Here is a 56254-nt window from a genome sequence, read left to right as displayed (position 1 = left end):
CGCATCGGCCAGCCGCGCCGCCTCGACGCCGGCCCCGGGAACCCCGCCGTCCTCCCGCGAGCGATCGACCACCCGCTCGAGGGCCGCCGCGTCGCCGGTGAAGGCCGCGACGGCGGCCGCGCGCGTCTCGAGCTCCTCCCGCAGAGCACCACCGCGCGCACTCGACCGCGCCTCGGCGAGGAGGAGCAGCGCCTCCTGCGGCCGACCCGCGCGGAGTCGCTCCTCCGCCGCGTCCCTCAGCAGCCGCGCCCGCTCCTCCGGCCCGGCCGCGTCGTCCGCCGCGAGCAGCAGGCGGAGGTGCGGGGCCGATTCCGGGCGCTCGGCGAGCCGCCTCCGTGCCGCCCGCAGCGCTCGGGGCGACGCCGTCGAGAGCACCACCGCGCGGACCACCGGGTCGCGGAACGCACGGCCGCCCGCCGTCAGGATCCCCGCCTGCACCAGGGCGCGGTCCCCGTCTCCGGGGGCCGACCCGATGCTCTCCGGGAACTCGGCGCCCGCCACCGCGGCGACCAGGAGCGCCTCCCGGCACTCCTCCGACAGCGGAGCCAGCAGGTCGAGCACCCTGGTCTCGGCCTGCTCGAGCCGCGGGTAGACCGGGAAGGGCGAGGGAGCGTCCTCGTCGGCCCAGGCCCGCCCGAGGACGTCGAGGAGCAGCGGATTCCCCTCCGCGACCCGCAGCAGGCGCGCCTCGACGGCGAGCGACCGCCGGCCGCCGTGGGCGCGCAGGAAGCCGCGGGCCGCCTCCGCGTCGAGGGGCTCGGTGCGACGGTGCCGGAGGCCCTCCCAGCCGGCGAGGACGCGCCGGTCGCCGGTGGCGAGGAGGCAGGCGGCGCCGACCTCGTCGACCAGCCGGGTCACCAGGGCCTGGAGGGTCTCGCGGGCGGCGACGTCGAACCGCTCCCAGTCGTCGACGACGATCAGGAAGCCGGGGTCGCAGGGCGAGGCGGAGGAGTCGCGCGCCCGCTGCAGACGGCCGATCAGCGTGGCGAACAGCGCGAGCGAGGACGCGCCGATCACGGCGTCGCCCCGGTCCGGCCGCACCTCCACGACCTCGCAGCCGGCGGCGCGAGCGGTGGCCGCGGCGGAGCGCAGCATGTGCGTCCGGCCCGAGCCGATCCCGCCCTCGACCACCAGGAGCCGCTCCCGCGCGGGCGACGCCGAGCTCAGCATCCGGACCACCACGTCCTCGGGAGCGCTCGGGTGCGCGGGCGGCGAGGAGAGTGCACTGATCGTCATCGCGACTCCTGAGGGACGGGTTCCGAGGACCCCATGCTGACCGCCGGGCGCGGGCGCGCTCTCCTCCCTCTGTCGGAACCCTCCGGAGCGCTCCCTCTGTCGAACCCTCCCGAGCGCCCGGCCCCCCGGTCGGCGCCGGGCAGGAGGCGCAGCAGGGCAGTGGGCCCCGCGGGCGCCCGACGGTACTCTGTGTCCCACCGGACGACCGGTACGGCCCCACCCCCGCACGACCGCCGCTCGACCCGGCGGGTGATCCGATGGAGTCGCACGATGAGCTCTCGCAGCCCCCTCGCGGAGTTCCTCCGCGCTCGCCGGGCGGCGCTGCGGCCGGAGCAGGTCGGCGTGCCGACCGCGGGCACCCGGCGGCGGGTGCCGGGCCTGCGCCGCGAGGAGGTCGCCGACCGCGCCCGGATCAGCCGCGACTACTACCTCCGCGTCGAGCAGGGGCACGCGGTCGCCCCGTCCGACCAGGTGCTGAACGCCCTGGCCGAGGCGCTCGCCTTCGACGAGTTCGAGCGCGCCTACCTCTTCCGGCTGGCCCGGCTGCGCCCCGGCCCGCGCGATCCCGACTCCCCTCCGCCGGGCCAGGGCGTGGAGTCGCTGCTCGCCCACTGGCCGAGGACCCCGGCGTACGCGTTCGACCGCAACCTCGACGTCCTCGGCGCGAACGACCTGATGAGCCGTCTCGCCCCCGACAAGGGCGTGCCCGGCGCCAACATGCTGCTCTCCACGTCCCGCGGCTACGTGCGCGCCGTGGCGAACGGCGACCCGCCGGACCAGCTGCAGGCGTGGGGCCAGGTCTTCCGCGAGCTGATCGCCGCGCTGCGGTTCTACAGCGTCCCCGACGATCCGCGGCTGCACGAGATCGTCGGCGAGTGCTCGGTCGAGAATCCGCTGTTCCGGTCGATCTGGGCCGAGTACCAGGTCCGCCCCTTCACCCACCGGTGGATCCGCGTCCACGTCGAGCCGTTCGGCTGGCTCGACCTCGAGATGCAGACCCTGGAGCTCGCCGGCGCTCCGGGCCGGTACGTCGTGACCTACCTCGCGGCAGCGGGGACTCCGGCAGCCGCGGCCGTCGACGTCCTCGCCTCGCTGCGGCCCGCTCCGGAGGCGGGCACCGCGCTGGCCGCCCCGGCCGGCGCCTGACGCGTGGCCGCGAGCCGGGCGAGATCCTCGCGACCCGCCGCGTCACCCGCCTCGAACAGGAGCAGGAGGCGCGCGCCGTCCCGGACCAGCCGGTAGTCCATCGGAACGGAGCCGACCGCGGTGTCGAGGAACACGACCGACCCGCGTGCGTCGGCCTCCGCCCCGGCCGCCCACGAGTCTGCGAACCGGGGGCTCCTCGCCGAGAGCTCCCCGACGACCGTCAGGAACTCCCGGTCCCCCCGATGCCGCTCGAGCGAGTCGCGGAGCATCGCCGCGACCTGATCGGCCGCGGACCCCCAGCAGGGCAGGTCCTCGACCTCGGACGAGTCCAGGAAGGTGAAGCGGGCGACGCTCACTCCCGGGGCGAAGGCGGGCGAGAGCGCCCGCGCGAGCGGAGTCGCGGCCAGCACGCGCAGGTGCCGATCCAGCAGCACCGCCGCCCTAGCCGCCCACGGCAGGAGCGCCGCCCCGTGATCCTCCGTCATGTCCCCGTCCCCTCCGCGCGTCCCTCCCTCAGCGCAGCGGAGTGATCCCCTGCGTCCCGGGCGGGAAGGTCGCCAGCACCTCCTCCGGGATGTTCAGGTGCTGCGCGACCAGCGACGGCGGCAGGTGGCTCAGCCACTGGGCGAGCGACACCTCCTCGTAGCGGGAGCTCTTGAAGGTCTCGATGTAGACGAGCGTGTCGTCGCCGGTGTTCTCCACGTAGTGGCCGAAGTTGCGGCGCACGACGCCCACGTCTCCGGCGTGGAAGTCGGTCGTGTTGGCGTGCGGGCCGGTGTTGAAGACGGTCATCCGAGCGGATCCGCGGAGGTAGTACTGCCACTCGTCGGCGTTGGGGTGCCAGTGCAGCTCGCGCATCGAGCCGGGCTCGACGGTCGTCAGCGCGGCCGAGACCGTGCGCGAGGCCGGGAAGTTCGTGCTGTCGGCGACCTGGATCCGGCCGCCGCTGTTCTGGTACGCGGGCTCCGAGCGGGAGAGCCGGAAGATCACCGCCTCGTCACCGTCCTGCACCCCGGCCGCGGCCCGGTCGGCCTGGAGGTCGCCGGGCACGTCGCCCGGGAAGATCCAGAGGTCGTGCAGCGGGATGTCGCGGAAGACCTCCTGCGCGACGCCGAAGTTCTTCGCCAGCACGTCCGGCGGCGTGTGCGCGAACCAGTCGGTGAGCAGGAGCGTGTTGCTCTCGGACTGCTCGCCGTCGTCGAACGCGAGCACGAACTCCGCCCCGTCCGGGCCGAGGCCCTGCAGGGAGTGCGGCAGGCCGGGCGGGAAGTACCAGAGGTCCCCCTCCTGCACGTCGTCGACGCTGGGCCGGCCGGTGCGGCTGAGCGTGGTGATGCGGCAGTTCCCCTTGGTCATCAGCGCCCACTCGGCGCTCTGGTGCCAGTGCAGCTCGCGGATCCCGCCGGCCTCGAGGTACATGTTCACGCCGGCGATCTCGTTCGAGATCGCGAAGTCGGCCTGCGTGAGCTCGCGCGCCCAGCCTCCCCGCTGCACCCGCCGCGGCGAGATGTTGAAGGAGGACCAGAAGAACGGCTGCGTGCTGATGTCCGTCGCGGGGGCGGCGATCTGGTTCGGGAACAGTCCCTCCAGGACGCGGTTCTGCGGGCCGGTCATCGTGTTCGCCGAGGGATCGCCCTCGGTGTTCACGATCCCCTCCTGGGGGAGGTCCGGGTCTCCGAAACCGGGGGTCTCGTGGTGCGGAGCGGTGCTGTCGTCGGGTTCCACGGCGTTCTCCCTGCTGATCGTCCTGCGCGCCTGCGCTGCTCCGATCCCACCGCTCCGGCCCGGGCGGCACCACGGTCATCCGACTCGATCCGCGCCCCGACGACCGGCCGCGCTCAGCCGCCCAGGCCCTCGAGCACGTCCCGCGAGGGCACGAAGTAGACCCCGCCGGTCGTCGCGGTCGAGAAGTCGAGGAGGCGGTCGTGCCGGCCTGCGGGCACGCCGACGAACATCCGCGTCAGCATCGTCTCGATCACCGACAGGTCGGCGGCCAGGCCGAGGAAGTACGTGCCGAACTCGCCCCTGCCGGGCCGGCCGAAGGGCATGTTGTCGCGGAGGATGTCGTGCTCGGTCCCGCCGGCGTCGACCACGGTCGCGAGCCCCTTGTGCGAGAGCTGCGCCGGATCGTCCTCGCGCTCGACGTTGTCGGCCTTGCTCCGGCCGATGACCCGCTCCTGCTGCTCGGTGGTGAGCGCGTGCCAGGACGTCAGGTCGTGCAGGTACTTCTGCACGACCAGGTAGCTGCCGCCCGCGAACGCCGCGTCCTCCGCGCCGATCAGCGCGACGCGGGGCAGCGCCTCCCCGGTCGGGTTCTCGGTGCCGTCGACGAAGCCCAGCAGGTCGCGGTTGTCGAAGTAGCGGAAGCCGACCACCTCGTCGCGGACGACGACGTCCTCACCGAGCGCGTCGAGCAGGAGGCGCTCGAACTCGAAGCAGGCGTCGTCGCGCTCCGCCCGGATGTGGAACAGGAGGTCGGTCTGCGTCGAGACGGCCGTGTGCGCCGCGCCGACCACCTCCCGGAACGGGTGCAGCTGCGCGGGGCGCCCCTCCCCGCCGAAGCGGTCCCACGCGTCGCTCCCGATCCCGACCAGGCAGGAGAGGCGCAGGCCCAGGTCGCGGAAGCCGACCGCGCGGAGGATCCCGCCCACGTCGGCGACGACGTCCCGCACGCGGTCCGCGGCGTCCTGCCCGCCGACGATGTCGAGCGAGAGGAAGACGGCGGACCGGCTGAGCGGAGCGACGACCGCCTGCGGCTCGATCGGGACGCGGTCCTCGACGGTCACCGGAGCACCGCCCGCCGGGGCGTCGTCGTCCTGCGCGTCGGCAGGGCCGTCGTCGTGGGCGTCGTCGTGGGCATCGCGACCTCCGATCCGCGCGCCGCGGGAGGGCGCGTCCGCCGCGATCCTGTCAGCGTCCGCGGTGCCGGTCACGAGTCATCCGACCCCACTCGGCGAGCGCGGCCGGCGGCCCCGGCACCGCCCGGGCGACCAGGTCTGGACGATCGTCGGAACATCTGCCCGCGCCCTTCAGGGAGCGCTTCCACGCCCCTATCGTGGAGCCGCTCCCCACCCTCATCCGGGGAGGCACCACCTTGGACACGACCCGGGCCGGGCTCGGGATCGACACGAGCACGGAGGTTCGAAGATGCCGTTTGTGACCACGGACGACGACGTCGAGATCTACTACAAGGACTGGGGCAGCACCGACGCGCAGCCCATCGTCTTCCACCACGGCTGGCCGCTGTCGTCCGACGACTGGGACGCGCAGATGCTGTTCTTCCACGCGCACGGCTACCGCGTCATCGCGACCGACCGCCGCGGGCACGGACGCTCGACCCAGGTCGGCACCGGACACGACATGGACCACTACGCCAGCGACGTGAACGCGGTCGTCGAGCACCTCGACCTGCGGAACGCGATCCACATCGGCCACTCCACCGGAGGCGGCCAGGTCGCGCGCTACGTCGCGAAGTACGGCGAGCCCCAGGGCCGCGTGGCCAAGGCCGTCCTCGTCTCGTCGGTCCCGCCGCTGATGGTGCAGACCGAGGCGAACCCCGAGGGCACGCCGATCTCGGTGTTCGACGGCTTCCGCGACGCTCTCGCGGCGAACCGCGCCGAGTTCTACCAGGCCGTGGCCTCCGGGCCCTTCTACGGCTTCAACCGCGAGGGCGTCGAGCTCTCGCAGCCCGTGGTCGACAACTGGTGGCGCCAGGGCATGACCGGATCCGCGCTCGCGCACTACGAGGGCATCAAGGCCTTCTCGGAGACGGACCAGACCGAGGACCTGAAGGCGATCACCGTCCCCGTCCTCGTCACCCAGGGCGACGACGACCAGGTCGTCCCCTACAAGGACGCCTCGCTCAAGCAGCACGAGCTGCTGCAGAACTCGACGCTCAAGATCTACGAGGGCTACCCGCACGGCATGCTGACCGTCCACGCCGACGTCATCAACCCCGACCTGCTGGCCTTCATCCAGGAGTAGCGCGGTCCGCTCGCAGGCGCGTCCCGGCCGTTCCGGGGCGCGCCTGCGTGTCTGCGCTCGGAGCGGGGCCCCGGCGCCCCTGCGAGCGGAGTCCCGCCTTAGACGTCGGCGCCCGCGTCCCTCCCGAGCACCGCGGCGAGCTCGCCCCGCCCGCCGATCCCGAGCTTGCGGTACGCCGCGTACAGGTGCGCGCCGACCGTGCGCGGCGAGAGGAACAGGTTCTGCGCGATCGCGCGGTTCGACAGCCCCGTGCTCGCGAGAGCGCAGATGCGCAGCTCCTGCGGGGTCAGCGTGGCAGCGGCCGGCGACGGCGCATCCGCGATCCTCCCTCCAGCGGCCCGGAGCGCGTCACGGGCCCGATCGGCCCAGGCGTGGATCGGCAGCTCCTCGAGCATCGCCAGCGAGTCGCGGAGGAGGGGCCTCGCCTCCGCCGCCCGACCGGCCCGGTGCAGCCCGTCGCCCACGAGCAGCAGCGCCCGCGCCCGCACGTACGGGAGCGGCGGCGGAGTCCGGCGGAGCAGCCCGGCCGCGGCGTCCGGCGCTCCGTCGGCGAGCGCCACGGCGACCTGCGCGTACCGGAGGGCCGCCTCGATCATCGGCTGGTGCCAGCGCTCGAAGAGCGATTCCAGCCTCGCGGCGTGCAGGCGCACGACTCCGACGTCCCCGATCGCGAGAGCCGCGTCGACGAGATCGGGCGTGGTCAGGATCGCGAAGCCGGGGTTCAGGGAGTCGTCGTCCGTGTCGAGGAGGGGCAGGAGCTCCGGCACGGCGTCGCCCGGTCGCGACTCGAGGACCGCCACCGCCGCTCGCGATCCGCGGAGCGTCGCCCGCATCACGCTCGAGCAGAGGACGGCCGCGCCGATCGCGCTGCCCGCGCTGATCGCCTCGGGATCGGGCGCGACTCCCTCCATCGCGTCGAACCAGGCCAGGCAGGCCCGGGACGCGGTCTCGAAGCCGACGTCCCCCAGGTCGCTCCCGAGGACGAGCGCCTCCTCGGCGAAGGAGCGGGCGCGCGAGAAGCGGCCGGCGAGCGACGTGGTCATCGAGGCGGCGAGGAGCGCCTGCGGGAGGATCCGGATGTCGCCGCGCGCGCGCAGCCCGGTGATCGCCTCCTCCAGGAGCTCCCGGGCGACCTCGACCTCGCCCGCCGTGTTCAGCGCGTAGCCGAGCCACCACGCCTCCTCCGGACCGCTCGCTCCGCCGGCCGCCGCGAGCGCCCGGCGGACGACCTCGTCGCCGCGGGCGATCGGCTCGGTGACCGCCGCGAGCAGGACGGCGCGCGGGTCGGAGTCGTCGAGGGCGAGCGCGCGCACCGCCTGGATCATCGGCTCCCCCGGCGATGCCTCGCGGTTGTGGTCCCAGGCGATGGCGGCGAGGTGCAGGAGCGCGGCGGTCGCGGCGTCGACGGCTCCGTGGCTCTGCAGCGCCGTCACTGCGGCGAGCGCGGGCGAGAGGTCTCCCCGCGAGAGGGCCGTGCGCCCGGTCGGCAGCGTCTCGCGCGTCCAGGCGGCGCGGGCGGTGAGCACCGGATCGACGGTCTCGCCCGCCGCGCGGTGCACGAGCAGCGCCGCCTCCGCGGTCCGGCCGGCGAGCCCGGAGTACTCGGCCGCGTCGATCAGGCGCGAGACGCGCAGCGGCCCCGCGGGGGTCAGCTCCGCCGCCCGCTCCATCGCCTGAGCCGCCAGGACGACGTCGCCCGTCGCGAGGCCTGACGCCGCGAGACCGGCGAGCTCCTCGCCGACCGGCCCGTCAGAGCCGGTCGCGAGCTCCGACCGCCACCAGAGCGTCCGGCTCGGGTCGTCGCGGTGCTCCTGGACGAGCGTGCGGAGCACGGCCGCGCGCTCGGAGGGTCGGCTCACGCTCGTCACCGCGGACTGCACGAGAGGGTGCCGGAAGCGGAGTCCGCTCCCCGGCGTCCAGCTGAGCAGCGACGCGGCGACGGCCCTGTCGATCCAGGAGGGGTCGGGGTGGCGGCCGATCGCCAGGTTCGCCAGCCGGCTCGCCTCCTCCGCCGTCGCGACGTCGCCCAGCGCCACGGCCAGCACGGCGAGCCGCGAGGGCTGGTCGAGCTCCGCGAAGCGCTCGGCGAAGGCCGACTCGAGGCGTCCGGTCACCGCGCGGTCCTCCGCCTCGTCGGCGGACGGGTCGCGCCCGGTCAGCTCCACCAGGGCGAGCGGATTCCCGCGGGCGAGGTCGAGCAGAGCGCGCCGGGCCGCCCCGCGAGGAGGATGCGGGAGCGTGTCGAGGAGGGCGGCCGAGTCGGCGGCCGACAGCGGCCCGAGGTGGAGGTGCTCGAGGCCGGAGTCCTCCTCGGGCCGGTCCCGCGTCGTCATCACGACGACGACGCGGTCCTCGCCGATGCGCCGGGCGAGCATCCGCAGCGCCCACGCCGACTCCGGGTCGATCCGGTGCAGGTCCTCCACGACGACCAGCAGGGGCCGATCGGCGGCGGCGTCGCTCAGGAGGGTCAGGGCCGAGAGGCCCGCCAGGAGCGGCGTCGGCTGCACTCCGTCCGCCAGGTGGAAGGCCACGCGGAGCGCGTCCCGCTGCGGCAGGGGCAGGCCGTCGAGGCCCGGGCGGAGCGGGTGCAGGAGGAGCTGCAGCGCCGCGTACTGGTCGCCCGACTCCGCTGCGGAGCCCGCGGTCCGCAGCACCCGCACGTCGCGTGCGCGGGCGTAGGCGACGACCTCCTCGACCAGGGTGGTCTTGCCGACCCCGGCGTCCCCGTCGATGACGAGCGCAGACCCGTGGGCGGCGATGCGGTCGACCATCAGCCGGAGCCGCGCGAGCTCCGATCCCCGACCGACGACGAGCGCGTCCCGCTTCACGCGTCGAGTATCGCACCCTCGCGCAGACACTCCTCGACCCGGTGGCGGGCCCGGATGAAATCGATCGCGGCGGCCGCGGCGCTGCCGGGGACGCCGAAGAAGGAGGTCAGGAAGTGGTCGCCTCCGTGCACCTCCAGCGTCTGCCAGCGGAAGGCGATGAAGCCGAAGGGATCGACGCGCACCGGCGACGAGCCCTCGCGGAGCGGATACGCCTCCTGGCTCGCCCAGACGCGGCGGAAGACCCGCGAGCGGCCTCCGAGCGAGGCGACCAGGACCCGCAGACGCGGGTCCGCCGGGTCGGAGTGGAAGCGGAGGGCGGCCGTCATCACGGCGATCGTGCGGTCCCAGTCCTCGTGCCGCTCAGCGTCGGTCTCGAGCGCCGCGGCGTCGACGACGGCCTCGATCATGTTGGTCCCCTGCTCGCAGGCCAGGGGCAGGAACAGGCGGCCGAGCTCGTTCACGGCGACGAGGTCCTGGTAGCGGTCGACCACGTAGGCGGGCGTCGTGGTCCAGGACGAGACCATGCTCGTCAGGCTGCCGACCTGCGCCGGGGTCGGCCCGGCCTGCGCCCAGCCCGGCGAGCGGCGCGGCGCGGCGTGCCCGCCGAGCCGGAAGAGGTAGTCCCGCCCGTCCGCGTCGAGACGGAACGCGCGGGCCAGAGCGTCCAGGACCTGCGCCGAGGGGCGGCGGTCCTTGCCCTGCTCGAGCCGCAGGTAGTAGTCCGGGCTGATCCCCGCGAGCACCGCGACCTCCTGCCGGCGCAGCCCGCTGACCCGGCGACGTCCGTCGGTCCCCAGGCCGACCTCGTCGGGGCGCAGCCGGTCGCGGTGCCCCCGGAGGTAGGCGCCGAGCCGTGCGGTGTCCGTGTCCACGATCCCGCCCTTCTCTCCCTTCGAGGCTAGGGAGACGGCGGGCCCGGCTCCACGCGACGCCGACCTAGATCCGCGGCGGGAGTACCTAGATCGGCGGGGCGTGCTTCCGGGTGGGGGCGGTGCGCGGCGGGGTGCGGAGGAGCGCACCGGCACGCGGCGCACCCCTCCGCGATCAGGCGACTCCGCGGTCAGCTCAGCTCCGCCGCGGCGTCGGCGATGACCCGCGCGACCTCCTCCGGATGCGAGCGCATCACCAGGTGCGGCGCGTCGAGCTCGACGACCGAGCGCACGCCCGCCCGCCGGTAGCCGAACCGCTCGACGTCCGGATTGATCGTCCGGTCCGCGGCGGCGACGACGCCCCAGCTCGGCCGGGTCCGCCAGGCGGCGACGGGAGCGGCCTCGCCGAAGGCCAGAGCGGCGAGCGGGCGCTGGCCGACCGCGAGCACGGCCGCCTCGGCCGGATCGATCCCGGCCGCGAACACCTCCGGGAACGCCGGCACCGCGACCGACACGTCCGTGCCCGGCTCCGTCCCGTCGATCGGGAACGGGGTGTAGACGAGGTTCGCCGGGAGGTCGGAGTCGGGGAAGGCGCCCTGCAGCTGCCCGAGGCTCTCCCCCTCCTCGAGCGCGTAGGCCGCGAGGTAGACGAGGCCGACCACGTTCTCGGCGGCGCCCGCCACCGTGATCACGGCGCCGCCGTAGGAGTGGCCCGCCAGCAGGACCGGCCCGTCGAGCTGCTCCACGAAGGAGCGGAGGTACTCCGCGTCGCCCAGCAGGCTGCGGTTCGGCACGGCCGGGACGCGCACGGCGTGGCCGGCGTCGAGCAGGATCCGCGTGACCGGGGCGAAGCTCGCGGCGTCGGCGAACGCTCCGTGGACGAGGACGATGGTGGGTGCGGGCATGGGGTGTCCTTCCGGTCGGGCTGCGGTCCGGCAGCCGGCTGCGCAGCCGATCCGGACCCGGGCCGAACCTAGGACGGCGGACGGCGCGCGTCGTGACCCCGCGACTCCCCTGCCGACCGGGCGGCCGCCTGTCGCCCGCCCGAGGACACGCTCCAGCGCTCGTCCCGCCCGCTCACGGCGGGCCCGGCCCGCTGCAACGTCCGCGTCCTGGTCCCGGCGGGGTCACCCTTCGACGGCTGGACCGCCCGGGATCGCGGCGCGGTCGGCCAGCGCTCTCCGGCCGGATCGCCGGCGACAGCGGCGGATCGACACGCGGACTCCTGCGGCCCGAGACCCGGGCCGCGGCGCGTCAGCTCGCGAACTCCTCCGGCCATCCCAGCGCGGCCAGCGACCGGCGCACGCGCTCGATGTCCTCCTCCGAGGGCAGCTCCGACGTCACTCCGGCGATCGCGGTGCCGACGTCCGCGCGGGAGGCGGGCGCGTCGGCGGCGAGACCGGCGGCCACCTCGGCCACCTCCTCGTCGCTCAGACGGCGGCGGAGGAGCGCCAGCAGCGGCACGAAGTCCTGCTCGGGCAGCCCGGCCGGATAGCCGGCGCGCAGCCAGCGGACGATGCGCGCGACCAGGCCCTCGCGAGTGTCCGGCTCGGCCAGCGACTCCGGGCCCGCCAGCGGCCAGCCCGCGCTCGCGAGCCGCGAGGAGACGCGGGCGACGTCCTCGGGCATCGCCGGTCCGAGCAGCAGCTGCTCGATCCGCTCGCGGACCACGGCCCGTGAGACGACCGTCTCGGCCCGCTCCGACTCCGACAGGAGCCGCGCGACGACCTGCTCGACCTCGTCCGTCGTGAGGCTGCGGCGCAGCAGGCCCAGCAGCGGCAGGTAGTCCTGCTCCGGCACGCCGGACGGGTAGCCCGCGCGCAGCCAGCCGACCACGCGGGCGACGATCCCCTCCCGCGCCGCGATCGGATCGGTCGAGGCCATGCTCAGCCCTTGGGCACGAAGGTCGGGATGACGTGCTCGAAGCTCACCGACTGGCCGAGACCCGTCGCGATGATGACGCTCAGGCCGATCACCACGGAGCCGACGACGAGGGCGAAGCAGAGCACGCCGATCCCGCGCAGCACCGGGGCGGGCAGACCGCTCCGGACCGCGGGGGCGTCGGACCCGCCCGAGGCGGGAGCACCGGCGGCGACGGCGAAGGAGCGGACGCCGACGGCGAACAGCACGGGCAGGCCTGCTCCGAGGAGCACGGCGACGAGGGCCACCTGGCCGGCGGCGGAGAGGAAGAGGGAGAGCACGGTGCGGATCCTTTCGCTCAGACGCCGGCGGTCTCGGGCGCGGGGCGTGCCGCCGCGTCCTGCCACTCGTCGTTGACGTTGTGCGCGCCGATGCTGTCGCGGCGCGAGCGGATGTAGATGAGGGAGGCGACGGCGACGAGGATCGCGGCCATCAGGAGGCCGCCGGCCGCGCCTCCGACGAGGTGGCCGATCCACCACATCACGGCGCCGACGAGGGCGGCGGCCGGGAGCGTGATGACCCAGGCGATCACCATGCGCAGCGCCACGCGCCAGCGCACCTGCGCTCCGGGGCGGCCGACTCCGGAGCCGAGGATCGACCCGGTCGCGACGTGGGTGGTCGAGAGGGCGAAGCCGAGGTGGCTGGAGGCGAGGATGACCGCGGCGGAGGCGCTCTCGGCGGCCATGCCCTGCGGTGTGTCGATCTCGACGAGGCCCTTGCCGACGGTGCGGATGATCCGCCAGCCGCCGATGTAGGTGCCTAGCGAGATGGCCAGCGCGCAGCTGAGCTTGACCCAGAAGGGGACCGACTCGGTGTCGCTCCAGCCGCCGGCCGCGATCAGCGCGAGCGTGATCACTCCCATCGTCTTCTGCGCGTCGTTGGTGCCGTGCGCGAGCGAGACGAGGGAGGCGCTGCCGATCTGGCCGAAGCGGAAGCCGCGGTGGAGGCTCTTCTCGGCGAGGTTGCCGATCACGCGGAAGACGAGCCAGGTGCCGATCGCCGCGACCGCTCCGGCGAGCACGGGCGACATCAGCGCCGGGAGGATCACCTTGCCGACGACGCCGTCGAGCTTCGTGCCGTCGCCGGCCCAGTTCACGCCGTTGAGGCCGAGGCCCGCGAGAGCGGAGCCGATCAGGCCGCCGAAGAGGGCGTGCGACGAGCTCGAGGGCAGGCCGAGCAGCCAGGTCAGCAGGTTCCAGACGATGCCGCCGATGAGGCCGGCCAGCACGATCAGCAGCAGAGCGGAACCGCCGTCCTCGAGCAGCGCCGGATCGGGTGCGCCCGAGGAGTCCTGGATCTTCACGACCGCGTTGGTGACGGTCAGCGCCACCTCGATGCTGAGGAACGCACCGACGAGGTTCAGCGACGCCGAGAGGGCGACGGCGGTGCGGGGCTTCAGGGCACCGGTCGCGATGGACGTGGCCATCGCGTTCGCCGTGTCATGGAAGCCGTTGGTGAAGTCGAAGGCGAGGGCCGTGACGACGACGAGCGCGAGCAGGATGAAGGGATCCACGCAGACATGATGCTCCCGCGGCGGGAGGCGTTCCGGCGTGGTCGCGAGGCTTCACCTGCTGTTCACCTCCCGGGGCACGCCCGCCCGAGTACCCTGTGCGGATTCTCAGGCGGGCGGCGCATCGGCGAGTGCGATCCACCTGATCCCGCACCGGCGTGCGGCGCTCAGGCGGGCTCGCTCAGGAGCCCGAGCGCGGCAGCGGCGGGGTGAGGTCCGGGGTGTGCGCGGGGTCGGAGTCGGGGGTCGGCTCCTGCTGGGCGGCGGACCCGGCCGCGGCACCGGCGTCCTCGGCGGACTCCTGATCCTCGGCGGGCTCCTGCGAGCCGGGCAGCGGCGGGGTGAGGTCGAGGGCGCCGACCGCCGGCTCGGCGGCGTGCTTCGGCGTGGTCGGGCGGTTCTCGGCCGCGGCCGCCTTCTTCGCCGCCTTCTCCTGGGTCCGCTTGAGCTTCTCGGTCTGCTCGGCCAGCTTGCGGGCCTTCTTGCGCAGCTTCTTGCTGGAGTCGCGGACCGCCTCGTGCGCCGCGCGCACCGACTTCTCGGCCTTCTTCAGCGCCTTCTTCGCGCGCTTCTGTGCCGCCTTGTCGCGTGCGTCCTTGTCCTTGCCGGTCCCGGCCATGTCCGCTCCTCCGCTCGTCGACCGCTCCGGCCGACTCCCCCACGCTACCGAGCGGCACCCGCCCCGCGAACCCGCTGGCGAGCGCGCCCGGGCCGCGCTAAGCGCGCGGGCGGCGGCCGTCGTGCGGCCGTGCCGTCCTTGCTCCTCATTCCCCCTTCGTCGCCGCCTCTCCCCCTTCCCCCCCGGCTCTCGCTTCGGCCCTGCAGTGCCGTTCGCGGCTGGGAGTCGCGGGCGAGTCGACCCCGCGACGGGCGCGGGTTCGGCAGGCTGGGGGCATGGTCTTCCAGCACGATCCCGGCGGCTACCAGGGCCGCGCCGGCCTCCGGCGTCCCGTGCGCGGGCCCAGGCGCGACAAGTGGATGTGGTGGCGCCTGGGCTCCGGAGTCGCGGCGACGGTCGCCGGCGTGATCGCCCTGCTCGTCTTCACCGCCGACCGCTGAGCACGCCCGCCGGCGACCCGGCGCACCCCCGCCACCCCGGATCGAGAGCCGATCGATGCGCTCAACCGCTTGACTCCGGAGGTTTCTCTCAGGTCGGATCCGGCGGAACGCGGGTAGTTTGGAGGGTCGCATCGGCTCAGCCGTGCGATCAGCCCCACTGCCCCACCCGGCGCTCGCCTCCCCCCTCGAGCGTCGGCAGACCTGGAACCTCCTCTGCATGCACCGTTCGTCACGCGCCTCGACTCCCACCCCCGCAGGAGCCGAGACCGGCAGTCCGTCCGCCCTCCCGACCCGTCGCTCGCTCCGTGAGCAGGAGTTCCGCAGCCGCCGCCCCTCCCGCGGCCCGTCGCGCCCCCGCGTCTCCGCCGTCGCCGCGATGACCCTCGTGGCCGGCATCGCGATCACGTCGACGATGCCCGCGTTCGCCGTGGGCGGCACCGCCGACTCCGAGCTGACCCGCGACACGGCCACCGCCGTCGCCGCGGCCCGCCCGCAGAGCTTCGTGGCGGCCGGAGTCGTGCAGCAGAGCGTCACCCGCGACGCCTTCGCCGCCGAGGCCAAGCCCGAGGTCCTCGTGCCCACCGCGTCCCTCGACGCGATCACGGCCACCTCCGGCGAGTCGACCGCGGCCGCCGCCGGAGCGTCCGGAGCGTGGGTCGTCCCGATCTCCGGTCACATCAGCAGCAGCTACGGCCCCCGCCCCGACGCGCCGGTCGCCGGCGTGAACCTGTTCCACAAGGGCACCGATCTCGCCGGCGCCTGCGGCACGCCCGTCCTCGCGGCCTCCAGCGGCACCGTCGAGGAGGCGTCGTACCAGGGCAGCTACGGCAACTGGATCCTGCTCGACAACGGCGGCGGCATCGAGACCGGCTACGCCCACAACAGCGAGCTGATGGTGTCGGTCGGCGAGACCGTCACCGTCGGCCAGGTCATCGCGCTGCGCGGCTCGACCGGCGCCTCCACCGGCTGCCACCTGCACTTCGAGACGCGGGTCGACGGCGAGGCGGTCGACGCCGTGCCGTTCATGGCCGAGCTCGGCGTCCCGATCGGCTGACGTCCTCGACGACTCGAGAACGCACACGTCGCGGTGGCCGCTCTCGACCACCGCGACTTCTGTGTTCTCGTGAGCGCGCAGGCCGGCGTCAGGGCCCGGGGACGGCCCGCGCCCCGGTCGAGACGGCGGCCGACCAGTGCGCGTCGTCCGGCACCGTCGTCACCCTGATCTCGGCGTCCTGCTCGACGGCGATCTGCATGGTGCCCGTGTTGCCGCCTCCGGTGCCGGTGCGGGTCGTGCTCGGGCTGTAGACGCACGACGATCCGCTCGTCATCAGGCCGACGACCTCGATCGTCACCTCGGCGTCCGCGGTGTCGCAGGCGACCGAGACGGTGATGTGCAGCGGATCGCCGCTGAGGTACACGGTCTGCGGATCGACGGGGCCGACCTGGTCGGTCCACCGCACGGCGGCGGTCGCGCCCTCGGGCAGCGTCACGAGCCCGAGCGGAGCCTCGGTGGGCGTCGCGGTCGGAGCGGCGGTCGTCGGAGCAGCGGTGCCGGGAACGGCGGGTGTCGCCTCCTCCGCCTGGTCGGCGCCGCTCGTGCAGCCGCTCAGAGCGAGCGCCGCGAGCAGTGCCGAGGCGCCCAGCACGGTCGCGCGCCGTCCGGCCCGGAGCCCCGTCGCCCGGCGCGGAGCGGTCGTTCTCGTGGTGTCCATGGTGGTTCCCCCTGTCCGCTGGCGTCCCTCCGGTCTACCCGAGCCCGCGCGGCCGCGGACCGCACTCTGCGGCGGTTGCCAGGGTCGGGAGCCGTGCTGCGGATCGATGGGGAGCTCCTCCGTACCGGCGCGGCGGCCCGTCGATCCACTCGGGTGCCGCGGATGATCGGCACCGGGCGAATCCGACGCCCGCCGCACCCGGCGCACCCCGCCGAGCCGCCCCTCTGCACCCGGAAGGCACCGCCATGATCGCCTCGAACACCTACCCCTTCGCCGGACGCACCGTCCTGGTCACCGGAGCCGGCTCCGGCATCGGCCGCTCCATCGCACGCGCATTCCTCGAGCAGGGCGCGAGCGTCGCGGTCGCCGGGCGCACCCCCGCCACGCTCGAGGAGACCGTCGCCGGCTTCCCGGCCGAGCGCGTCCTGGTCGTCCCCACCGACGTCTCGGTCCGAGCCGAGGTCGACGCGCTCGTCGAGGGCACCGTCGCGAGGTTCGGCGGGATCGACGTCCTCGTGAACAACGCGGCCGGCCACCTCGGCGGCCCGATCGAGGAGGTGGAGGACGACTCCTGGCGCTCGCTCTTCGCCACGAACGTCGACGCACTCTTCTACGCGGTGAAGGCGGCGCTCCCGCACCTCAAGGCGAGCCGCGGCAACATCGTCGTCGTCTCCTCCGTGTCGGGCATCCGCGGCGACTGGGGCCAGGCCGCCTACAACGCGACCAAGGGCGCGATCACGACGTTCGTGCAGTCGCTGGCCCTCGACTTCGGCGTGCACGGGGTGCGGGTCAACGCCGTCGCTCCCGCCTTCACGCAGACACCGCTGACCGAGTCGATGGCCTCGACCCCCGAGGAGCTCGCGCCCTTCATCGACCGCATCGCCCTCGGACGCCCCGGGCAGCCGGACGACATCGCCCCGCCGGTGCTGTTCCTCGCCAGCGCGGACGCGGCGTACATCACCGGCGCGATCCTGGCCGTGGACGGCGGAACGAGCGCCTCGACGGGGCAGCCGCACCTGTAGGCGGGGGTGCGGCGGATCGGCCGCGGCCAGGCGACTCGCCTGCTCGGCCGGGGCGGCTCGGTCGCACGGAAGCGGCGGCCAGGCGGATCGGGGTCGGGGGGCGGGGGCGGCGGCTCTGCCCAGAACCCGAGTGCTCGCGTCGGATCCTGCGGCCCCGCTCGCGAGGGTCCACCGGGCTCGACTGCGGGCGCCCGCAGCCCGGATCACTCCATCCCTGACCGCGCACTCAGACTCAACCGACACCTGTGGCGTATCGTGGAGTCAATTGCATGCAGACGCATGGATACGGACTCGCCGACCGCACGGCCTCCGAGCCCATCCCTCTTCGAGCAGGAGTCGTCATGACCACCACCAGCACCCGCTTCACCGACCGCGTCGTCCTCATCACCGGAGGTGGATCCGGCCTGGGCCGCGCCGCCGCCGTCCGCCTCGCCCAGGAGGGCGCGAAGCTCGCCCTCGTCGACATCTCGGAGCAGGGCCTCGCCGCCACGGTCGACGTCCTGCCCGAGGGCACCGAGTCGATCACCGTCCTCGCCGACGTGTCGAAGGAGGCGGACGTCGACGCCTACGTCGCGCGCACCCTCGAAGCGTTCGGCCGCATCGACGGCTTCTTCAACAACGCCGGCATCGAGGGCCGCCAGAACCTCACCGAGGACTTCACTGCCGACGAGTTCGACAAGGTCGTCGCGATCAACCTGCGCGGCGTGTTCCTCGGCCTCGAGAAGGTGCTGAAGGTGATGCGCGAGCAGGGCTCGGGCATGGTCGTCAACACCGCGAGCGTCGGCGGCATCACCGCGATCGGCAACCAGTCCGGCTACGCGGCCGCCAAGCACGGCGTCGTCGGCCTGACCCGCAACTCCGCGATCGAGTACGGCGAGTTCGGCATCCGCATCAACGCGATCGCGCCCGGGGCCATCTGGACCCCGATGGTCGAGAACTCGATGAAGCAGCTCGACCCGCAGAACCCGCGCAAGGCGGCCGAGGAGTTCATCCAGGTCAACCCGACCAAGCGCTACGGCGAGGCCGACGAGATCGCCTCGGTCGTCGCCTTCCTCCTCTCGGACGACGCCTCCTACGTGAACGCGACAGTCCTCCCTATCGACGGCGGTCAGTCCATCAAGTACTGAGGTCCCGCGGAGGGAGCGGAGGGAGCGCCTGCTGCGGCGGGCGAGCCCTCCGCTCTCCCGCTGACGCCGTGTCGTTCGTGGGACGGACTCGGCCGCTCCTCCACAGGTGCTCCCTCCGACGTGCGTCCCCACCGGGCCTCCGTCGCGCAGCACCCGGCACCGCGGCGGGAGCAGAATGGGGGTCGGTCCCGCCAGCGGCCGGACCTCGACCGCTACGGAGACATGTATGAACCCCACCGGGAGCTTCCGCGCCGCCCGCGACACCCTCCTGCAGCACCGCACCGATGCGGTCGCCGCGAACGAGGCCTTCCAGTGGCCGGACGTCGGGCCCCGCTTCAACTGGGCGGTGGACTGGTTCGACGCGATCGCCATCGGCAACGAGCGCCCCGCCCTCTGGATCGTGGAGGAGGACGGCTCCGAGGAGAAGTACTCCTTCGACCGGATGCGCTGGCGCTCCGACGAGGTCGCCGCCTGGCTCCACTCGGTCGGCGTCGAGCAGGGCGATCACGTGATGCTCATGCTCGGCAACCGCCTCGAGCTGTGGGAGTCGATGCTCGCGATCATGAAGCTCGGCGCGGTCATCCTCCCCACGACGACCCTGCTCTCACCCGCCGATCTGGCCGACCGCCTCGAGCGCGGCGAGGTCGCGCACGTCATCGCGGACGCCTCCGAGACCGCCAAGTTCGACGAGATGGAGGGCGGCTTCGGCCGCATCGCGGTCGGCGGCGCCGTCGAGGGCTGGCTCGACTACGCCGACTCGCTCGAGCCCTTCGGCATCAGCCCGACGGTGGTCGTCGAGAGCTCCGATCCGTGCCTGATCTACTTCACCTCCGGCACCACCTCGAAGCCCAAGATGGTCGTGCACACGCACGAGTCGTACCCCGTGGGGCACCTCAGCACGATGTACTGGCTCGGCGTGCAGCCGGGCGACGTGCACATGGCGATCAGCTCGCCGGGCTGGGGCAAGCACGCGTGGAGCTGCTTCTTCGCGCCGTGGAACGCCGAGGCGACGGTGTTCGTCTACAACTACAGCCGCTTCTCCCCCACCGCTCTGCACCGGCAGCTCGACCGGGCCGAGGTCACCACGTTCTGCGCGCCGCCGACCGTGTGGCGGATGCTGATCCAGTCGGCGCTGGGAGCGAAGCCGCGCGCGCTGACAGAGATCCTCTCGGCGGGCGAGCCGCTCAACCCCGAGGTCATCGCGACCGTCGAGCGGGAGTGGGGACTCACCATCCGCGACGGCTACGGCCAGACCGAGACCACCGCGATCATCGCGAACCCGCCCGGCGCCCCCGTGGTCCCCGGAGCGATGGGCCGCGCGCTGCCCGGCGTCGCCATCGCCCTCGTCGATCCGCTGACCGGCGAGCCCGCCTCCACCGGTGAGATCTGCCTCGACCTCTCCGTCGAGCCCGTCAACCTGATGTCCGGCTACCTCGGCGATGAGGACCGCACCGAGCGCGCCCGCGCCGACGGCTACTTCCACACCGGCGACGTGGCGGTCCGCGCGGTCGACGGCACGATCACCTTCGTGGGCCGCACCGACGACATCTTCAAGTCCTCCGACTTCAAGATCTCGCCGTTCGAGGTCGAGAGCGTGCTGCTGCAGCACCCCGCCGTCGCCGAGTCCGCGGTGGTGCCGGCTCCGGACGAGGTGCGCCACAGCGTGGTGAAGGCGTACGTCACCCTCGCCGAGGGCTGGGAGCCGACCGCCGAGACGGCGAGCGCGATCTTCGCCCACACCCGCGAGCTGCTCTCCTCCTTCGAGCGGGTGCGGCGCCTCGAGTTCCACCCCCTGCCCAAGACGATCTCGGGCAAGATCCGCCGCGTCGAGCTGCGCGAGCGCGAGGAGGAGGCGTTCCGCCGCGGCGAGGAGATCCCCACGGAGTGGCGCGCCGACCGCCTCTAGGCGCGGCGGCCCTCGTCCGCCGGGACACCGCCGGGACCGCCGCAGCACCGCTGAGACGGCGGCGTCCCGGCGGGGCGGTGGTGTCTCGAGGGGATGCGGTGCGCCGGGACGACGGCCGCCGGTGACCAGCGGGAGCGGGTGCCGTCAGCGCGGAACCAGCGCGGCGTCGGCGGCGTCCGGATCACAGGCAGGCGATCAGCTCGGCGTCAGCGTGGGCGGACGGCGATCAGCTCGCCGTGGTCGCGGACGCCGGGGGCGCTGCGGCGGAGCGAGTGGGTCACCTCGAGGCCGGCCTGCTCGACGAGTGCGCGCATCTCGGCGAGCGGATGGAACCAGGCCGGTGCGACGGCGTGCGCGAACGCCTCCGAGCGCGGCCCTTCGAAGAAGCCGATCAGCAGGCTTCCGCCCGGTCGGAGGTGCGCGGCGAGCGCCGCGACCGCGCCGCGCAGCTCCGCCGGCGGCAGGTGGATGAGCGAGTACCACGCGAGAACGCCCCCGAGGCCGTCGACGTCGAGCTCGAGCGCCGAGCCGAGCCGGAACGGGACGTCCGGGAACCGCGCCCGCGCCAGAGCGACGAACTCCGGCACCGGATCGACGCCGATCGCGGCGGCTCCGCGGCGCTGGAGGAACTCCGTCCAGTGCCCGGGCCCGCAGCCCACATCGGCGACCGTGCCCTCCAGCCCGTCGGCCCACGACCCGATCAGCTCGCGATCGGCCGCGGGCCCCGCGTCGACCGATCCGAGCAGCGCCGCGTACTCCTCCGCCCGCGCGCCGTACGCGTCCCGCACCTCGTCCATCCGGTGAGCGTAGGCCGTCTCGAAACGGCGCGCAGCGGGCACGCGGAGGCGCGTGGCACGTTCCGCGGTGCCGTTGGCACAGCTCGGCGGCACGGTCCGCTGGCGCGTTCTGACGTTCTGGCGCGCCTGCCTCGTGAGCGTTCGCGCCCGGCCTCCCGAGGCGCTCCGCGAGGACGGATCATCGAGGTGCCGCGCCCCGTCCCCGCCCCGAAGGAGACCCGATGACCCCTGCCGACGCCGCCCCCGCCCTGCCCGCCGCCGCCCTCGTCTTCCCTCTGCTCGTCGGCGTCGCGCTGCTCGCCTCGGGCGCGACCGCCCTGCTCCGCGCCGCTGGTCCTCATGGCGTCCGGAGGCGCCTCGAGGAGTCCCGCGCCCGCGCCGCGGCCCTCGGCGGAGGTCCGGGCGCGCGCGGATGCAGCGCTCCCGGCGTCCTCCCGGCCTGCCTGCGGGTCGTCGTCGGCGCCCTCCTCCTGCTGGCCGCCGGCCCGGCCTACACCGCGGCCGCCCTCGTCGCCGCAGCCCTCTGCGCACTCGCCCTCGCGCACGCCGTCCGCCGCTTCGCCCAGGACTCGGAGGGCGACCCGCCCGCCCCGGCCGCGGTCGCCGCCACGGCCGCGATGCTCGCCTTCGCCACCGTCGCCGCGGCCCAGGGGATCCTCGGATTCACGGGCGTCCCGGCGCACCTCCGCGAGTTCGACCAGCAGGACCTGAGCTGGGCGGCCGCCCTCGTCGGAGTGGTCGCCGCGTGCGGCCTCCTGCAGTTGGCGGGACGCGCAGCGCAACCGGTGGCCGCACCGGCGGCGGGCGTCAGGCGGCGCGGCTGATGCTCGGAGCTCCGACGCTCGATGCGCCCCCGCACCTCGTCCTCGACGGCAGCGCGGTGCGGCTCGCGCCCGCCCGCGGCTCCGTCGCCGTGATCACCTTCTGGATGCAGTTCCACAACTCCGGCACCGCCGCCCTGCACGACCTCGCCCTGTTCTGCGGCTCCTTCACCGACGGCTCGGGCGTCGAGCTCGACTACGACGAGGCCCCGGTCACCGTTGTCGGCCGGCCCGAGCGGGTCGCCCCGGGAGCGGGATTCGTGGCCGTCGCGCACTACACGATCGCGCCCCTGCGGGCACCGCGGACGCTCCGCCACTCCATCGTGCTGCGGGGCCGCACGAGCGACGACCGGCCCTTCACCGACGTCGCCGCGCTCGAGGTCCACGTCGATCCGAGGCGCACCCCGGAGGTGCGGTTCCGTCCCCCGATGGCGGGATCCGACACCTTGCGGTGGAGGTGAGCGACGATGCGATCGCATGAAGACTTCTCACCACCGGGCCGGATCGGCCAGGGTAGAGGGATCGCGTCGTACGGAGGACGCGCCAGAGGAAAGGACTCCGCCGTGAGGGGAATCGCAGAAGGCAGCCGACCGATCGTCGATCGCGGAGTGTCCCGCCGGGACACCGCGGCGGCCGCGTGGCTGGCCCAGAGCGGCGTCGATGTCCGCGCGAACGGCGCGTTCCGCATCGTGGCCGACACCCTCTGCAGCGACGGCGTCGACGTGCTCCGGATCTGGCACTCGCCGGCCCGCCTGCACCGCACCTCCGCCATCGGCCCGGGCGTCCGCCTGATCATCCCGCTCGAGGGCGCGCTCGTGATCCAGCCGGACGATCCGGCGGCGCTCGAGGTCCGCGTCGCGCCGGGCGACATCGCCTTCCTCCACTGCGACTCCCCGTTCACGATCGTGACCGACACCCCGAGCGCCCGCACCGAGATCGCCCTCGACCGCCCGCTGCTGGGCCTGGTCGACTCGGCCGACCGTGGCGCCGTCGTCACCGAGGCCGACCCGGCCAGCCGCGGCATCCTGCTCTCGACCGTCAACGCGACCTTCGGCTCCACCCTCGACGCCGACTCCCCCGCCTTCCCCCTGGTGCGGGCCGCCGTCGAGCAGCTGGCGGGCGCTGTGCTGGCGACCTCGCTGCCGCGCGAGAGCAGCGAGGACGTCTACACGCGCGCCCTCGCCCTGATCGCCGCGATGTCCACCGACCCCCGCCTCTCGGTCCAGGAGATCTGCGAGCGCCTCGGCGTCCCGAAGCGGACGCTGCAGCGCACCTTCGCGCGGAACGGCACCACCGTGTTCGACGAGATCCGCCGCGCACGCCTCACGACCGCGCGCGCCCTCCTCGGCGGGAGCGACTCCCCGCCCTCGCCCGAGCACGTGCTGAGCAGCTACGTCCGCTCGCAGCGCCTGCGCCGCGACCTGCTCCACCTCGAGACGGTGCCCGCCTCGAAGCTGGGCTGACCCCGGGGCCGCAGCTCTCCGCGTCGACAGCCCCGTCGGCGGCGGAGGTCACCGCGCGGGCGCACGCCCCCGGTCCGGACGCTCCGGCTCGGAGGCACCGTCGCCGCCCCGCACTCAGCCCGGGTACGGCACCGACGCCGCCGGCCACCCCGACGCCGCGAGCTCCGCGCGCAGCCGATGGTGGTGCTGCACCGCGCCGAGGGAGTCGGTGCGGAAGGCGATGGCGAGGGCCGCGTCGGCCCAGTAGGCGTCCCAGCCGGAGTAGCGCTCGAAGACGCGGTCGCCGACCGCGGCCAGCAGCTCCCAGGCCCGTGCCGCCGGGAGGTAGCCGGCGACGTAGGCGTAGCGGATCGCGCCGATCGTGCGCTCGGCGTCGCCCGCGAGCAGGAGGAGCGGCGGACGCCCCTCGACCGCCTGGGCGAGCTCGAGGAGGTGGAACTCGCTGCCGCCCGTGAGCGCGGCGACTCGGGAGCGCATCCGCTCGGCGTCGGCGGAGGCCGAGACCTCGGCGAAACGGGTCGAGAGCGGCCCGCGGGTGAGCACGTCGGCGACCAGCAGCTCGACGTCGTCGGCCGAGGCGATGCGGAAGTCGCGGTCGAGCGCGACCCGGTGCTCGACGAGCGGATGCAGCGGCAGCTGCTGCCACGGCGCTCCCTTCGCTCCGTCGGCGTATCGGCGCCGCAGCTCCTCCGGGAGCTCGGCCCACGAGGGCTGGAACGCGAGGGAGGAGTTCCAGCCGGCGAACGAGAAGTCGCTGACCGCGTCGAGCGCGAGCAGCTGCTGCTGGCGGAGGGACGGGGTCGGCGAGCCGGCCGCGCCGAGGTACGCGAGCTGCTCGCGGCGCGGCGCGCGCGCATCCCACTGCTGGAAGCCGACCGTGGCGGCGAGCAGCCCGAAGGCCAGAGCGAACGCGAACGCCGTGAACGCGACGACGCTCTCGCCGCCGCCGAGCGCGAGCCCCCATGCGAAGCCGACCAGGCCCACCGGAGCCGCGAAGGCGGTCACCAGAAGCGCGCGGCGTCCGGCGCCCTGACCGCGCCGGTGCGCATCGGCCGCCCGCGCGTAGCGCAGCCGGGGTCGGACGGGGAACTCGACGTCTCCGGGATGGTTCTGCAGCGGCACGGTCGCAGCCTAGGGGCGCGGGTCGCGTCGATGTGTGCTTGCCTGGTCGCATGACTCTCGCCGAAGCACTCCTCGAGCGGGCCGACCTGCAGAAGCGGATCGAGGCCCTCCAGTCGCGGATCGTCGCGAACGCCTCCTACCAGGAGGGAGAGGAGCCGACCGAGGACCCGGCCGAGCTGCTCGCCGACTGCACGCGCGCGCTGGGCGAGCTCGAGCGGCTGGTCACGGCGATCAACCTCACCAACGCGACGGCGACCACTCCCACCGGAGAGGTGCTGACCGCGGCGCTCGCCCGGCGCGAGGCCCTGCGCGCCCGGCACAGCCTCCTGACCCGCGCGGCCGACGCGGCCGCCGGCGAGCGCGGCTACCGCCAGCTCCGGAGCGAGCTGCGCCGCCTGCCCGCGCTGCCGGTGCGGGAGCTGCGCGAGCAGGCCGACGCCGTGGCGCGCGAGCTGCGCGGGCTCGACGCCGATGTCCAGAGGACGAACTGGGGGGTCGAGCTGCAGAGCTGACACGAGACGCGGTGAGTCGGTAGGCGCACCGGAGCGAGCACGCACCGTCGGGCCGGCGGTTCATCCGGCCCTCTGTCACGCGGTGGGCAGCGTCCCGGCTCCGGCCGTCACTCACAGCCCAGCACCGAGGACCGGTGACCGCGCAGACAGGACACCTCATCACCATGTGCTGGCCGGTGCGCCGAGGGCGGGTTCGGGGACCTCACCGCATCTCGGGCGTGCGCGGACGCTCGCCGGGTCGGGGCGGGATCTTCTCGAACGGGCGCGTGGGCGCACGCCGGGCTCGGGGCTGCGGCCCCTCGAACGGGCGCGCGGACGCCCGACGGATCCGGGCCGGCGTCCGGCCGCCTCCGCCCGGCCGCGCCCGCCCGCCCCACCGCTCAGTACTCGATGCGCCCGCGCCGGTCGTGGAACTCGCCCGTCGGCCCGTCGGAGCCGAGCAGGGCGAGCGCGACGGTCGCGTCCGTGCCCTCGGTGACGGTCTGGTGCCCGCCGTGTCCGTTGAAGTCGGTCGCGGTGTAGCCGGGGTCGCTCGCGTTGATCCGCATCGCCGGCAGGTTCTTCGCGTACTGCACGGTGAGCGCGACGACCGCCGCCTTCGATGCCGCGTATGGGATCGCGGTGACGGGGAACTCGTCGTGGCCCTCGGTGCTCAGCCAGCGCGGCCAGCCGACTCCGGACGCCACGTTCACGACGACCGGGGCCGCGGAGGCCTGCAGCAGCGGGAGCGCGGCCTGCGTGACGCGGACGATGCCGACGACGTTCGTCTCGAGGACGCCCGCCATCGCCTCCGGGGTGAGGTCGTCGACGCCGAACGAGGTGCCCAGCACTCCGGCGTTGTTGACGAGCACGTCCAGTCCGGGCAGGGAGGCGATCGCGGAGTCGACGCTCGCCTGATCGGTGACGTCGAGGCGGACGGGGTGGGCGCCGAGCGCGCGGGCGGCGTCGCCGTCGGCGGTGTCGCGCATGCCGGCGTAGACGGTGTGGCCCGCCTCGAGGAGTCGGCGGGCGGTCTCGAGGCCGAGGGAGCGGTTCGCTCCGGTGATGAGTGTCGTGGTCATGCGCCCATCCTGCGCGGGTCGTCGGGCCTCGACCAGGCCGCGCTCGACAGGGGGACCGTCAGTACCTGGCTCGGCGACGGCGGGCGGAGGAGGATGGGCGGCATGGAGGAGTTCGCCACGGTGCTGCGCTCGTGGCGCGACCGCATCCGTCCCGCCGACGTCGGCCTGCCCGCGGGCTCGGGCCGCCGCGCCACGGGCCTGCGCCGCGAGGAGCTGGCGGCGCTCTCGGGCGTGAGCGTCGACTACCTCGTGCGGCTCGAGCAGGGACGCGCACGGAACCCGTCGCCGTCGATGCTCCGCTCTCTCGCGGTGGCGCTCCGGCTCACGGACAGCGAGCGCGACCACCTCTACCGGGTCGCCGGTGCCGCCGTCCCCTCGCCGGGCGTCGTGCCGCAGCACGTGAGCCAGGGCGTGCAGCGGATCGTCGACCGCCTGGGCGACGTGCCGCTCGCGGTGTTCACGGCGGCCCACGACATCCTGCTGTGGAACCCGCTCTGGGCCGCCCTGAACGGCGACCCCTCGGTGTACACCGGGCTGGAGCGGAACCTCGTCTGGCGGCACTTCACCTCCGGCCACGCCGGCACCGAGTTCGACGCGCAGCACGAGGAGGACTTCGCGAGCGACCTCGCGGCCGACCTGCGCGCGGCGACCGGGCGCTACCCGCGCGATCCGGCGCTCGCCGCCCTCGTCGCCCGGCTGCGCGAGGAGTCGCCCGAGTTCGAGCGGCGCTGGGCGGAGGCGCGCATCGCCGAGCACCGCGCGAGCCGGAAGACGGTGACGCGGACGCCCGTCGGACCGGTCACGATCGACTGCGACGTGCTCACGGCTCCGGGCACCGACCTGCGGATCGTCGTCTACACGGTGGCGCCGGGCAGCGAGGACGAGGCGCGGCTCGACCTGCTGCGGGTGACGGGGCTGCAGGCGCTGAGCACGGCGCCGGCGTGAAGCGGACGGGCGCGGCTGGGGCGCGCACAGCGGAGCGGGGCGCTGGCTGAACCGGGCTGGGCTGAGTCGAGCGGGCTGAGCCGAGCCACCGGGCGGCGCAAGCCGGGCTCGTCCCACGGCGGGCGGGGCAGGCCGGGCTCGTCCCACGGCGGGCGGGGCAGGCCGGGCTCGTCCCACGGCGGGCGGGACCGGCTCGGCGCGGCCGACGGCGCAACCTGCCGATGCGGGCGAGCGGCGGCGAGTGACGGCCGAGGTGCACGGCGAGGCGCGTCTGCGGGGACGTCCGCACCCCCGGACCCCCGCCTCCCCGCTCAGGACGCGCAGTACGCGGTGATGAACGCGTAGAACTCGCCCTTCTGCTCGGCGGTCGCGGCGACGACGACGGTGCCCTGCCGGCCCGCGGTCTCGACGGTGACCGGCAGGCGCGTGCCGACCTTGTCCTCGGCGAGCGCGTGGGTGTCGCAGCGGGTGGGGACGGCGTCCAGGACCACGGAGTCGAGGGTCCCGGCGGGCACGGAGCGGTCGAGGGTCCAGGCGTCGGCGGCGTCGGGCGGCTGCAGCAGGATCGTGGCGTCGACGCTGCGGAGCACGAGGGGGGTGCCCCGGACGTCGGCGGTGATGGTGAGGCGCGCCGGCTCGTGCGCGGCGCCTCCGGACGTGTCGATCCGCAGGGCGAGGTCGGCGTCGACGGTGCGGGCGAAGCAGCCGGACCGGGCGAGAGCGTCGACGAACGAGAACGGGTCGTCGGCGGGGTACGCGTGCTCGCCGTGGCCGTCGATCGCGAGGACGACCTCGAGCGCAGCGGGCGCCTCCGCGGCCGGGCAGGCGGGCTCGGGCACGTCGACGCGGAGGTCTCGCGAGGTCCCGTCGGGGACGCCCGTGCCGCCGGTCCAGGTGAGCGGGACGGCGAGGCGCGGGTCCACGAGGCGGGCCACGGTGACCTCGATCGGGGCGCCGCTGCCGTTGTGGACCTCGAAGGCCATGGTGCCGCCGGCGATGTCGGAGCGGTTCTGCTGGATGGAGACGGTGACCCCGGGAGCCGGGGCGGACGGGGCGGAGGAGCGGGCCGGGTCGGGGGCGGCCTGAGTCGGAGTGGCCTGAGTCGGAGTGGCCTGAGTCGGAGTGGCGGTGGTCGGAGCCACGGCGGCCTCGGTGCCGCTCGGGGCGCCTGTCGCGCCTCCCGGCGCGCAGGCCGCGAGGGCGGGCAGGAGGAGCAGCGCGGCGGCGAGGGCGCGGAGGCGTCGCATCGTGCCCCCCTCCGCTCGCCGTCAGTCTGGCGCCCCGGACCCCTCTCCGCGAGCGGGCGCTCCGCCCCCTCAGCTCGATCGATGCGTCACGAACGGTCGCCACGGCGGCCGGATGACGACCGTTCGTGACGCATCGCCGGAGCGACGGGGGTGAGGACCCGGGGACGCGCACCCATCCGGGTGTGCGTCCGCTCCGAAGAGAGGCGGGGACTTCAGGAGGAGACAGATGGCACGCGGCAGATGGCACGTCGGCACGATCGTCGCGCGAGTGCGCGCATCCGCAGCGATCGGGGCCTCCGGGCTCGACGCGGTGGAGCGGGCGGAGCGCCGGGCAGAGGTCCTGCGCATCGCCGGGGGAGTCGACTCCGGTCGTCTCGGCGACGACCAGGCGATCGCGGCGTTCGGCCGGATCGTCGACGGCCTGCAGAGCGACCTGCCCGGCTCGGCGCTCGGCGCCTAGCCCGCGAGGCCGGCGTCCCGGCACCCGTCCGGAGCGGACACCCGCCGGGCCGACATCCCGAGCCTCCGCGCGGCGCTGAGATCCGCCGGGCGAGCGTGCCGACGGCCCACTGGGCGCGAAGACCCGCCAGCCCGGCACCCCGAGCGCCAGCCCGGCGCCCCGACCACCCGCGCGCCGCGGAGCCCCGCTACCCCAGCGTCCCGAGCGCGATCCGCGGCAGCAGCCGCTGGATCGCGACGGCCGCCGCGCCGCGCGCCCACTCCACGAGCCCGCCGTCGTCGACGAGCAGCGCCAGGGGCGGAGCGTCCGGGTCGCGCGTGGCCGCGATCGCGGCGTCCACCACCGCGGCCTGCTCCGAGTAGAGGGCGACACCCTCCCCGGCCAGGATCACCGTGCCGGACATCGAGAGGTTGCCGATCGCGGCGATCATCGTCCCGAGCGCGTTGCCGGAGTCGGCGAGGATGCGCTCGGCACCGGGGTCGCCCGCGCGAGCGGCGGCGAAGCCCTCGGCCAGGGTCAGCTCGCGGCCGGTGGCGACGAAGAGCTGGCGGAGGAGCGAGGGCAGGCTGAGCATCGCGGTCGAGCAGCCGCGGTGGCCGGCCTCGCAGACGGGGCCGGTGGGATCCAGCGGGTAGTGGCCGCCCAGGCCGAGCCCCGCCTCCGGGGGCGCGACCACCCGGTCGTGCACCACCAGTCCGTAGCCGACGCCCGCGCCGACCGTGAGCACCGCGAAGTGCGGGATGCCGCGGCCGCGCCCGAACCAGTGCTCGGCGCCCGTGAGCGCGACCACGTCGTTCTCGAGGGCGACCGGCAGCCCGAGGGCGGCGGAGAGCGGAGCGGCGAGGTCGACGTCGCGCCAGCCGAGGAACGGCGCGCGGCTCACCCGGCCGTCGGCGGCGATGCTCCCGCCGAGCGTCACGCCCAGGCCCGCGAAGGCGGAGGGGCCGCCGAGCTCGTCGACGACCGAGACGATCGCGGCGATCACGTCGGCGGGCTCCGTGCCCGGCAGCGGGCGGACCAGCTCCCGCTCGGTGCGCGCGCGCAGGTCGGTGCGGACGGCGAGGACCTCGGTGCCGGTGATCTTCACGCCCGCGAAGCTCAGCGCGTCGGCGCGGATGTCGAGCGGCCGGGCGGGGCGGCCGACTCCGGTGCTCTGCTCGGGGCCCTCGACGACCAGACCGCCGTCGAGGAACGGGCGCGCGAGCCGGGTCAGGCTGGCGGGCGAGAGGCCGAGGCGGCGGCCGAGCTCGGCCCGCGAGACGGGACCGTGGATCAGGACCTCGCGCGCCAGGAGCTCGGAGGAGCTCCCGGAGGCGTCCTCGGCGACGATGGTGTCGGTCACGGGGCTCCTTCTTTCCGGCCTGGTAGAAAGCTACCGGCACTGCGCCGCACCAGGAACGGATCCGGCCACTCGCGCCGCTCTTGACACCCCTATTACTTCTGCTCTAGAAATAAGCCATGCACCGCAGCATCGCCCCCACGAACGACTCCGTGACCCTCTCCGGCCGGGAATCGCGCCTCTTCCACCTGCAGGACGGGGGCACCAGCGTCGTCGTCGACGCCCGCCTCGTCACCTTCCCCACGATCGTGCACTGGGGCGCCGCGCTCGGAGATCTTTCCGCCGCCGAACTATCCGCCCTCGCCGACGCCGCCCTCCCCCAGCGCGTCTCGGGCGGACTCGACGCCTTCGCGCCGTTCGGCCTCGTCGCCGTCGAGGCCGACGGCTGGCAGCACGCCCCCACCTTCGAGGGCACCCACGAGCGCGCGGCCGCGTCGGAGCGGTTCGAGGTCGAGAGCATCGAGGCGCTCGGCTCCGCCCTCCGGACCGTCGCCACGGGCGCGGGCGTCCGGCTGACCGTGGACCTCGAGGTCGATGCGGCCGGCCTGCTCACCCAGCGCGCCCGGGTCGAGAACCTCGACGCCCGCCCGTTCCGCCTCGAGCGCTTCGAGCTCGGCTTCCCGCTCCCCGCGACCGCGCGCGAGATCCTCGACACCACCGGCCACCACCTCCGCGAGCGCCACCCGCAGCGCCGCGCGCTGACCATCGGCGAGCACACCCGCCGCACCCGCCGCGGCCGCCCCGGCGCCGACGCGACCCTCCTCCTCGCCGCGGGCACGCCCGGCTTCGGCTGGGAGCGCGGGCTCGTGCACGGCGTCCACCTCGGCTGGAGCGGCGACACCTCTCTCCGCGCCGAGCGCACCGTCGAGGGCGTCTCGCTCCTCGCGGCCGGCGAGCTGCTGCGGCCCGCCGAGATCGAGCTCGCGCAGGGCGAGAGCTACGAGACCCCGGTCGCCTACGGCTCCTGGGGCGACGGGCTCAGCGCTCTGCAGGCCCGGTTCCACGCGTCGCTCCGCGCCCGCCCGCAGCACCCCGTCGCTCCGCGGCCCGTCACCCTCAACACCTGGGAGGCCGTCTACTTCGACCACGACCTCGCTCGCCTCACCGCCCTCGCCGAGCGGGCCGCGCGGATCGGGGTCGAGCGCTTCGTGCTCGACGACGGCTGGTTCCTCGGCCGCCGCGACGACACCGCCGCGCTCGGCGACTGGACCGTCGATCCCGCGGTCTGGCCGGAGGGCCTCACCCCGCTGACGGACGTCGTCACCGGCCTGGGCATGCAGTTCGGACTCTGGGTGGAGCCCGAGATGATCAGCCCCGACTCCGACCTGGCCCGCGCGCACCCGGAGTGGATCCTCGGCCCGGCCGGCCACCTCCCGGCCTCGGGGCGGCAGCAGCAGGTCCTCGACCTCTCGCAGCGCGGCGCGTTCGAGCATGTGCTCGACGCCCTCGACGCGCTGCTGATCGAGTACCCGATCGCGTACCTCAAGTGGGACCACAACCGCGACGTGATCGAGGCGGTCTCGCCCGCCACCGGCCGCTCCGCCGTCCACGAGAACGTGCTCGCGCTCTACCGCCTGCTCGACGAGCTGCGCTCCCGGCATCCCGGCGTCGAGATCGAGTCGTGCGCCTCCGGGGGCGCCCGCGTCGACCTCGGGATCCTCGCCCGCACAGATCGCATCTGGACGAGCGACTGCATCGACCCGCTCGAGCGGCAGACCATCCAGCCCTTCACCCAGCTGGTGGTGCCGCCCGAGCTGATGGGGCAGCACATCGGAGGGCCGCGGTCGCACTCGACGCAGCGCACCCACTCGCTCGCCTTCCGCGCCGGCACCGCGCTGCCCGGCCACCTCGGCATCGAGTGGGACGTCTCGGATCTCGCCCCCGCCGTCGAGGAGGAGCTGACCGCCTGGGTCGCCTTCCACCTCGAGCACCGGGCGCTGCTGCACACCGGGACGGTCGTGCGCGCCGATCTCGCCGACGACGCCGCCTCGCTCTCCGGAGTCGTCGCCGCCGACCGCTCCGCCGCCCTCTTCACCTTCGCCCAGCTGCGCACCGGCGCGACCTACCCGCCCGGCCGGATCACGCTCCCGGGCCTGGATCCGGAGCGCACCTACTCCGTGGCGCTCGCCCCGGTCACGTCGCCGCTCGGCGGCCCCGGGCAGTCGCCGCTCGGCTGGGCCGAGCACGGGACCGCGCTCCGCGGCCGCGTGCTGGGCACCGTCGGGCTCCAGGCCCCCGTCCTCGATCCGGAGCAGCTCGTCGTGCTCGTGCTCACCGCCCTCTGACCCGCCCTCCCGGCTCCGGAGCCGACCCGCTCCACGGCCGCCGCACCTGCTCTCGCACCGCCCTCCGCGGTCGAGCGCGCCCTGAGACCTGTCCCCACGCGCAAGGAGGCGCCGCATGTCCGCTCATCCGCATCCCCCCGGGTTCTCCCGGCGGCTGTTCCTCTCGGTGCCGCTCGCCGCGGCGTCCGCCGCCGCCCTCGCCTCGTGCGCCTCCTCCGGCGCCGGCGACGGAGTGACCACGCTCGACTTCTTCCAGTTCAAGGCGGAGGCGGTGGAGGACTTCGCGCGGATCATCCGCGAGTTCGAGGCGGCCAACCCGGACATCCGGGTCATCGCCAACAACGTGCCCGACCCCGACACGGCCATCCGCACCCTGCTCGTCAAGGACAAGGTGCCGGACGTGCTGACCCTGAACGGCAGCGGCTACTACGCCGACCTCGCGAAGGCCGGCGTGTTCCACGACTTCACCGGCGACGAGCTCGTCGAGCGGGTGAACCCGGCGGCCCTCGACATCCTCGCCGCCCTCGGCAGCTTCGAGGGGAACGAGGTGAACGCGCTCGCCTTCGCGAACAACGCGGACGGGATCCTTTACAACCGCACGATCTTCGCCGAGAACGGGATCGAGGTGCCGACCACCTGGGACGAGCTGATCGCCGTCTGCGAGACGCTCACCGCCGCCGGGATCACTCCCTTCTACGGCGCCCTGCTCGACAACTGGACCGGCGCCCCCGCCTTCAACGCGCTCGGCGGGCAGCTGCAGCCGGACGGCTTCTTCGACGCGATGCGCGAGGAGGGAGCGGCACTCGGCCCCGACTCCCCCGTCTCGTTCACGAAGGACTACGCGACGACGATGGAGCGGCTCGGGCAGCTCTTCTCGTACACGCAGGAGGGCTCGTTCGGCCGCGGCTACGACGACGGCAACCAGGCCTTCGCCGCGGGCGAGGCGGCCATGTACCCGCAGGGCATCTGGGCGATCAACCCGGTCCGCACGAACAACCCGGACATCGACCTCGGCGTCTTCCCCTACCCGGTGCTCGACGACCCGGCGGACACGCGGGTCACCTCGGGCGTCGACGTGGCCGTCGCCATCGGCCGCGGCACCCCGAAGCTCGAGGCGGCCCGCCGCTTCGTCGACTTCCTGCTGACCCCCGGAGTCGTCGAGCCGTACGTCGCGAGCCAGGCCGCCTTCTCGCCGCTGGTCGGCGCCGCACCCAACTCGGACCCCACGCTGGCCGAGCTGCAGCCCTACTTCGAGCAGGGACGGCTGATCGGCTTCGTCGACCACCAGATCCCCGCGAGCATCCCGCTCAACCCCACGCTCCAGGCGTTCCTCGCCAGCGGGGACGCCGACGCGGCGCTCCGGACCCTCGACAGTGAGTGGCGCAAAGTCGCGGCACGCACGACCAGGAAGTGACCCCATGACCACGACCACGACGGCCGCCGCGCAGGCGGTGGCGACCACTCCTCCGCCGCCCGCGCGCCGCAAGCGCACCATCGGGCGCACCTCGAAGACCTTCTACTGGATGACGGTCCCCGCCGTCCTGCTCTTCTTCGTGCTCCACACGGTCCCGGTCCTCACCGGAATATTCTTCAGCTTCACGGATTACGCGGGCTACGGCTCCTGGGACCTGATCGGCGCCTCGAACTACCTCGCGCTCCTCCAGGACGACCGCGTCTGGAAGGCCTACGGGTTCACCTTCGGCTTCGCGATCGTGGCGACCGTGCTCGTGAACGTGATCTCGCTCGCCATCGCCGTCGCCCTCAACGCGCGGATCAAGTTCCAGACGGCGTTCCGCGGGATCTACTTTATCCCCTACGTGCTCTCGACCCTGGTCATCGGCTACGTGTTCCAGTACCTCTTCGCGAACTCGCTGCCGCAGATCCTCGGCGCGATCCCGGTGATCGGCGAGAACATCCTCGCGAACGCCGACTGGGCGTGGGTGGCGATCGTGGTGCTGGCGGTCTGGCAGGCCTCGGCCTTCTCGATCATCATCTACCTCGCCGGACTCCAGACCATCCCGGGCGAGCTCTACGAGGCGACCTCGCTCGACGGAGCGGGGAGGTGGCGGCAGTTCACCTCGATCACGTTCCCGCTGATCGCCTCCTTCTTCACGATCAACATGGTCATCTCGATGAAGAACTTCCTCCAGGTGTTCGACCACATCATCGCCCTCACCAACGGCGGTCCCGGCACCTCGACGGAGTCGATCACGCTGCTGATCTACCGCGGCGGCTTCCAGGGCGGCGAGTACGCCTATCAGACGGCCAACGCCGTCCTCTACTTCCTCATCATCATCGTGGTCTCGCTGATCCAGTTCCGAGTCCTCAGCCGCAGAGAGGCGTCGTTCTGATGACATCGACCATCACCCCCACGACCGCGATCGCCCTCGGCGAGCCCGAGGGGCGGCGCCGGCCCTCCCGCGACACCTACCGGATCAACTGGTGGGCGACCGCGCTCATCGCGGTCTGCTCGCTGACGATCCTCCTGCCGCTCTACTTCGCCGTCGTGACCGCGCTGAAGACGCCCGATCAGCTCGGCGGCACCGGGTTCGAGCTGCCGACCTCGATCTCGTGGGGCAACTTCGCCGAGGCGTGGACGGCGACCCGCTTCCCCCAGGCCTTCGTGAACACCGCGCTGATCACGGTCGGAGCCGTCGTGCTGACGCTGTTCTCGAACTCGATGGTCGCCTACGCGGTCGCCCGGAACATGCACAGGCCGTTCTTCAAGGGCGTCTACTTCTACCTGCTCGCCGCGGTCTTCGTGCCGTTCCCGATCATCATGCTGCCGGTGGTGAAGGAGACGGCTCTGCTGGGCCTGGACAACCAGGCCGGGCTGATCCTGCTCTACGCCGTGTTCGGGCTCTCGATCAACACGTTCATCTACACGGCCTTCATCCGCTCGATCCCCATCGAGCTCGAGGAGGCGGCGCGCACCGACGGCGCCTCGACCTGGCGGACCTACTGGCAGGTGATCTTCCCGCTGCTCGGCCCGATGAACGCGACCGTCGGGATCCTGACCTGCGTGTGGGCGTGGAACGACTTCATCCTGCCGCTCGTGGTGCTCTCGGACCCGTCCGCCCGCACCCTGCCGCTGGCCGAGTACGTCTTCCAGGGGCAGTTCAACACGAACTACACCGTCGCCTTCGCGTCCTACCTGATGGCGATGGCGCCGCTGCTGATCGTGTACCTCTTCGCGCAGCGCTGGGTGGTCAGCGGAGTGATGCGCGGGTCGATCAAGTAGCGGTCGCGGCGAGCGCCGCCTCGAGCAGGTCCGTGAGCACGGTGCCTCGCGAGCCCGCGTCCTCCGGGTGCCACTGCACGCACCAGAGCGGCGCGGACTCGTGCTCGAGGGCCTCGACGGTGCCGTCGTCGGCGCGGCCGACCACGACGAGGCCCTCGCCGGGACGGTCGACGGCCTGGTGGTGGGAGCTGCGGACGTCGAGCTCGGCGGCGCCGAGGATGCGAGCGAGGGCGCTGCCCGGCTCGAGCGCCACGCGGTGGTCGACCATCCCGGACAGGTGCTCGCCGGGGACCGACCGGCCCACGTGACCGGCGCCGGGCAGGTGCTGCACGAGGTCGCCGCCGAGGGCGACGTTGACCAGCTGCATCCCGCGGCAGATCCCGACCAGCGGGGTCCGCGTCTCGACGGCACGGCGGACGAGCGCGATCTGCGCGCGGTCGGCCGAGGGGAAGGACTGGCCTCGGTGCGGGTCGTCGGGCCGGCCGCCGTAGAGGGACGGGTCGACGTCCTCCCCTCCGGCGACCACGACGGCGTCGGCGGCGGCGAGCCGGCGCTCGAGCTCGGCGGCGCCGGCCTGCTCGGCCGGGACGCGGTCGACCACGAAGCCCGCGGCGGTGGCGGCCGAGACGACGCTCGCGGTCAGCAGCTGCAGCTCGATCTCGAACTCGGGATTCTCGCGGCCGCCGTCGGCGACGTCGACGACGAGCAGGACGGGGCGGTCGGAGGCCATGCGGACATCGTGCCACCCGGCCGGCTCCTGCAGAACGTCGGCGGAGAGGAGGGCGCCTCGGTCGAGAGGCGAGGAACCGCGCGCGTCCGGCCGACGTCTGCACGAGCCCGCAGACCTCTCCCGGGGTCTGGTCAGGATCCGGTACCGCGATCTAGGATGTTCACGTTCACATTCCGTGCGAAGACGCACACCTCCGCGGCCCTGCGGATCGTGCCTCGACGCCGCACCCGATCACGAGGGCCAATCTGCATGAGACGATCACGATCGGCGGTGAGGACCGCTCTGGCGGTCGCGACCGTCGCCGCCACGGCGCTGCTCGGCGCCACGGTCCCCAGCTCCGCCTTCGGAGCCACCGAGACCCCGCTCCTCCACTACACGTTCGACACCGCCCCCACCGGCACCACGGTCGCCGACACCAGCGGCAACGGCTACAGCGCGACGCTGCGCGGCTCCGGAGCCCAGTTCCGCAACGGGCTCATCAGCCTCCCCGGCGGATCCGCCGCGGCCGCCCCCTACCTCGAGATCCCCACCGCCGGCCTCGTCGGCAAGAAGGACCTGACCTTCTCCACCTGGCTCGCCCACAAGGGCGGCACCGGCAACGTCGCCGCCGCGTTCGTCGGAGCGCCCGTCGCCTCCGGCGCCTCGTTCTCCTCCGGCTACTGGCTGCTCAACCCGAGCAACCTCTCCGGCTACACCAAGTCGGTCGTCACCAACTCGGTCAACGCGGGCGCTCCCTACAACACCGAGGTCGGCGCCGGGGCGACGGGCACCCCGACCGTCGGCGCGCGCACCCCCTCGGGCCTCTCGCTCTACACGACCGTCATCGACGGCTCGACCGGCAAGCTCACCGTGTACGTCAACGGCGCGCAGATCTCGCAGAGCACGATCGCCCGCGACGTCTCCTCGTTCGGTCCGTCGCTCGTCGCGTACATCGCGCGCTCGACCTACAACGACCCGGGCTGGAACGGCGAGATGGACGACTTCGCCGTCTACGACAGCGCCCTCAGCAGCAGCTCCGTGCAGGCGCTCTACTCCTCGCAGGCCCTCGACCGCGCCGTCGCGTCGGTCACGGTGCCCACGGAGGCGACCGCCGGCTTCACGGTGCCCACCACCGCCAGCGGCGTCGGCATCACCTGGACGTCCAACAGCGCGGCCGTGGCCATCACCGGCGGCACCGCGACCGTCACGCGCCCCGCCGCGGGACAGCCGGACGCCACCGCCACCCTCACCGCCACCTACAGGGTCGGCACCGAGACCCGCTCGGTCGACTACACGGTGCGCGTCGCCGCGCAGCTGGACGACGCGACGAAGGTCCAGCGCGACCTCGCCGCGATCGCGATCCCGAACGTCGGCGACATCCGCACGAACGTCTCGGTGCCCACCACCGGCACGCTCGGCTCGAGCATCGCCTGGAGCGTCGTCAGCCCGAGCGGAGCGACCGTCCGCGACGGCAGCGCCGCCGGCACCCGCACCATCGACGTCGACCGCCCCGCGACCGGGAGCCCCGCGATCGACGTGGTCGTCCGCGCGACCGCGACCAGCGGATCCACCACCCGGACTCGCGACTTCACCCTCCGGGTGCAGCCGCTCCCCGCCGGCACCGACGACACCGAGGCGTACGTCTGGGCGTTCTTCACCGGAGAGGGCGACGGCGCCGAGCGCATCAGCCTCGCCGCCTCGAAGGGCAACGACGCGCTGAGCTGGAACACGCTGAACGGCGGCAAGCCGGTCTTCACCTCGAACCTGGGGACGATGGGCCTGCGCGACCCGTTCATCATCCGCTCGCACGAGGGCGACAAGTTCTTCATGCTCGCCACCGACCTGAAGATCGACGGCCTCCCCGGCGGCTTCGACACCGCGCAGAAGTCGGGCTCGAAGTACATCGAGGTCTGGGAGTCGACCGATCTGGTGAACTGGTCCGCCCAGCGCCACGTCAAGGTCTCCACCGACTTCGCCGGCAACACCTGGGCCCCCGAGGCGTACTGGGACGACGAGCTCCAGACCTACGTCGTGTTCTGGGCCTCGAACATGTACCCGACCACGAACACGGCCGACCGCGCCTCCGTCACCTACAACCAGATGATGTACGCGACGACCGAGGACTTCACCTCCTTCTCGGAGGCGAAGCCGTGGATCGACGTCAAGCGCGGCGCCGGCAAGGGCACCATCGACTCGACGGTCGCCAAGGACGGCGACACCTACTACCGCTTCACCAAGGACGAGGCGTCGATGACCCTCCGCGAGGAGAAGAGCACCGACCTGCTGGCCACCGTCTCGGGCTCGCTGCCCGGCACCGGCGGACCGGCGGACGAGTGGTCGCTGGTCAAGGAGAAGGTGGCCTCGGGCCTGCCCAACGGCGAGCCCGGCAAGACCTTCACCAGCGGTGAGGGCCCCAACGTCTTCCCTGCCAACGAGGGCGACGTGAACGGCCTCGACTGGTTCCTCTTCATCGACCAGCCGAACTACCACGACGGTCCGAACCACTACATCCCGTTCGGCACCGACGACCTCGCGAACGGCGACTCCTGGCAGCCGCTCGGAGCGAAGCTCCGCACGGGCCTGCCGCAGAACGCCGACGGCGGCAAGCCGCGCCACGGCACGGTCATCCCGGTGACGCGCTCCGAGTACCAGAAGGTGCTCGAGGGCTACGCCCCCGGCCTGGCCGTCGCCTCGGTCGCTCCGCTGACCGCGACGACCACGGCCGGCACCGCGCCGGTCCTGCCCCGCGCCACGATCACGACCGCCGCCGGCACCACCAGCACGGTCGACGTGGCCTGGGACGCCGTCGCGCCCGCCGCCTACGCCACGGCCGGGACCTTCACGGTCTCGGGCGTCGCGCAGGACGCGTCGCGCATGCCGGTGCAGGTCACGGTCACCGTGCAGTCCTCGCTGAAGGTGAGCGCGACCGCCACGTCGCGCTGCGTCGCCGGCAAGGTCGTGCTGACGGTCGTCGGCAAGAACGGCGACACGGTGCCGATGGACGTCTCGATCAGCACCCCGGAGGGCGTGAAGACGATCGCCGGAGTGAAGCCGGGCGCCTCCGGCTCCGCCGCGTTCACGGTGCGCTCGACGCAGCTCGCCGCGGGCGAGGCGACGGTCACCGGCACGGCCACGGTCGGCGGCAAGACCGTCACGGCCACGGCCACCGCGCCGTACAGCGCGCGCAGCTGCGGCTGACGCACGGCACTCCCCGGGAGCCCGTCGCACCTCACCGGTGCGGCGGGCTCCCGTCGTCGTGCGGAGGGAGTCGGGACACCGCCCTGACACCGAGGCACCGCTCCCTCGGCGGCGCTTCGACGGACGGCGCGGCGCCTCGGTACGCGGGCGGGGGCCCGGGACGGCCCGCCCGGCGTCATCCGGCGACGGCTGCCTGCCCGGCTTCGAGCAGGTCGCGGACGCTGCGCGGCTCGCGTCCGAGGAGGCGCCCGAGCTCGGGGCCGGTGCCCGCGAAGAAGCCGTGCTCGGCCGCCCGGTGCATCCCGAGGGTGAAGCGCACGAGGAACTCGGGCTGACCCGCCGCGACGCGCGCGGCGACCCACTCGTCGTCGCCGAGGACGCGCAGCTCGACGGGCCGCCCGCCGATCTCGGCCGCGATCCCGGCGATCTCCTCGAAGGTCGGAGCCTCGGCCGCGGTCAGCGTGACCGGCCCGTCGTGCGGGCTCCCCGAGAGGAGGAGCCGGGCGGCCGCCTCCGACTCGTCCTCGCGGGCCGTCCACGAGACGCGGCCGTCGGAGGGGACCTCGATCACTCCGGTCTCCCGCCACGGTCCGAGGAAGAGGCCCAGGCTGTGCGCGTAGAAGCCGTTGCGGAGCGACGTCCAGGCGAGTCCGGACTCGGCGAGCAGGCGCTCGGTCGCCGCGTGGTCCCGGCCCGGGCCGAAGGGGGTGTCGGCGGCGGCGCCCTGGTGGCTCGTGTAGAGGACCCGTCCGACTCCGGCCGCGACGGCCGCCTCGACGGCGGTGCGGTGCAGGGCGACGGCGTCGGCCCGCGGATCGCTCGAGGAGACGAGGAGCAGCTGATCCGCTCCGTCGAAGGCGGCCGGGAGGGAGGCGGGGTCGGCGTAGTCGCCGACGCGCACCTCTACTCCGCGCTCCGCGAAGCGGGCGGCCTTCGAGGCGTCGCGGGCGACGACGGCGATCCCGGAGGCGGGGACGGAGTCGAGGAGGTGGTCGACGGTGGCGCCGTTCAGAGCGCCGGTGGCACCGGTCACGATGATCATGGGGAGAGCCTTCCGATGAGGGGTATCAGCGATACCACGAGGAAGATAACCACGGAATTCCACTGATAGCAACCGTGCGCTACCGTCGATATGTGATCAGCCCCACTCCTCCGACCGACACGCGCCTGCGCATCGTCGAGGCGGCCGCCGGCCTCCTCCGCGACGAGGGCCCCGCCTCCGTCACCACGCGAGCGGTCGCCCAGGCGGCCGGGCTGCAGGCCCCGGCGATCTACCGCCTCTTCGGCGACAAGGACGGCCTGCTCGAGGCGGTCGCGGAGCACGTGCTGGCCACCTGGGTCGACTCCAAGGCGCGGACGGTCGAAGCGGCCGTCGCCGCCGGCGTGGACCCGGTCGAGGACCTGCGCGCGGGCTGGGCCGCGCAGGTGGAGTTCGGCCTGGCCAACCCCGCGCTCTTCCGCCTCCTCAGCGATCCGGGCCGCGCCTCCGGATCGCCGGCCGCCCTCTCCGGGCGGCGGGTCCTCGCCGCCCGCGTGCAGCGCGTGGCCGCCGAGGGCCGCCTGCGAGTGCCGGAGGAGCGCGCCGTCGGCCTCATCCAGGCGGCGGGCACCGGCGTGGTCACCACCCTGCTCTCCACCCCCGCCGCCGACCGCGACCCCGGTCTCGCCGACGCCGCGCTCGACAGCGTGCTCGCGGGGATCCTCGCCGACCCGCCCTCCCCCGGCGACGGCGGGCGGCTCACCGCCCTCGTCGGCGTCCGGGCCCTCGCACCGGAGCTCGCCGGCCTCACGCCCGCGGAGCGCCTGCTGCTCGCGGACTGGCTCGACCGTGCCCTCGCGGCGGCCGCGCAGGAGTGACGAGCACGCAGGAGTGACGGGCACGCAGGAGTGACGGGCGCGCTTCCACCACAGGAGTGACGGGCGCCGTCCCGCCGCGGGGACGACGGCGCCTCCGTCCCGCAGAGGCGCGGGCTTCGCGGCTAGGCGCGCCTGCCGTCGGGCGGGAGGATCGACGCCTGGATGAGCGGCACGGGGAAGTGCGACGCCCGCAGCGGGTCGAGCAGGCTGTCGGTGATCCCCGCGGTGAAGTCCTCCGTGCCGAAGACCTTGAACAGCGCCTCCCGCCCGAACTTCGAGCTGTCGGCGACGAAGAACGCCTCGCGCGCGGACGCCATCATCAGCCGCTTGAGCTCGAGCTCGTAGCTGGTGGTGCTGTAGATGCCGTCGTCGCCCACGGTGTCGGCGCCGAAGATCGCGACGTCCACCCGCAGGTTCGAGAGCTGCTGCACCGAGGTCGGCCCCCACATCGAGAAGGCGTTCGGCAGGAGCTCGCCCCCGATGAAGACGAGGTGGATCGTCTGCTTGCGGGCGACGGCGAGGGCGACCCGCAGGTCGCCGGTCACGACGGTGAGGCGCTGGTTCTCGAGGTGCCGCGCGACCTCGAGCGTCGTGGTGCCCCCGTCGAGGAGGATCGTCTGCCCCTCGAGGACGCGCTCGGCCATCGCCCGCCCGATCGCCGCCTTCTCGCTGCGGTGCAGCTCCTCCTTGAAGTGGTGCGGAGTCTCGGACTGCTTCACCGGGATCGCGCCTCCGTGCGTGCGCTTGACCAGGTCCATCGCCTCGAGCCGCTCGAGGTCGCGCCGGATGGTCGACGGAGTGACGTCGAACCGCTCCGCGAGGTCTCGCACCGACTGGAAGCCGCCGTCCTGGAGGGCGTCGACGATCTCTGCTTGACGGGACATCCCACACCTCGATCCTGGTCTCGCCTCCGTCGAGGCTACGGGGCGGAGCGGGGAGGAGGCGCAGACGGCGCGCAGAAACGCGCAGATTGCGCGCATGCGCGGGCGGCTGCGCGTCCCGACCGCCGGGTGCGCGGCAGATCCGCGCGGTCGAATGCACCGGCTACGCCCGAGATGCGCGATTCGCGCGCTTCCCACGCCTCATGCGCGAAAGAGTGCAGCCATCTGCGCGTTATCGCTTGACGGAGTGCTCGATCAGCGATTAGCGTCGGGCTCCTGCGACGGATTCCGACACAGCAGCGTCAGAACACCGCACCGGATGAGGGCCGAACGGCCGCCATCCTCTCGTTCACGAAGGAGTCAACGAATGGACCGCTCTCGACTTTTCCGAGGCATGACGCTCGCAGCGGGCGCCGCAATCCTCCTCACCGGATGCACGACCGTCGGCGCCGGCTCCGACACCGCCGCCGGCAGCGGAGGCTCGGCCGCCCCCGGCGAGATGGTCATGGTGACCGTCGTCAAGGCGCAGACCATCCCGTGGTTCCAGCGCATGGCCGTCGGCGTGCAGGACTTCGCCGACGAGACCGGGATCGACGCCCGCCAGGAGGGCGCCGACGACGTCAGCCCCGAGAAGCAGACCGCGATCGTGCAGGACCTGATCGCGCAGCGCCCGACGGCCATCACGGTCGTCCCGAACTCGCCCGAGTCGCTCAGCAACGTGCTCGCCCAGGCCCGCCAGCAGGGCATCATCGTCGTCTCGCACGAGGCGTCCGGCATCGAGAACGTCGACGTCGACATCGAGGCCTTCGACAACGCGTCCTACGGCTCCGAGATCATGGACAACCTCTCGGAGTGCATGGGCGGCGAGGGGAAGTACGTCCAGTTCGTCGGCGGCCTGACCGCGAAGACCCACATGGAGTGGGTCGAGGCGGCGTACGAGACGCAGCAGGCCGACTCCCCCGGCATGACGCGCGTCGAGACCCCCATCGAGAGCACCGACAACCAGGAGACGGCGTACGAGCGCGCGAAGGAGATCCTCGCGAAGTACCCCGACATCGCGGGCTTCCAGGGCTCCGCCGGCAACGACGTCCCCGGCATCGCGCGCGCGGTGCAGGAGGCGGGCCTCCAGGACCAGGTGTGCGTGATGGGCACCTCGATCCCGTCGGTGGCCAACCAGTACCTGGCCGACGGCTCCATCGACAAGATCTTCTTCTGGGACCCGGCCCTCGCCGGTGAGGCCCAGCTGTCGATCGCGAAGATCCTCGCCGACGGCGGCGAGATCACCGAGGGAACCGACCTCGGCGTGGAGGGCTACGACTCGCTCAAGAAGCTCGACGGGTTCGACAACGTCTTCGTCGGGAACGCGTCCGTCGCGGCCGACGCGGAGACCGCCGCGCAGTACGACTTCTGATCCCCCTCCACCCCCGCTCCGGGGCGCGCCGCCCGCGCGCCCCGGAGCACCCTCAGGAAGGTCGACGATGACCGACGCTCCCCCCGGCACCATTGCCCCGATCCTCAGCGCCCGCGGCATCACCAAGCGATTCGGCGGCGTCACCGCCCTCGACGGCGTCTCGCTCGACCTGATCCCCGGCGAGGTGCACTGCCTCGCCGGCGAGAACGGCTGCGGCAAGTCCACCCTGATCAAGATCATCTCCGGGGCCGAGCGCCCCGACGCGGGCGAGATCTCCATCGACGGGGACACCCGCTCCCGGATGGACACCACCTCCGCGATCACGAGCGGGATCCAGGTCATCTACCAGGACTTCTCGCTCTTCCCCAACCTCACGGTCGCCGAGAACATCGTGCTGACCTCGGCCGTCGCGGCGAAGCACCGCCTCTACCGCGCCGGCACCGCGCGCCCCCGGGCGAAGGCCATCGTCGACGAGCTGCAGCTCGACCTGGACCTCGACGCCGACGTCGCCGACCTCTCGGTCGCCGACAAGCAGCTCACCGCGATCTGCCGCGCCCTCGTCAACGACGCGCGCGTCATCATCATGGACGAGCCCACCACCGCGCTGACGCACACCGAGGTGGCGCGGCTGTTCACGATCGTGGAGCGGCTGCGCAGCCGCGGCGTCGCGCTCGCGTTCGTCTCGCACAAGCTCGAGGAGGTCCTCGAGATCTCGCAGCGGGTGACGATCATGCGCTCCGGCCGCGTGGTCACCAGCGGCCCCGTCGCCGACTTCGACCGCCGCTCCATCGCCGAGCACATGACCGGCCGCGAGCTCGACGAGTCGCGGATCGTGAGCACGCTCGACGAGTCGGCGCCCCCGATGCTCGAGGTCGTCGGCCTCTCCCGCCCCGGCGCCTTCCACGACGTCTCGTTCTCGGTGCGCCCGGGCGAGATCCTCGGCATCACCGGGCTCCTGGGCTCGGGCCGCACCGAGATCGCGGAGGCCGTCTTCGGCTCCCAGCCCGCCGCCTCCGGGATCATCGCCGTGGACGGAGCGCCCACCGCGGTGCGCAGCATCCGCGACGCCGTCCGCGCCGGCATCGGCTACGTGCCGGAGGACCGCCTCTCGCAGGGCCTCTTCCTGGAGAAGCCGATCGCGGACAACATCATCGCGGGCTCCCTCGACGCGCACCGCACGCCGTGGCGCTCGCTCGACAAGCGGCGGATCCGCGCGACCATCGACCGGCTCTTCGCCGAGCTGTCCATTAAGGCCCCGAACCCCCATGCGCCCGTCCGATCCCTCTCGGGAGGGAACGCGCAGCGCGTGGTGATCGCGAAGTGGCTGGCGACCGACCCGAAGGTGCTGATCCTCAACGGCCCCACGGTCGGAGTCGACGTCGGCTCGAAGTCGCAGATCCTCGAGCTGCTGCGGCGCGAGGCCGCCCGCGGGATGGCCGTCGTCGTGATCTCGGACGACGCCCCCGAGCTGGTCGCCTGCTGCCACCGCGTGCTGGTGGTCGCCCGCGGCCGCATCGCCCACGAGCTCCGCGGCGACGAGATCACCGCCGAGAACCTCCAGAACAGAATGGCGGTCTGACGTGTCCACGCTCCGATCCCTCCGAGGCGCGAACAACGAGGGCGTCCTCGCCCTGGTCCTGGTCGCCCTCGTGATCGTCATGACGGCCGTGAACCCGGTCTTCTTCAGCGCGACGACGGGCCTGTCGATCCTCCGCAGCGCCACCGTGCCGCTGATCTTCGCGCTCGCGGTCCTGATCGTCATCGTCTCCGGAGGCATCGACGTCTCGTTCGCGGCCGTCGCGATCTTCTCGGCCTACACGGCGGTCAGCGTCACCCTCGCCACCGGGCAGGACCTCCCCGCGCTCGCGATCATCGCGATGGCCGTGGTGATCGGCGCGGTGCTCGGCCTGGTCAACGGCTTCGTGATCGCGCGGTTCCGGCTTCCCACGCTGATCGTCACGCTCGGCACGCAGGGCGTGTTCGTCGGGGTGATGTACACCTTCGTCGGCGCCCAGTACTACGCGCAGCTGCCCCCGTCGCTCGCGGCGCTCTCCTCGGTCAACGTCGTCGACGTGGCGACCTCGGGCGGCCGCGCGGCCCTCCACCTGATGACGCTGCTCGCCGTCGTGCTCGCGGTCGTGGTCTGGCTGATGCTGACGCGCACGATGTTCGGACGCTCGCTCTACGCGATCGGCGGCGACATCGAGGCCGCCCGCCGGGCCGGCTTCCGCGTGGTCAGGACCCAGCTCTCGGTCTACGTCCTCGTCGGCGTCCTCGCCGCCCTGGCCGGGATCGCGCACATGGTCCTCGGCCGCAGCGCCAACCCGCAGGATCTGGTGGGCGACGAGCTCGACATCATCGCCGCGGTCGTCCTCGGCGGCGCGTCGATCTTCGGCGGCCGCGGATCGGTGCTCGGCACGGTGCTGGGCGTCGTCCTGATCCAGGTGATCAACAACAGCCTGCTGCTCGCCGGCGTCCCCAGCGCCTGGCTGCGCGCCGCGGTCGGAGTCCTGCTGATCGTCGGAGTCGGCGTGCAGGCGATCGCCGCGCGCCGCAAGGCGAAGCGGGTCCGGCCCGTCGACGACGACGTGAGCCACGAACGAGAGAGCGCGAGGGTCGCATCATGACCGACGGATCCCGGACCACCTCCGAGCACCCGGCTCGGCGCATGAACGACCGCCTCGACGCGTTCACCCGCGGTGTCGTCGGACGCGCCGCGGGCAACCGCGGGACGGGCCGCATGCTCATCGCGCTCGTCGTCGCGGTCGCGATCTTCGCGATCGCCAACCCCCGCGTGTTCCTCAGCCCGCTCAACCTGCAGAACATCGGCGTCGCGGCTCCCGAGATCGGCGTGATCGCCATCGCGATGATGCTCGCCATGCTCACGGGCGGCATCGACCTCTCCCTCGTGGCGATCGCCAACCTGTCGGCGGTGACGATGGCGACGATCTACTCCCAGGTCGCCGCCGCCGACCCCGCCGCCGCGGAGGCGATGACCGTGCCGATCGTCCTCGCGGGCCTGGTCGTCGGAGTCCTCTGCGGCGCCCTCAACGGATTCCTCGTGAGCGTCGTCGGGATCACCCCGATCCTGGCGACCCTCGGCACCATGCAGATCCTCAACGGCATCGCGGTGGTGTGGACCGGCGGGACCACGCTCTACGGAGCACCGTCGGCCCTGACGACCTTCGGCATGATGGCCGTCGGGCCCGTCCCGGTGCTGTTCCTGGTGCTGCTCGTGGTGGCCGTCGCGGTCGCCCTGCTGATCAACACGACCTCCCTCGGCCGCAAGGTGCAGCTGGAGGGAGCGAACCCCGAGGCCGCGCGCTTCTCGGGCATCCGCAGTGTCAGCGTCCTCTCGCGCAGCTACATGATCGGCGGGCTGCTCGCCGGCGGCGCCGGGGTGCTGTTCCTCGCCCGCAACCCCACCGCGTCCGCCGACTACGGCTCCTCGTACGTGCTGCTCGTCATCGTCATCGCGGTGCTGGGAGGGACGAACCCGTCGGGCGGCTTCGCCTCGGTCGCCGGAGTCGTGCTCGCCACGCTCACCCTCCAGGTCGTCTCGAGCGGATTCACCGCTCTGCGGCTGACCTCCTACGAGTACGCCATCGCCCAGGGCGTCCTCCTCATCGCCGTCATGGTCCTCGACTCCGTCACCGCGAACCGGCCGCGCCGGCAGCGGGCGACGGCCCCGACCCCTCCCGCGCCCGCGCGGCCCACCGTGGACGCGTCCACCAGAACGGAGCACCAGTGAAGAAGATCATCAACGAGCCGAAGGACTTCGTCGACGAGTTCGTCGAGGGCATCCTGCTCGCCCACCCGACCCTGGTGAAGACGCCGGGCACCGACCTGCGGATCCTCGCCCGCGCCGACGCCCCCGTCGCGGGGAAGGTCGGGATCGTCACGGGCGGCGGCTCCGGCCACCTGCCGCTGTTCAAGGGCTACGTCGGCACGGGGCTGTGCGACGCGGTCGCCATCGGCAACGTGTTCTCCTCGCCGTCGTCCGCGCAGATCCTGGAGGCGACCAAGGCCGTCGACGGCGGCGCCGGCGTCCTCTACCTGTACGGCAACTACGGCGGCGACGTCTTCAACTTCGACCTCTCGGTCGACATGGCCGAGCTCGAGGGGATCCGCACGCTGACCGCCCTCGGACGCGACGACGTCGCCAGCCAGCCGAAGGAGCGGGCCGCGGACCGCCGCGGAGTCGCCGGGATCTTCTTCGCGTTCAAGGCGGCCGGCGCCGCCGCCGAGCGCGGGGACTCGCTCGACGAGGTCGCGGCCGTCGCCGAGGACGTCATCGAGCACACGGCGACCATGGGAGTGGGCCTCTCCCCGACGATCCTCCCGATGACGGCCAAGCCGAGCTTCGAGCTGGCCGAGGACGAGATGGAGATCGGGATCGGGATCCACGGCGAGCCCGGCATCCACCGCGGCGCCCTCGAGTCGGCGGACAGCATCGCCGAGCACCTCACGGAGCGGCTCGTCGCCGACCTCGGCATCGGCGAGGGCGACCGCGTGGCCGTGCTCGTCAACGGCATGGGCGCCACTCCCCTCGAGGAGCTGTACCTGCTCTACCGGCGGGTCCACGGGCTCCTCGCCGAGCGCGGCGTCACCGTCGCGAAGAACTACATCGGCGAGTACGCGACCAGCCTCGAGATGGCCGGAGCGTCGATCTCGCTCCTCGCCCTCGACGACGCGCGTCTCGAGCTGCTGAACGCCCCCGCCCAGTCCCCCTTCTTCCGAGAGGTCTGATCACGATGAACGGAACCGAACTCAGCTTCGCGATCGCGAAGTGCCTGGTCGTCTTCCCCGAGCACGCCGACGAGCTCGGCGACCTGGACCAGGCGCTCGGCGACGGCGACCTGGGCATCACGGTGTCGCTCGGCGCCAAGGCCGCCCGCGAGGCGCTCGCGCTGCTCCCGGACACGGCGACGCCGACCGAGGTCGTGCTCGCCTGCGCCAAGGCCTTCGCCAACGCGAACCCGTCGACGATGGCCGCGCTCGTCGCGGGCGCGCTGCTCGCCGGCTCCCGGGTCTGGGGCGACGCGGCCACCATCGACTCCGACGACGTCAGTGCCTTCGCGCTCGCGGCCGCCGAGTCGATCAGCCAGCGGGGCAAGTCGCAGGTGGGCGACAAGACGATCCTCGACGCGATGTTCCCCGCGGCCGAGGCGCTGCGCACGTCGGAGCCCGGCCCCGCCGCCCTCGACGCGGCGATCGCGGCCGCCGAGCAGGGCGTGATCAGCTCGAAGGAGCTGCAGTCCCGCCGCGGCCGCGCGTCGTGGCTGCAGGACCGCAGCATCGGCCTGCAGGACCCCGGAGCCACCGCCTACCTGCGGTTCCTCCAGTCCTGGAAGGCCGCCAATTCCGACCAGGGGGCGGAGCTCCCCGCGGAGACGACCTCCGACACAGAGATGAAGGTGCACTGAGATGGCGAGAATCGGATTCCTCGGACTGGGGACCATGGGACGCGGCATGGCGGACAACCTCGTGAAGGCGGGGCACGACGTCACCGTCTGGAACCGCAGCGCGGTCCCCGAGGTCGCGGGAGCGGCGACGGCCGGGTCCGTCGCCGACGCGGCGGAGGGCGCGGACTTCGTCCTCTCCTGCTTCGCCGACGACACGGCCGTGCGCGAGGTCGTGCTCGCCGAGGGCGGGCTCGCCGGCCTCGTCGATCCGTCGACGATCGTCGTCGACCTGTCCACGATCAGCCCCGAGGCCAGCGACGAGGAGCGCGCGGCGTTCGACGCCCGCGGCGTCCGCTTCCTGGACGCCCCGGTGTTCGGCTCGAAGGGCGAGGCCGCGGCGGGCGGGCTCTGGGTCGTCGTCGGAGGCGACGCCGAGGTCTTCGCCGAGGCGCGGCCCGTGCTCGAGGCGATCAGCGAGACCGTCCACCACATCGGCCCCGGCGGCTCCGGTGCGCGGATGAAGCTGGTCGGCAACCTGATCGTCGCGTCGCAGCTGCTCGCGCTCGGCCAGGCGCTCACCCTCGCCGAGAAGGGCGGGCTCGACCTGCACAAGGTGCTGGAGGTGCTCGCCGTCACCGACTTCAAGTCGCCGATCTTCGACGGCGTCGGTCCCTCCGTCCTCGCCGGCGACTACTCGCCGTCCTTCGCCCTCGCGCTGATGCAGAAGGACGCGGGGCTGATCCAGGCCTACGCGGACAGCGTCGGCGCGCCCGTCCCCGGCGTCGCGACGGCCCGCCACTACATCGACGAGGCGATGGCCGCCGGCTTCGGCGGGGAGAACGCCTCGGCGCTGATCAAGGCGATCGCCGCCGAGGCCGACGTCGACCTGACCCGGCGCTGACCCTCCGCCCGGGGGTGCCCCTGCCCGGCCGTGACGGCTGCCGCAGGGGCTCCCCGGCACCCTCTCCGTCCCGGCCGCGCCGCGTGCTTCACTGGAGGGATGACCACGCGTGACGACCACATCGCCGACTTCGCCGAGTTCCTGACCGCCTCCCCCTCCTCGTACCACGCGGCCGCCGAGGCGGCACGGCGCCTCGAGGGAGCCGGATTCACGGGGCTGGACGAGACGCAGGCGTGGCCCGCGGGGCCCGGCCGGTACTACGTCGTCCGCGACGGCGCGATCATCGCCTGGCACCTGCCCGAGGGCTCCGGGGCGACCACGCCCTTCCGCATCCTGGGCGCCCACACCGACTCCCCCGGCTTCATGCTCAAGCCCCGGCCGACGATCGGCTCGAAGGGCTGGCTGCAGGCCGGCGTCGAGATCTACGGCGGCCCGCTGCTCAACTCCTGGCTCGACCGCGAGCTCGAGCTGGCCGGGCGCGTGGTCACCCGCGACGGCTCGACGCGCCTGCTCCGGACCGGTCCGCTGCTGCGCATCCCGCAGCTCGCGATCCACCTCGACCGCACGGCGAACGAGGGCCTCACTCTCGACCGCCAGAAGCACACCGTCCCCGTGTTCGGCGTCGGCGACGCCTCCGAGGTCGACCTGCTCCAGCTGCTCGCCGCGCACGCCGGGCTCGACGAGGCCTCCGACATCGCCGGCTACGACCTGCTCACCGCCGACACGCAGGAGCCGCGCCGCTTCGGCCTCGACGAGATGTTCCTCGCCGCCGGGCGGATGGACGATCTCAGCTCCGTGCACGCCGGCCTCGTCGCGCTCCTCGCGGCGAGCGCCGATCCCGCGGCGCCGCCCGCGCACATCAGCGTGCTCGCCGCCTTCGACCACGAGGAGCTCGGCTCGGCGAGCCGGTCCGGAGCGAGCGGGCCGTTCCTCGAGGACGTCCTCTCGCGCATCGGCACGGCCCTCGGCGCCGGCGTCGACGAGCGCGCCCGGGCGATCGCCGCCTCCTGGTGCCTCTCGGCCGACGCCGGCCACTCCGTGCACCCCAACTATTCCGAGAAGCACGACCCGTCGAACCAGCCGGTCGCCGGGAAGGGGCCGCTGCTCAAGATCAACGCGACGCAGCGCTACGCGACGGATGCGCGCGGCGCGGCGCTGTGGGCGGGCGTCTGCGAGCGCGCCGGGGTCGGGTACCAGGAGTTCGTCTCGAACAACTCGGTGCCGTGCGGATCCACGATCGGCCCGCTGACCGCGACCCGGCTCGGCATCTCCACGGTCGACGTGGGAGTGCCGCTGCTCTCGATGCACTCGGCGCGCGAGCTCGCCCACGTGGACGACCTGGTCGCCCTGACCGCGGCGATCGAGGCGTTCTTCACTCCCTGAGCCGGGTCCGGCGCGACCGGGGCCCGTGGCTCCGCGCAGCCTGTGGGCGGACCCTGCGACTCCGCGCAACCGCCAGGCGGCCCCCGCGGCTCCGCTCAGTCGCCGGGCGGCCGCCGGCGCTGCTGCTTCGTCTCGGAGCGCTGCTGCTTCGCGGCGAGCCGTCGGCGGGTGGAGCCGCGCGTGGGCCGGGTCGGGCGCCGCGGGGCGGAGGGAGGCGCGAGGGCCGCGGTGATGATCCCGCGGAGCAGCTCGAGGGCCGTCTCGCGGTTGCGCAGCTGCGAGCGCTCCTGCGCCACCGTGACGGTGACCGCCCCGGAGACGAGCCGCCGCCCGAGGCGCTCGAGCAGGCGCGCGCGCTGCTCGTCCGAGAGGGCCGTCGACTCCTCGACGCTCCAGGTGAGCTGCACGCGGCTGTCGGAGGTGTTCACGTGCTGCCCGCCGGGCCCGGAGGAGCGCGAGAACCGCCACTGCAGCTCCGATGCGGGGACGACGAGCCCCGGCCGCACCTCGAGATCCATGCGGCAAGCCTGGCACGCGCCCGCCTCCGAGCGGGAGCGCCGGCGACCCGCTCCCGGGTGCGGTGTCCTCTTGCGGACGTGTCCGCTAGAGGCTCTTGTCCCCGCCGTGGTCACGTCCGGACACTGGAGAGGTGCCCGGGCGGGCGCATCGGCCGACTCCTCACTGCCACCCGAAGGCGTCGAGGGGTCGGCCGCACCGCGTCTGCGACGATGGCGGGCATGACGATCCTCGACCGGTTCCTCGCGCGCCTCGACGAGGAGGGAGCCCGCGACGGACTGCCGCCGGGCGCCGTGGACGCGGCCCGGCTCGCACTGGCCCGCGCTCGTGACGCGCACGATCCCGAGGAGCGGGCCGCGGCACTCGCGCCGCTCGCCCGGCAGATCTCGGACACCTGGCCGCACGCCTCGGCGCTCGGCCGGGACGTGCTCGGGTACGTGCAGGGGCTGCGACGGTAACGCCGGGATCAGGTCCCGCGGCCGGTCCTCGCCGAGACCCAGGCCTCGCTGAAGCTCGGTCCCCACGGCAACTCAGTCCTCGCGCGGCACCGTCTCGGCGAGGTCGATCTCACCGTCGTCCAGCGCTCCCGGCTCGAGCGCCTCCGGATCGACGAGCACCGACTCGCCGGCACCGGCGTCGCCGTCGCGGGTGCGCGAGTCCGCCGCCCACGCCGTGCCGAGCGCGAAGAGCGTCGCCACTCCGTAGTGCTCCATCGCGGCGGCCACGCGGCGGCGGCCGGTCCGAGGGTTCATGCCGAGCCGGTGCGACGCGGTCTCGAGCGTGACGCCCTGGCGCATCAGCCGGAGCAGCGGCAGCCAGCTCTGGTCGACGGCGCCGATCGGAGCGGCCTGCCGCCACAGGACCTCGAAGTACGACTCGACCAGCCCCGCCAGCGCCGCATGTCGCACGCCGAGCACGCTGGTCGGCTTCGTCTCGCCCCGCTCGAACGGGACGGCGAGGTGGTCGCCGTCGACCCAGAACCAGCTCGGCGGGCTCTCGAGGAGCCGGTACTCGACGCCCGCCGCCTGGTACGCCTCCACCCGGGCGAGCACCCGCGGGTCGCGCGCGCCGGCGGCCGGCATGATGACGCGCACCCGGTCCTTCGCCGCGAGCGCGTGCCCGAAGCGGATCGCCCGCTCCGTCGGCGGGTCGAGGAAACGCTCCACGTTCGGGAGCACCGCCACGAGCGAGCCGGAGTCGCGGCGGACGAGGTCGAACCAGAGGTCCTCGGACGCGTGCGGACCGTGGCGGAGGAGGGTCGGCACGGGATCCGACGTGTCCTCGCCGACCCGCCAGGCGCCGAGCAGCATCGGCAGGCCCGCGACGACGCGCTCGATCCCGTCCAGGGACTCCCTGCCCGCTCGCCGCGCCGACTCCGTGTGCCGGGCGATGGCCGCGGCCGCCCACTCCATCGGCGCCGGGAAGTCGAGCTGCTCGCCCTCGCCGCCCATGAGCCCCCGGCCGCGGAGCCGCTCGATCGCCGCAGCGACCTCGGCCTCGTCGATGTGGGTCAGCTCCGCCGCGTCGGCCAGCGTCGCCGGCCGTCCCCGCAGCAGCGCAGCCAGGAGTCCGTCGTCGTCCATGCGTCTCCTTCGCCGTGGGCCGTCACCCGAGGGTGCCGTCTCCGCGGTCGAGGAGCAAGGGACGCGCGGCGGACGGCGGGGAGCGGCCAGGCGGGGGCGGGGGATGAACTCGTGACGGGCACGGACCTCGGCTCACCTGAGGACTTCCAGCGGAGACCTTCTTCTTCGCTCTCGATCGCGATCTCTCGCAGTGGCGCCTCGTCACCGGGAAGGCGGTGGTCACTGCGGACGTCCGGGATCGATCAGGAGCGCGGTACTGCGGTCACTCGGACAGCAGCGGGATCGAGCGGCCCAGGCGCCTGCCGTACTCGGCGATGGCGCGGCCGACGGGGAGCCGCTCGGCCTCGTAGCGCTGGAGCGCCTCGTCGACCGGGTGCCGCGCGAGGGAGGCGGCGAGGGCCAGAGCGTCGCCCGCCGCCTTCGCCGCACCCATGGCCGTGTGCGGCCGCACCGTCACGGCGGCGTCACCGAGGAGGGCGACCCGGCCGCGGACCGTCCGCGGCGGGACGTAGTCGACGATCGCCTGCAGGAAGGGCTGCGACTCGGCCAGGACGGCAGCCGCGAAGGGCGGCGGCAGGCGGTCGACCGCGTCCTCCTCGAGCCGGCGGCGGAGGTCGTGGGCGAGATCGCCGGGCGCGAGGGACACGCTCTCCGACGCACGGCCGGACGCCGTCATCACTCCGCGGAGGGCCTCCTCCGAGAGGGGCCGGTACCAGACCCAGTTGTAGCGCCGTCGGCCGGGCTCCACCTCGCCGGCGGGTCCGGGGACGAGGTATCCGAGCATGTGCTCGCCGGGCGCGGTGTAGAAGGCGAAGCGTCCGAGCAGAGTCGCCGCGGCCTGGGCGGGGAGCGCCGACTCCGGGATCAGCCCGCGCCAGGTCGAGTAGCCGGCGTAGCGGTTCCCCGACGCCTCGGGCGCGACCGCCGCGCGCACGACGGATCCGAGGCCGTCGGCTCCGATGACGACATCGAACTCCAGGCCGCTCCCGTCGCGCAGCTCGACGACGACCGGGTCCGTCCCGACCGAGGGGCGCACCCCGGCGACGGCGTGGCCGAGGAGGTAGCAGTCGGCGGGGATCTGCGCGCGGAGCGTGTCGAAGAGGTGGTCCCACGACACCTGCGTCTGCGGGGAGGGGTCGCGGCCGATCACGCGCCCGGAGCGGTCGAGGGTGATCCGCTCGTGCGCGACGACGCCGACCCGCGCCTCGTCGTCGCGGCCGATCGCGTGCAGGAGGTCGATCAGGTCCTGCTGGGCCACCAGCCCGGCTCCCCGCCGCGACAGCCCCGTCGCCGACCGCTCGAGGACCGTCACGCGGTGCCCGTCGCGGACGAGCAGTGCCGCGGCGAACAGTCCGCCGATCGAGCCGCCGACGATCCCGACGTCGAGCGGGCGCACCGCTCCTCCTGCTGCCATGAGCGCGACCGTACCGGCGAGCGCGCGACGCCCGTTCCTACAGACGGCGGAACAGCGCGGCCTCAGGTGCGGTCGTCCGCGCGCAGCGACCGGATCATGCCGCGGAGCAGGCGCGCCGCCGCCTGCCGCTCCTCCTCCGCGAGCCCCTCCAGCATCCGCAGCTCCACCCCGCGGACGGCGGCGGACGCCTCGGCCAGGCTCCGGCGTCCGCGCTCGGTGAGCCGGGTGGGGAGCGCCTTGCCGACCGGAGCCGCGTCGGGGCGGGTGACGACGCCGTCGCGCTCCAGAGTCTGCAGCAGGACGTTCATCGACTGCCGGGTGACGAAGGCGCCCCGCGCGAGCTCCGAGTTGGAGAGGCCCGGCCGCTGGGCGAGGAGCTCGAGGCAGGAGTAGTGGGTGACCGTCATCCCGAGCGGGCGGAGCACCGCCTCCATCGCCGCGCGCAGGGCGCTCGATGCCTCCTTGAGGAGGTAGCCGAGCGAGGTCTCGAGGTCGATGCCGTCTTGACTCATGTCAGTATTCTGACATACGCTCCTGTGTGTCAGAAAGCTGACACAACCGAGGAGGAACCCTATGCCCGTCACCGGCCCCGACTTCGTCTCGCTCCAGGTCCGCGACCTCGCGGCGTCCCAGGCGTTCTACGAGCAGTACCTCGGCCTGGTCCGCTCGCCCGCCGGCCCGCCGCACGCCGTCGTCTTCGCGACGACTCCGATCGCCTTCGCCCTGCGCGACCTCGCGCCCGGCACCGACCTCGACTCCGCCTCCCGCCCCGGGGTGGGCGCCGCGATCTGGCTGCACGCGACCGGCGTGCAGGAGATCCACGACGCGCTCGTCGCCGACGGGCACCCCGTCGTCGCGGCTCCGATCGACGGCCCGTTCGGGCGCACCTTCACCTTCGCCGACCCGGACGGCTACCACGTCACCCTGCACGACCGCGCCTGAGCGGGACGGTGCGGACCGCGCCTGAGCTGAGCGGGGCAGAGCGGGACGGGACGGGGCCGAGCGCCTCAGCCCATCGCGCGCAGCTGAGCCGCGAAGAGGTGCAGCGAGCGGTCGACCTCGGGCAGCACCGGCGTCCGGTTGAGGTGCCCGTGGGGCATGCCGGCGGCCAGGTGCCCGGTCACGGAGACGCCCGCCTCCGCGAGCTGGCGCAGGAGCAGCTCGGCCGACCCCCGCAGCTCGTCGTACTCGTCCACGAGGACCGTGACCGGAGGCAGACCCGCGAGCGGCGCGGAGCCGGGCAGCGCCTCGACGGGGAGGTCGGAGATCCGCCCGAGGTAGGTGCGCACCATGCCCTCGATGCTCGACGGAGGGAAGCGGAGGACCGGCGGCAGCTCGCGCAGCTCGGCCGCGATCGCGTCGTCGACGGCGGGGTTGGGGAAGT

General features: G+C 73.6%; 54 protein-coding genes (2 of these 54 running past the window's edge). 29 read left to right on the top strand and 25 right to left on the bottom strand.

Annotated features, from left to right (window positions below; all coding sequences use genetic code 11):
- Positions 1-1236 carry the start of a LuxR C-terminal-related transcriptional regulator gene (locus C5D50_RS04885; protein ID WP_104288939.1) on the bottom strand. 1476 nt of this gene lie to the left of the window's left edge, so the window shows 1236 of its 2712 coding nt (coding positions 1-1236); the start codon lies at positions 1234-1236; its stop codon lies beyond the left edge, outside the window.
- Between the two features lie 270 nt (positions 1237-1506).
- Between C5D50_RS04885 and C5D50_RS04880 the strand changes: the two genes are divergently transcribed.
- Positions 1507-2382 carry a helix-turn-helix transcriptional regulator gene (locus C5D50_RS04880; RefSeq protein ID WP_181137294.1) on the top strand — a complete coding sequence of 292 codons (876 nt, stop codon included), beginning with the start codon at positions 1507-1509 and terminating at the stop codon, positions 2380-2382.
- On the opposite strand, the gene C5D50_RS04875 is transcribed toward C5D50_RS04880, so the two are convergent.
- The 3 genes from C5D50_RS04875 to C5D50_RS04865 form a co-directional block, all read right to left on the bottom strand.
- Positions 2274-2867, bottom strand: coding sequence for a hypothetical protein (locus C5D50_RS04875; RefSeq protein WP_104282907.1), 594 nt, complete (start codon positions 2865-2867; stop codon positions 2274-2276). The genes C5D50_RS04880 and C5D50_RS04875 overlap by 109 nt on opposite strands.
- 28 nt (positions 2868-2895) lie before the next feature.
- Positions 2896-4107 carry a cupin domain-containing protein gene (locus C5D50_RS04870; RefSeq protein WP_258069554.1) on the bottom strand — a complete coding sequence of 404 codons (1212 nt, stop codon included), beginning with the start codon at positions 4105-4107 and terminating at the stop codon, positions 2896-2898.
- Between the two features lie 113 nt (positions 4108-4220).
- Entirely contained in the window at positions 4221-5315 is a 1095-nt protein-coding gene (locus tag C5D50_RS04865) for a Dyp-type peroxidase (RefSeq protein WP_308471090.1), read from the bottom strand.
- A gap of 214 nt (positions 5316-5529) precedes the next feature.
- Between C5D50_RS04865 and C5D50_RS04860 the strand changes: the two genes are divergently transcribed.
- Positions 5530-6366: an alpha/beta fold hydrolase gene (locus C5D50_RS04860; RefSeq protein WP_104227375.1), complete on the top strand. Its 837-nt coding sequence runs from the start codon at positions 5530-5532 to the stop codon at positions 6364-6366.
- 98 nt (positions 6367-6464) lie between these two features.
- Here C5D50_RS04860 and C5D50_RS04855 read toward each other — a convergent pair whose 3' ends face one another.
- From C5D50_RS04855 to C5D50_RS04825, 7 genes are all read right to left on the bottom strand, one after another.
- On the bottom strand, positions 6465-9194 hold the full coding sequence (locus tag C5D50_RS04855) for an AAA family ATPase (protein ID WP_104282906.1): 2730 nt from the start codon (positions 9192-9194) through the stop codon (positions 6465-6467).
- Positions 9191-10066 (bottom strand): helix-turn-helix domain-containing protein, encoded by an 876-nt coding sequence (locus C5D50_RS04850; RefSeq protein ID WP_181137293.1) that lies wholly within the window; start codon positions 10064-10066, stop codon positions 9191-9193. Before C5D50_RS04850 ends, C5D50_RS04855 begins: the two co-directional genes overlap by 4 nt.
- Positions 10067-10254: 188 nt before the next feature.
- On the bottom strand, positions 10255-10968 hold the full coding sequence (locus tag C5D50_RS04845; RefSeq protein WP_104282904.1) for an alpha/beta fold hydrolase: 714 nt from the start codon (positions 10966-10968) through the stop codon (positions 10255-10257).
- A 349-nt stretch (positions 10969-11317) separates the two neighbouring features.
- A complete protein-coding gene (locus C5D50_RS04840; protein WP_104224010.1) occupies positions 11318-11947 on the bottom strand; it encodes a DUF3349 domain-containing protein in 630 nt (209 codons plus the stop codon).
- Positions 11948-11949: 2 nt separating this feature from the next.
- The gene (locus tag C5D50_RS04835; RefSeq protein WP_104227380.1) at positions 11950-12264 is read right to left on the bottom strand and encodes a hypothetical protein; all 315 of its coding nucleotides are present in this window, start codon (positions 12262-12264) and stop codon (positions 11950-11952) included.
- 17 nt (positions 12265-12281) lie between these two features.
- A complete protein-coding gene (locus tag C5D50_RS04830) occupies positions 12282-13496 on the bottom strand; it encodes an inorganic phosphate transporter (RefSeq protein WP_104224012.1) in 1215 nt (404 codons plus the stop codon).
- A 178-nt stretch (positions 13497-13674) separates the two neighbouring features.
- A complete protein-coding gene (locus C5D50_RS04825) occupies positions 13675-14112 on the bottom strand; it encodes a hypothetical protein (protein ID WP_104282903.1) in 438 nt (145 codons plus the stop codon).
- Positions 14113-14387: 275 nt separating this feature from the next.
- Between C5D50_RS04825 and C5D50_RS16525 the strand changes: the two genes are divergently transcribed.
- Both C5D50_RS16525 and C5D50_RS04820 read left to right on the top strand, forming a co-directional pair.
- Positions 14388-14552: a hypothetical protein gene (locus tag C5D50_RS16525; RefSeq protein WP_159940529.1), complete on the top strand. Its 165-nt coding sequence runs from the start codon at positions 14388-14390 to the stop codon at positions 14550-14552.
- A 217-nt stretch (positions 14553-14769) separates the two neighbouring features.
- Positions 14770-15606 (top strand): M23 family metallopeptidase, encoded by an 837-nt coding sequence (locus C5D50_RS04820; protein ID WP_104282901.1) that lies wholly within the window; start codon positions 14770-14772, stop codon positions 15604-15606.
- 88 nt (positions 15607-15694) lie between these two features.
- Here C5D50_RS04820 and C5D50_RS04815 read toward each other — a convergent pair whose 3' ends face one another.
- Positions 15695-16264 (bottom strand): hypothetical protein, encoded by a 570-nt coding sequence (locus C5D50_RS04815; protein WP_104282900.1) that lies wholly within the window; start codon positions 16262-16264, stop codon positions 15695-15697.
- A gap of 245 nt (positions 16265-16509) precedes the next feature.
- On the opposite strand from C5D50_RS04815, the gene C5D50_RS04810 reads away from it, so the two are divergent.
- The 3 genes from C5D50_RS04810 (at position 16510) to C5D50_RS04800 (ending at position 20319) form a co-directional block, all read left to right on the top strand.
- On the top strand, positions 16510-17286 hold the full coding sequence (locus C5D50_RS04810; RefSeq protein ID WP_258069553.1) for an SDR family NAD(P)-dependent oxidoreductase: 777 nt from the start codon (positions 16510-16512) through the stop codon (positions 17284-17286).
- Between the two features lie 341 nt (positions 17287-17627).
- Positions 17628-18413 (top strand): glucose 1-dehydrogenase, encoded by a 786-nt coding sequence (locus C5D50_RS04805; protein WP_167299040.1) that lies wholly within the window; start codon positions 17628-17630, stop codon positions 18411-18413.
- 226 nt (positions 18414-18639) lie between these two features.
- Positions 18640-20319: an AMP-binding protein gene (locus C5D50_RS04800; protein ID WP_104282899.1), complete on the top strand. Its 1680-nt coding sequence runs from the start codon at positions 18640-18642 to the stop codon at positions 20317-20319.
- 206 nt (positions 20320-20525) lie between these two features.
- Here the strand turns inward: C5D50_RS04800 and C5D50_RS04795 are convergent, their stop codons facing one another.
- On the bottom strand, positions 20526-21116 hold the full coding sequence (locus C5D50_RS04795; protein ID WP_104282898.1) for a trans-aconitate 2-methyltransferase: 591 nt from the start codon (positions 21114-21116) through the stop codon (positions 20526-20528).
- Between the two features lie 221 nt (positions 21117-21337).
- Between C5D50_RS04795 and C5D50_RS04790 the strand changes: the two genes are divergently transcribed.
- From C5D50_RS04790 to C5D50_RS04780, 3 genes are all read left to right on the top strand, one after another.
- Positions 21338-21940, top strand: coding sequence for a hypothetical protein (locus tag C5D50_RS04790; protein WP_104288937.1), 603 nt, complete (start codon positions 21338-21340; stop codon positions 21938-21940).
- Positions 21940-22398, top strand: coding sequence for a hypothetical protein (locus C5D50_RS04785; RefSeq protein WP_104282897.1), 459 nt, complete (start codon positions 21940-21942; stop codon positions 22396-22398). Before C5D50_RS04790 ends, C5D50_RS04785 begins: the two co-directional genes overlap by 1 nt.
- Before the next feature lie 147 nt (positions 22399-22545).
- Positions 22546-23400 carry a helix-turn-helix domain-containing protein gene (locus C5D50_RS04780; RefSeq protein ID WP_160035778.1) on the top strand — a complete coding sequence of 285 codons (855 nt, stop codon included), beginning with the start codon at positions 22546-22548 and terminating at the stop codon, positions 23398-23400.
- Positions 23401-23514: 114 nt separating this feature from the next.
- Here the strand turns inward: C5D50_RS04780 and C5D50_RS04775 are convergent, their stop codons facing one another.
- A complete protein-coding gene (locus C5D50_RS04775) occupies positions 23515-24522 on the bottom strand; it encodes a DUF1266 domain-containing protein (RefSeq protein ID WP_104282895.1) in 1008 nt (335 codons plus the stop codon).
- A gap of 50 nt (positions 24523-24572) precedes the next feature.
- Here C5D50_RS04775 and C5D50_RS04770 point away from each other — a divergent pair, with 50 nt between their 5' ends.
- Complete coding sequence (locus C5D50_RS04770) at positions 24573-25034, top strand: DIP1984 family protein (protein WP_104224023.1); 462 nt, start codon at positions 24573-24575, stop codon at positions 25032-25034.
- 380 nt (positions 25035-25414) lie between these two features.
- Here C5D50_RS04770 and C5D50_RS04765 read toward each other — a convergent pair whose 3' ends face one another.
- Positions 25415-26095: an SDR family NAD(P)-dependent oxidoreductase gene (locus C5D50_RS04765; protein ID WP_104232897.1), complete on the bottom strand. Its 681-nt coding sequence runs from the start codon at positions 26093-26095 to the stop codon at positions 25415-25417.
- Positions 26096-26197: 102 nt separating this feature from the next.
- Between C5D50_RS04765 and C5D50_RS04760 the strand changes: the two genes are divergently transcribed.
- Positions 26198-27040 carry a helix-turn-helix transcriptional regulator gene (locus C5D50_RS04760; RefSeq protein ID WP_104282894.1) on the top strand — a complete coding sequence of 281 codons (843 nt, stop codon included), beginning with the start codon at positions 26198-26200 and terminating at the stop codon, positions 27038-27040.
- 311 nt (positions 27041-27351) lie between these two features.
- Here C5D50_RS04760 and C5D50_RS04755 read toward each other — a convergent pair whose 3' ends face one another.
- A complete protein-coding gene (locus C5D50_RS04755) occupies positions 27352-28287 on the bottom strand; it encodes a hypothetical protein (protein WP_104288936.1) in 936 nt (311 codons plus the stop codon).
- 226 nt (positions 28288-28513) lie between these two features.
- Between C5D50_RS04755 and C5D50_RS04750 the strand changes: the two genes are divergently transcribed.
- Positions 28514-28747 (top strand): hypothetical protein, encoded by a 234-nt coding sequence (locus tag C5D50_RS04750; protein WP_104224027.1) that lies wholly within the window; start codon positions 28514-28516, stop codon positions 28745-28747.
- A 187-nt stretch (positions 28748-28934) separates the two neighbouring features.
- Here C5D50_RS04750 and C5D50_RS04745 read toward each other — a convergent pair whose 3' ends face one another.
- The gene (locus C5D50_RS04745; protein WP_104260513.1) at positions 28935-30089 is read right to left on the bottom strand and encodes an ROK family transcriptional regulator; all 1155 of its coding nucleotides are present in this window, start codon (positions 30087-30089) and stop codon (positions 28935-28937) included.
- A gap of 116 nt (positions 30090-30205) precedes the next feature.
- Between C5D50_RS04745 and C5D50_RS04740 the strand changes: the two genes are divergently transcribed.
- The 4 genes from C5D50_RS04740 (at position 30206) to C5D50_RS04725 (ending at position 35612) form a co-directional block, all read left to right on the top strand.
- Positions 30206-32371 (top strand): alpha-galactosidase, encoded by a 2166-nt coding sequence (locus C5D50_RS04740; RefSeq protein WP_104282889.1) that lies wholly within the window; start codon positions 30206-30208, stop codon positions 32369-32371.
- A gap of 115 nt (positions 32372-32486) precedes the next feature.
- Complete coding sequence (locus C5D50_RS04735; RefSeq protein ID WP_104288935.1) at positions 32487-33785, top strand: ABC transporter substrate-binding protein; 1299 nt, start codon at positions 32487-32489, stop codon at positions 33783-33785.
- Between the two features lie 4 nt (positions 33786-33789).
- Positions 33790-34722 carry a carbohydrate ABC transporter permease gene (locus tag C5D50_RS04730; protein WP_104225874.1) on the top strand — a complete coding sequence of 311 codons (933 nt, stop codon included), beginning with the start codon at positions 33790-33792 and terminating at the stop codon, positions 34720-34722.
- A complete protein-coding gene (locus C5D50_RS04725; RefSeq protein WP_347877594.1) occupies positions 34722-35612 on the top strand; it encodes a carbohydrate ABC transporter permease in 891 nt (296 codons plus the stop codon). The genes C5D50_RS04730 and C5D50_RS04725 overlap by 1 nt, the downstream gene beginning before the upstream one ends.
- On the opposite strand, the gene C5D50_RS04720 is transcribed toward C5D50_RS04725, so the two are convergent.
- Positions 35605-36342, bottom strand: a complete 738-nt coding sequence (locus C5D50_RS04720) for a gamma-glutamyl-gamma-aminobutyrate hydrolase family protein (protein ID WP_104282887.1) — start codon at positions 36340-36342, stop codon at positions 35605-35607. The two genes, C5D50_RS04725 and C5D50_RS04720, sit on opposite strands and share 8 nt — an antisense overlap.
- A 270-nt stretch (positions 36343-36612) precedes the next feature.
- Between C5D50_RS04720 and C5D50_RS04715 the strand changes: the two genes are divergently transcribed.
- Complete coding sequence (locus C5D50_RS04715; protein ID WP_181137292.1) at positions 36613-39519, top strand: immunoglobulin-like domain-containing protein; 2907 nt, start codon at positions 36613-36615, stop codon at positions 39517-39519.
- Between the two features lie 175 nt (positions 39520-39694).
- Here C5D50_RS04715 and C5D50_RS04710 read toward each other — a convergent pair whose 3' ends face one another.
- On the bottom strand, positions 39695-40561 hold the full coding sequence (locus C5D50_RS04710; RefSeq protein ID WP_104282885.1) for an NAD(P)H-binding protein: 867 nt from the start codon (positions 40559-40561) through the stop codon (positions 39695-39697).
- Between the two features lie 92 nt (positions 40562-40653).
- Between C5D50_RS04710 and C5D50_RS04705 the strand changes: the two genes are divergently transcribed.
- Positions 40654-41376 carry a TetR/AcrR family transcriptional regulator gene (locus C5D50_RS04705; RefSeq protein WP_104282884.1) on the top strand — a complete coding sequence of 241 codons (723 nt, stop codon included), beginning with the start codon at positions 40654-40656 and terminating at the stop codon, positions 41374-41376.
- A 122-nt stretch (positions 41377-41498) separates the two neighbouring features.
- On the opposite strand, the gene C5D50_RS04700 is transcribed toward C5D50_RS04705, so the two are convergent.
- Positions 41499-42260, bottom strand: a complete 762-nt coding sequence (locus tag C5D50_RS04700; RefSeq protein WP_104238145.1) for a DeoR/GlpR family DNA-binding transcription regulator — start codon at positions 42258-42260, stop codon at positions 41499-41501.
- Between the two features lie 391 nt (positions 42261-42651).
- On the opposite strand from C5D50_RS04700, the gene C5D50_RS04695 reads away from it, so the two are divergent.
- The 8 genes from C5D50_RS04695 to C5D50_RS04660 all read left to right on the top strand — a co-directional run bounded on the left by C5D50_RS04695 (position 42652) and on the right by C5D50_RS04660 (position 51357).
- A complete protein-coding gene (locus C5D50_RS04695; protein ID WP_258060406.1) occupies positions 42652-43668 on the top strand; it encodes an autoinducer 2 ABC transporter substrate-binding protein in 1017 nt (338 codons plus the stop codon).
- Between the two features lie 67 nt (positions 43669-43735).
- Complete coding sequence (locus tag C5D50_RS04690) at positions 43736-45247, top strand: sugar ABC transporter ATP-binding protein (protein ID WP_104282883.1); 1512 nt, start codon at positions 43736-43738, stop codon at positions 45245-45247.
- A 1-nt stretch (position 45248) separates the two neighbouring features.
- Entirely contained in the window at positions 45249-46295 is a 1047-nt protein-coding gene (locus C5D50_RS04685) for an ABC transporter permease (protein WP_244229522.1), read from the top strand.
- Positions 46292-47419 carry an ABC transporter permease gene (locus C5D50_RS04680; protein WP_244229523.1) on the top strand — a complete coding sequence of 376 codons (1128 nt, stop codon included), beginning with the start codon at positions 46292-46294 and terminating at the stop codon, positions 47417-47419. The genes C5D50_RS04685 and C5D50_RS04680 overlap by 4 nt, the downstream gene beginning before the upstream one ends.
- Complete coding sequence (locus C5D50_RS04675) at positions 47416-48417, top strand: dihydroxyacetone kinase subunit DhaK (protein WP_104238142.1); 1002 nt, start codon at positions 47416-47418, stop codon at positions 48415-48417. Before C5D50_RS04680 ends, C5D50_RS04675 begins: the two co-directional genes overlap by 4 nt.
- A gap of 5 nt (positions 48418-48422) precedes the next feature.
- Positions 48423-49094: a DAK2 domain-containing protein gene (locus tag C5D50_RS04670; protein WP_104282882.1), complete on the top strand. Its 672-nt coding sequence runs from the start codon at positions 48423-48425 to the stop codon at positions 49092-49094.
- 1 nt (position 49095) lies between these two features.
- Positions 49096-49974: an NAD(P)-dependent oxidoreductase gene (locus C5D50_RS04665; protein ID WP_104282881.1), complete on the top strand. Its 879-nt coding sequence runs from the start codon at positions 49096-49098 to the stop codon at positions 49972-49974.
- 99 nt (positions 49975-50073) lie between these two features.
- Positions 50074-51357 carry a M18 family aminopeptidase gene (locus C5D50_RS04660; RefSeq protein WP_104282880.1) on the top strand — a complete coding sequence of 428 codons (1284 nt, stop codon included), beginning with the start codon at positions 50074-50076 and terminating at the stop codon, positions 51355-51357.
- 95 nt (positions 51358-51452) lie between these two features.
- Here C5D50_RS04660 and arfB read toward each other — a convergent pair whose 3' ends face one another.
- Positions 51453-51875, bottom strand: coding sequence for an alternative ribosome rescue aminoacyl-tRNA hydrolase ArfB (gene arfB / locus C5D50_RS04655; RefSeq protein WP_104282879.1), 423 nt, complete (start codon positions 51873-51875; stop codon positions 51453-51455).
- A gap of 219 nt (positions 51876-52094) precedes the next feature.
- Here arfB and C5D50_RS04650 point away from each other — a divergent pair, with 219 nt between their 5' ends.
- Positions 52095-52331, top strand: a complete 237-nt coding sequence (locus tag C5D50_RS04650) for a hypothetical protein (protein ID WP_104282878.1) — start codon at positions 52095-52097, stop codon at positions 52329-52331.
- Positions 52332-52403: 72 nt separating this feature from the next.
- Here the strand turns inward: C5D50_RS04650 and C5D50_RS04645 are convergent, their stop codons facing one another.
- The 3 genes from C5D50_RS04645 to C5D50_RS04635 form a co-directional block, all read right to left on the bottom strand.
- Positions 52404-53456 carry a hypothetical protein gene (locus C5D50_RS04645; protein ID WP_104282877.1) on the bottom strand — a complete coding sequence of 351 codons (1053 nt, stop codon included), beginning with the start codon at positions 53454-53456 and terminating at the stop codon, positions 52404-52406.
- Positions 53457-53718: 262 nt separating this feature from the next.
- Positions 53719-54870, bottom strand: a complete 1152-nt coding sequence (locus C5D50_RS04640) for an FAD-dependent monooxygenase (RefSeq protein WP_219814690.1) — start codon at positions 54868-54870, stop codon at positions 53719-53721.
- 62 nt (positions 54871-54932) lie between these two features.
- Positions 54933-55382, bottom strand: coding sequence for a MarR family winged helix-turn-helix transcriptional regulator (locus tag C5D50_RS04635; protein WP_104266509.1), 450 nt, complete (start codon positions 55380-55382; stop codon positions 54933-54935).
- A 61-nt stretch (positions 55383-55443) separates the two neighbouring features.
- Here C5D50_RS04635 and C5D50_RS04630 point away from each other — a divergent pair, with 61 nt between their 5' ends.
- Entirely contained in the window at positions 55444-55812 is a 369-nt protein-coding gene (locus C5D50_RS04630; RefSeq protein WP_104238135.1) for a VOC family protein, read from the top strand.
- Positions 55813-55877: 65 nt separating this feature from the next.
- Here C5D50_RS04630 and C5D50_RS04625 read toward each other — a convergent pair whose 3' ends face one another.
- Positions 55878-56254, bottom strand: the end of a protein-coding gene (locus C5D50_RS04625; protein ID WP_104282875.1) for an alpha/beta hydrolase fold domain-containing protein. Its footprint extends 544 nt past the window's final position; the window shows 377 of its 921 coding nt (coding positions 545-921); its start codon lies off the right edge, out of view; the stop codon is at positions 55878-55880.

It is taken from the genome of Rathayibacter sp. RFBD1 (assembly GCF_002932915.1).
In the GTDB taxonomy this organism is placed as follows: domain Bacteria; phylum Actinomycetota; class Actinomycetes; order Actinomycetales; family Microbacteriaceae; genus Rathayibacter.
The sequence above is the reverse complement of the archived record's forward strand: the minus strand, read 5'-3'. Positions and strand labels throughout refer to the sequence as shown.

Coding starts and splice junctions, on each gene's coding strand:
- C5D50_RS04820 (WP_104282901.1), top strand. CDS start 14,770: ATGCACCGTTCGTCACGCGCCTCGACTCCCACCCCCGCAGGAGCCGAG.
- C5D50_RS04750 (WP_104224027.1), top strand. CDS start 28,514: ATGGCACGCGGCAGATGGCACGTCGGCACGATCGTCGCGCGAGTGCGC.
- C5D50_RS04690 (WP_104282883.1), top strand. CDS start 43,736: ATGACCGACGCTCCCCCCGGCACCATTGCCCCGATCCTCAGCGCCCGC.
- C5D50_RS04720 (WP_104282887.1), bottom strand. CDS start 36,342: ATGGCCTCCGACCGCCCCGTCCTGCTCGTCGTCGACGTCGCCGACGGC.
- C5D50_RS04880 (WP_181137294.1), top strand. CDS start 1,507: ATGAGCTCTCGCAGCCCCCTCGCGGAGTTCCTCCGCGCTCGCCGGGCG.
- C5D50_RS04695 (WP_258060406.1), top strand. CDS start 42,652: ATGACGCTCGCAGCGGGCGCCGCAATCCTCCTCACCGGATGCACGACC.
- C5D50_RS04815 (WP_104282900.1), bottom strand. CDS start 16,264: ATGGACACCACGAGAACGACCGCTCCGCGCCGGGCGACGGGGCTCCGG.
- C5D50_RS16525 (WP_159940529.1), top strand. CDS start 14,388: ATGGTCTTCCAGCACGATCCCGGCGGCTACCAGGGCCGCGCCGGCCTC.
- C5D50_RS04840 (WP_104224010.1), bottom strand. CDS start 11,947: ATGGCCTCGACCGATCCGATCGCGGCGCGGGAGGGGATCGTCGCCCGC.
- C5D50_RS04670 (WP_104282882.1), top strand. CDS start 48,423: ATGAACGGAACCGAACTCAGCTTCGCGATCGCGAAGTGCCTGGTCGTC.
- C5D50_RS04810 (WP_258069553.1), top strand. CDS start 16,510: ATGATCGCCTCGAACACCTACCCCTTCGCCGGACGCACCGTCCTGGTC.
- C5D50_RS04730 (WP_104225874.1), top strand. CDS start 33,790: ATGACCACGACCACGACGGCCGCCGCGCAGGCGGTGGCGACCACTCCT.
- C5D50_RS04640 (WP_219814690.1), bottom strand. CDS start 54,870: ATGGCAGCAGGAGGAGCGGTGCGCCCGCTCGACGTCGGGATCGTCGGC.
- C5D50_RS04785 (WP_104282897.1), top strand. CDS start 21,940: ATGCTCGGAGCTCCGACGCTCGATGCGCCCCCGCACCTCGTCCTCGAC.
- C5D50_RS04875 (WP_104282907.1), bottom strand. CDS start 2,867: ATGACGGAGGATCACGGGGCGGCGCTCCTGCCGTGGGCGGCTAGGGCG.
- C5D50_RS04635 (WP_104266509.1), bottom strand. CDS start 55,382: ATGAGTCAAGACGGCATCGACCTCGAGACCTCGCTCGGCTACCTCCTC.
- C5D50_RS04665 (WP_104282881.1), top strand. CDS start 49,096: ATGGCGAGAATCGGATTCCTCGGACTGGGGACCATGGGACGCGGCATG.
- C5D50_RS04660 (WP_104282880.1), top strand. CDS start 50,074: ATGACCACGCGTGACGACCACATCGCCGACTTCGCCGAGTTCCTGACC.
- C5D50_RS04650 (WP_104282878.1), top strand. CDS start 52,095: ATGACGATCCTCGACCGGTTCCTCGCGCGCCTCGACGAGGAGGGAGCC.
- C5D50_RS04760 (WP_104282894.1), top strand. CDS start 26,198: ATGGAGGAGTTCGCCACGGTGCTGCGCTCGTGGCGCGACCGCATCCGT.
- C5D50_RS04630 (WP_104238135.1), top strand. CDS start 55,444: ATGCCCGTCACCGGCCCCGACTTCGTCTCGCTCCAGGTCCGCGACCTC.
- C5D50_RS04770 (WP_104224023.1), top strand. CDS start 24,573: ATGACTCTCGCCGAAGCACTCCTCGAGCGGGCCGACCTGCAGAAGCGG.
- C5D50_RS04740 (WP_104282889.1), top strand. CDS start 30,206: ATGCACCGCAGCATCGCCCCCACGAACGACTCCGTGACCCTCTCCGGC.
- C5D50_RS04800 (WP_104282899.1), top strand. CDS start 18,640: ATGAACCCCACCGGGAGCTTCCGCGCCGCCCGCGACACCCTCCTGCAG.
- C5D50_RS04735 (WP_104288935.1), top strand. CDS start 32,487: ATGTCCGCTCATCCGCATCCCCCCGGGTTCTCCCGGCGGCTGTTCCTC.
- C5D50_RS04680 (WP_244229523.1), top strand. CDS start 46,292: ATGACCGACGGATCCCGGACCACCTCCGAGCACCCGGCTCGGCGCATG.
- C5D50_RS04725 (WP_347877594.1), top strand. CDS start 34,722: ATGACATCGACCATCACCCCCACGACCGCGATCGCCCTCGGCGAGCCC.
- C5D50_RS04755 (WP_104288936.1), bottom strand. CDS start 28,287: ATGCGACGCCTCCGCGCCCTCGCCGCCGCGCTGCTCCTCCTGCCCGCC.
- arfB (WP_104282879.1), bottom strand. CDS start 51,875: ATGGATCTCGAGGTGCGGCCGGGGCTCGTCGTCCCCGCATCGGAGCTG.
- C5D50_RS04825 (WP_104282903.1), bottom strand. CDS start 14,112: ATGGCCGGGACCGGCAAGGACAAGGACGCACGCGACAAGGCGGCACAG.
- C5D50_RS04805 (WP_167299040.1), top strand. CDS start 17,628: ATGACCACCACCAGCACCCGCTTCACCGACCGCGTCGTCCTCATCACC.
- C5D50_RS04845 (WP_104282904.1), bottom strand. CDS start 10,968: ATGCCCGCACCCACCATCGTCCTCGTCCACGGAGCGTTCGCCGACGCC.
- C5D50_RS04710 (WP_104282885.1), bottom strand. CDS start 40,561: ATGATCATCGTGACCGGTGCCACCGGCGCTCTGAACGGCGCCACCGTC.
- C5D50_RS04795 (WP_104282898.1), bottom strand. CDS start 21,116: ATGGACGAGGTGCGGGACGCGTACGGCGCGCGGGCGGAGGAGTACGCG.
- C5D50_RS04860 (WP_104227375.1), top strand. CDS start 5,530: ATGCCGTTTGTGACCACGGACGACGACGTCGAGATCTACTACAAGGAC.
- C5D50_RS04765 (WP_104232897.1), bottom strand. CDS start 26,095: ATGACCACGACACTCATCACCGGAGCGAACCGCTCCCTCGGCCTCGAG.
- C5D50_RS04700 (WP_104238145.1), bottom strand. CDS start 42,260: ATGTCCCGTCAAGCAGAGATCGTCGACGCCCTCCAGGACGGCGGCTTC.
- C5D50_RS04645 (WP_104282877.1), bottom strand. CDS start 53,456: ATGGACGACGACGGACTCCTGGCTGCGCTGCTGCGGGGACGGCCGGCG.
- C5D50_RS04790 (WP_104288937.1), top strand. CDS start 21,338: ATGACCCCTGCCGACGCCGCCCCCGCCCTGCCCGCCGCCGCCCTCGTC.